This window comes from Streptomyces sp. NPDC036764, from assembly GCF_055609385.1.
The window spans coordinates 893,235-950,905 of sequence record NZ_JBVJPT010000001.1; the positions used below are offsets into that span (position 1 = coordinate 893,235).

Consider the following 57,671-nt stretch of genomic DNA (forward strand, 5'->3'; position numbering starts at 1 on the left):
GTACCTCATTTTGTCCGCCTTTCTCCCCCCGCTCCTCCTTCGCCCTCTTCTCCCTCCCCCCCCCCCCCCCCCCCCCCCCCCCCCCCCCCCCCCCCCCCCCCCCCCGCTGCCTCACCTCATGAGCCGCCCCCCAACAGTCCCGCCGCCCGCGCCCAGCGGTATTTGGCGCCCAACACGGCCACCGGCTTCTCGGTCGTGTACGGGTACGCCACGACGCCGCGCTCGTACAGGTACTGGCAGGCCTCCTCGACCTCCACGTCACCCGCGAGCGACGCGACGACGGGCTTCTCTATGCCGCGCTCGCGGAACTCGGCCACCACGCGCGCGGTGAGCTCCGCGAAGACCATCGGTGGAGTGACGATCGTGTGCCAGTAGCCCAGCACCAGCGCGTGGATGCGCGGGTCCTCCAGACCGAGCCGGATCGTCGCCTCGTACGTCGACGGCGGCTCGCCACCGGTGATGTCGACCGGGTTGCCCGCGGCGCCGAAGGGCGGGATGAACTTCCTGAAGGCCTCGTCCAGGTCCGGCGGGATCTCCATCAGCGACAGGCCGTTGTCGGTCACCGCGTCCGACAGCAGCACACCGCTGCCTCCGGCCCCCGTGATGATCACGACGTTGTCGCCCTTGGGGGCGGGCAGGACCGGCAACCCGCGCGCGTACTCCAGCATGTCGTTCAGACCGGGCGCCCGGATGACCCCGGCCTGCTTCAGGATGTCCTCGTACACGGCGTCGTCGCCTGCGAGGGCTCCGGTGTGCGACCCGGCGGCCTTCGCGCCCGCGGCCGTACGGCCCGCCTTGAGGACGACGACCGGCTTCTTCGGCACGGTCGCCTGCGCGGCCTCGACGAAGGCGCGCCCGTCCTTGAGGTCCTCCAGGTGCATCGCGATGCACTCGGTGTGCGGGTCCTCGCCGAACCAGGTCAGCAGGTCGTCCTCGTCCAGGTCCGACTTGTTGCCGAGGCCGACGATCGCCGACACGCCCGTCTTCGTGGTCCGCGCGAAGCCCAGGATGGCCATGCCGATGCCGCCGGACTGCGAGGTCAGCGCCACCCCGCCCTTGACGTCGTACGGTGTGCAGAACGTGGCGCACAGGTCCTGCCACGTCGAGTAGTAGCCGTAGATGTTCGGCCCCAGCAGCCGGATGCCGTGCCGCTCGGCGATGGCCACGATCTCGTCCTGGAGCTCGTGCTCACCGGTCTCCGCGAACCCCGAGGGGATCAGGACGGCGTTGGGGATCCCCTTGCGTCCCACCTCCTCCAGGGCCGAGGCCACGAACTTGGCGGGGATAGCGAAGACCGCCACATCCACCTCACCGGGAACGTCCGTGACACTCTTGTACGCCTTGCGGCCCAGAATGTCATCGGCCTTGGGGTTCACCGGGTGGATGTCCCCGGCGAAACCACCGTCGATGAGGTTGCGCATGACCGAATTGCCGATCTTGCCCTGCTCGTTGGACGCACCGATGACCGCGACCGACGACGGCTGCATCAGGCGGCGCATCGAGGTGAGGATCTCCTCGCGCGAGTAGCGCCGGCGCGGCTTCGCGGGCGCCTCGGAGAGGATCACGCGGATGTCGGCGGCGACCGCGCCCTCGACGGTGGCGATCACCGGGTTGAGGTCCACCTCGGCGATCTCCGGGAAGTCCGCGACGAGCTGCGACACACGGCGGATCTGCTCGGCTATCGCCCACCGGTCCACGGCCGCCTGGCCGCGCACGCCGCGCAGGATCTCCGCTGCCCGGATCGAGTCCAGCATGGACAGCGCCTCGTCGGCGCTCACCGGCGCGAGCCGGAAGGTGACGTCCTTGAGGACCTCGACGAGCACTCCGCCGAGCCCGAAGGCGACGACCTTGCCGAACGTCGGGTCGGTGACCGCCCCGACGATGACCTCCTGCCCCTGCGGGAGCAGTTCCTGCACCTGAACGCCCTCGATGCGGGCATCCGCGTCGTACGCGCGCGCGTTGTCGACGATCTTGTGGAACGCAGCCCGTACGTCCGTCGCACCCTCGACGCCGACGATCACGCCGCCCGCGTCGGTCTTGTGGAGGATGTCCGGCGAGACGATCTTCATCACCACGGGCCCGCCGAAGCGCGCCGCGTAGGCCACCGCCTCGTCGACGTCGGTCGCGAGCTCCTCGCCCGGTACGGCGATCCCGTACGCGTCGGCGATCACCTTGCCCTCGGGCGCGGTCAGCGCGGTACGTCCCTCGGCCCGCACGGAGTCGAGAAGCGTCCGCACCCTGAGGACGCGGTCTTCGGCCATCACGTCAGATCACTCCGTTCGACTTGAGCAGGCGCAGCTCCTCGTCACCGAGGCCGAGCTCGCCGATGTAGACCTGTTCGTTGTGCTCGCCGAGCAGGGGCGAACTGCTCACCTCGACGGGGGAGTCGGAGAGCTTGAGCGGGCTGCCGACGGTCACGAACTCGCCCCGCTCGGGGTGCGGCACGGTGACGACCATCTCGTTGTCGACCAGCGAGGAGTCCTCGATGATCTCCTTGGTCGACAGGATCGGCCCGCACGGGATGTTGTGCGCGTTGAGCCGCTCCAGCACTTCCCACTTGGGCAGGGTCGAGGACCACTCCTCGATGAGCTGGAACATCTTGTTGAGCTTGGGCAGCCGGGCCTCGGGCGTCGCCCACTCGGGGTCGTCGGCCAGTTCGGGCCGGCCGATGAGCTCACTGATCGGCTGCCAGCCGACAGGCTGCACGATGACGTACACGTAGTCGTTCGGGCCGCCCGGCGCGCACTTGACCGCCCAGCCGGGCTGACCGCCGCCGGACGCGTTTCCCGAGCGGGGAACTTCCGTGCCGAAGTCTTCGTTCGGATATTCAGCAAGCGGCCCATGTGCCAGGCGTTGCTGGTCCCTCAGCTTCACCCGGCACAGGTTGAGTACAGCGTGCTGCATGGCCACGTTGACCCGCTGCCCACGCCCGGTGTTCTCGCGCTGGAACAGCGCCGCGAGAATCCCCGCGACGGCGTGCACACCCGTCCCCGAGTCCCCGATCTGGGCTCCGGTCGCCAGCGGCGGCCCGTCCTCGAAGCCGGTGGTCGACATCGACCCGCCCATGGCCTGCGCGACGACCTCGTACGCCTTGAAATTGGTGTACGGGCCTTCGCCGAACCCCTTGATGGAGGCATAGACGATACGCGGATTGATCTCCTGGATGCGGTCCCAGGTGAAGCCCATCCGGTCGACCGCGCCCGGTCCGAAGTTCTCGACCATGACGTCGGAGCGCCGGATCAGCTCGGTGAGGATCTCCTTGCCACGTTCGGTCTTGGTGTTGAGGGTGATGCTCCGCTTATTGCAGTTGAGCATCGTGAAGTAGAGGGAGTCGACGTCCGGGAGGTCGCGCAACTGCTTGCGCGTGATGTCACCGGTCGGCGCCTCCAGCTTGACGACGTCCGCGCCGAGCCAGGCGAGCAACTGGGTCGCGGAGGGCCCGGACTGGACGTGGGTCATGTCCAGGACGCGGATGCCTTCGAGAGCCTTGGTCGACGTAGCAGTCATGAAGGCCTCCTCACTTGTACATGGTCTGGTTCATGGTTCCGGGGGCGTACGCGTCCGGGTCGACCCAGACGTTGATCAGCGACGGCTTGCCGGACTCGCGGGCGCGCAGCAGCGCGGGGCCGATGTCGGCGGGGTCACGGACCTCCTCGCCGTAACCGCCCAGCATCTGCGCGAACTTGTCGTAGTGGACGTCGCCGAGGGTGTTGCCGACCCGCTCGCGCTCCAGGCCGTACTTCTGGGCCTGGCCGTAGCGGATCTGGTTCATCGAGGAGTTGTTGCCGACGATGCCGACGAAGGGGAGGTTGTAGCGGACGAGCGTCTCGAAGTCCCAGCCGGTGAGGGAGAACGCGCCGTCGCCGAAGAGTGCGACGACCTCCTTGTCGGGCCGCGCCTGCTTGGCCGCGAGCACGAACGGCACCCCGACGCCGAGCGTGCCCAGCGGACCCGGGTCCATCCAGTGCCCGGGTGACTTGGGCTGCACGACCTGACCGGAGAAGGTGACGATGTCGCCGCCGTCGCCGATGTAGATCGAGTCCTCGGTGAGGAAGTCGTTGATCTCGCTGACCAGTCGGTAGGGGTGGATCGGCGAGGCGTTCGACTTCAGGCTGGGCAGCCGCTTCGCCAGAGCGGTCTGCTCCGCCGCGCGCAGCTCGTCGAGCCACTCCTTGCGCTTGGACGCGCCGCCGTTGACGCGCCCGGAGGCGGCCTCGGTGACCGACTTCAGCACCAGTCCGGCGTCGCCGACGATGCCGAGGTCGATGTCGCGGTTCTTGCCGACGGTGCGGTAGTCGAGGTCGATCTGCACGACGGTCGCGTCCGGGGACAGCCGCTTGCCGTAGCCCATGCGGAAGTCGAAGGGCGTGCCGACGATGACGATGACGTCTGCGTTGGAGAAGGCGTAGCGGCGCGACAACTGGAAGTGGTGCGGGTCGCCGGGCGGCAGCGTGCCGCGGCCGGCTCCGTTCATGTAGGCCGGAATGTTGAGGGTGCGCACGAGCTCGATGGCCGCCTCGGTGCCGCGCGTCGTCCACACCTGGCTGCCGAGCAGAATGGCCGGCTTCTCGGCGTGGACCAGCAGGTCGGCGAGTTTCTCGATCGCCTCGGGGTCGCCGGCCGAGCGGGTGGAGGCACGGTAGGCCCCTTCCTTGGGCACTCGCGCCTTGCTCACCGGCACCTTGGCGTCGAGCACGTCGCGCGGGATCTCCAGGAAGGAGGGCCCGGGCGCACCGTGGTAGCACTCGCGGAACGCCATCGAGACCATGTCCGCGGCGCGTGCCGTATCCGGCACGGCCGCCGCGAACTTGGTGATCGGCGTCATCATGTCGACGTGCGGGAGGTCCTGGAGGGACCCCATCTTGTGCTGGGTGAGGGCGCCCTGGCCGCCGATGAGGAGCATCGGTGACTCGGCGCGGAAGGCGTTGGCGACACCGGTGACGGCGTCGGTCGTGCCGGGGCCGGCGGTGACGACCGCGCATCCCGGCTTGCCGGTGAGACGGGCGTAGCCGTCGGCGGCATGGGCGGCGACCTGCTCGTGACGGACGTCGACGACCTCGATGCCCTCGTCTACGCAGCCGTCGTAGATGTCGATGATGTGGCCGCCGCACAACGTGTAGATGCGGTCGACCCCCTCGGCCTTCAGCGCCTTGGCAACGAGATGACCACCGGAAATGACGTCCTGGGTGTCGTCGGGCATGGCGAAGTCCTGTCCCTTCGTAGGGGGGTGGAACGGCTCTCGCGGTACATTGCATACAGTCGACGAATACTGTATGAACCTTGTTATCCCGCATCCGGTGGGTGGTGTCCAGGGGGCGTGCGGCACTTTCGAGTCAGGAGCCGGAATGGACCTGTACGAACACCAGGCAAGGGAACTTTTCGAAGAACACGGCATCTTGGTGCCGCGGGCGGAGGTGACGGACTCACCGAAGGAAGCCCGCGAGATCGCACGCCGCCTCGGCGGCCGGGTCGTGGTCAAGGCGCAGGTGAAGACCGGTGGCCGCGGCAAGGCGGGCGGTGTGAAGGTCGCAGCCGACCCGGCGTCCGCCGAGATCACCGCCCGCCAGATCCTCGGCATGGACATCAAGGGCCACACGGTCGGCAAGGTGATGCTGGCCCAGCCCGTGGACATCGAGACCGAGTTCTACGTGTCCTATGTGCTCGACCGCGCGGCGGGCGGCTTCCTCGCCATCGCCTCCGCCGAAGGCGGAATGGAGATCGAGGAGGTCGCCGCCACCCGGCCGGAGGCGGTGGCCCGTATCCCCATCGACCCGGCCGAGGGCGTCACCTCGGCGAAGGCCGGCGAGATCGCCGAGGCGGCCGGCCTGCCACCACAGACCGTCGACGTGCTCGTCAGGCTCTGGGAGGTGCTGGTCCGCGAGGACGCGCTCCTGGTCGAGGTCAACCCGCTGGTGCGCACCGAACAGGGCCAGATCCTCGCCTTGGACGGCAAGGTCACCCTCGACGACAACGCCCGCTTCCGCCAGGCACGGTGGGGCGGCGAGAGCGTCGAACACGACGACGCGCTGGAGGCTGCCGCCGCGGCCAAGGGCCTCAACTACGTCAAGCTCGACGGCGAGGTCGGCATCATCGGCAACGGCGCGGGTCTCGTCATGTCGACACTCGACGTCGTCGCGGGCTGCGGCGCCCGCCCCGCCAACTTCCTCGACATCGGCGGCGGTGCCTCGGCCCAGATCATGGCCGACGGGCTCTCCGTCATCCTCTCCGACCCCGATGTGAAGTCGGTCTTCGTCAACGTGTTCGGCGGAATCACCGCGTGCGACGCGGTCGCCGACGGCATCGTGCAGGCCCTGGACAGCGTCCAGTTGACCAAGCCGCTCGTCGTACGCCTCGACGGCAACAACGCCGCGCGTGGCCGCGACATCCTCGACGGCCGCGCCCACCCCCTGGTCCAGCAGGCCACCACCATGGACGGCGCCGCGCTGCGGGCCGCCCAACTCGCCGCCGCCACAGCCTGAGGAGACACGACGACATGGCGATCTACCTCACCAAGGAGAGCAAGGTCCTCGTCCAGGGCATGACCGGCGGCGAGGGCATGAAGCACACCCGGCGCATGCTCGCCGCGGGCACGAACGTCGTCGGCGGCGTCAACCCGCGCAAGGCCGGTCGCACCGTCGACTTCGACGACCGTGCCGTCCCCGTCTTCGGCTCGGTCGCCGACGGCATGCGCGCGACCGGAGCCGACGTCACCGTCGTCTTCGTGCCGCCCGCCTTCGCCAAGGCGGCCGTCGTCGAGGCCGCCGACGCCGGCATCGGACTCGCCGTCGTGATCACCGAGGGCATCCCCGTCCACGACTCCGTCGCCTTCACCTCGTACGCGAAGGCGCACGGCACCCGAGTCATCGGCCCCAACTGCCCCGGCCTGATCACCCCCGGCCAGTCCAACGCGGGCATCATCCCGGCCGACATCACCAAGCCCGGCCGCATCGGCCTGGTCTCCAAGTCCGGCACGCTCACCTACCAACTGATGTACGAGCTCCGCGACATCGGCTTCTCCACCTGCGTCGGCATCGGCGGCGACCCCGTCGTCGGCACGACCCACATCGACTGCCTGGCCGCCTTCCAGGACGACCCCGACACCGAGCTCATCGTCCTCATCGGCGAGATCGGCGGCGACGCCGAGGAGCGCGCGGCCGCGTACATCCGCGACCACGTCACCAAGCCGGTCGTCGGCTACATCGCCGGCTTCACCGCACCCGAGGGCAAGACGATGGGGCACGCGGGCGCCATCGTGTCCGGCTCGTCCGGCACGGCGGCGGCGAAGAAGGAGGCGCTGGAAGCCGTAGGGGTACGGGTGGGCGGTACGCCCACCGAGACCGCGCGCCTGGTGCTGGACCGCCTCGACTCCGGGGCGTGACGTCACTCATAGTCCACGCGGTGTCGCTTTCAGGTGTATCCGCGCCTCGCTACCTTCCGTCGTAGCCATCACCAACCGCCCCCGACTGTGCACCGAGAGCGGAGACCCTCATGGCAGCCACCTTCACCCTCAAATCCGGAACCTCCTGGGCCGACGCCTGGCAGCAATGCCTCGCCGTCGCCCCGGAGGCCTTCCGGGACGACCGCGTCCTGAACCTCTGGAACTCCACCTGGCAGGCCGACGGCCGTGCCCTGCCCGCCACCAGCCCCGTCGACGGCAGCCCGATCGCCGGCCCGCCGCGCCTGGACCGGGACACCGCCCACCAGGCCGTACGCGCCTCGCTCGACCAGCACCGCGCGTGGCGGCACATCCCGCTTGAGGAACGCCGGGCACGGGTCGCGGCCACCCTCGACGCCCTCACCCAGCACCGTGACCTGCTCGCCCTGCTCCTGGTCTGGGAGATCGGCAAGCCCTGGCGGCTTGCCCAGGCGGACGTCGACCGGGCCATCGACGGCGTGCGCTGGTACGTCGACGGCATCGAGCCGATGCTCGCCGGCCGGGCCCCGCTGAACGGTCCGGTCTCCAACATCGCGAGCTGGAACTACCCGATGAGCGTGCTCGTTCACGCAGTGTTGGTACAAGCACTGGCAGGCAACGCGGTCATCGCCAAGACCCCGACCGACGGCGGTGTCGCCTGTCTGACCCTGGCTTGCGCACTCGCCGCCCGCGAGGGGCTTCCCGTCACCCTCGTCAGTGGCAGTGGAGGCGAGCTCTCCCAGGCGCTGGTGCGGGCGCCGGAGATCGGCTGCGTCTCCTTCGTCGGCGGCCGCGACACCGGCGCCGCGGTGGCCACGGCCGTCGCCGACCTCGGCAAACGACATGTACTCGAACAGGAGGGACTGAACACCTGGGGCATCTGGAACCACACCGACTGGGACGCGCTCACGGCGGTCATCCCCAAGCTCTTCGACTACGGCAAACAACGCTGCACGGCGTACCCGCGCTTCGTCGTCCAACGTGAGCTGTTCGACGAGTTCCTGGCGGCGTACCTGCCGGCCGTGCGCACGCTCAGGCTCGGGCACCCCCTGGCCGTCGAGCAGCACAACGACCCGTATCCGCAACTGGACTTCGGGCCGGTTATCAACGCGGCCAAGGCCAAGGAGCTGAACGACCAGGTCGCCGAGGCGATCGACCGCGGTGCCGTACCGCTGCACCGGGGCGACGCGTCCGAAGCCCGCTTCATGCCCGGACAGGACACCTCGGCATACGTCCAGCCCGTCACGCTGCTGAACCCGCCGCGGTCGTCCCCGCTCCATCACGCGGAGCCGTTCGGCCCGGTCGACACGATCGTCCTGGTCGACACCGAGGCGGAGCTGCTGGCGGCGATGAACGCCTCCAACGGCGCGCTGGTCGCCACGCTGTCCACCGACGACCGGGCGACGTACGAGCGGCTCGCCCCGCAGATCCGCGCCTTCAAGGTCGGCCACGGCAAGCCGCGCTCCCGCGGCGACCGCGACGAGCTGTTCGGCGGGTTCGGTGCGTCCTGGCGCGGGGCCTTCGTCGGCGGCGAGCTGCTGGTGCGCGCGGTGACGCAGGGGCCGGCGGGGGAGAGGCTGCCCGGGAACTTCCCGGACTACCACCTCATGCCCTGACGTGGGTTCCGGTGGCGCCCGCCAGGTGCGGGCGTCACCGGGTACCGACCCCCGCAGCTCAGCCGTGCGTGTCTGTCTCGTCACCTTTCGTGAGGTGGCCCAGGGCCGCCCCGACCGGGGCTCGCGCGGGCCGTCCAGCGGACGGATATGCAGGTGAAAGGCACTCCGAAACCTTGGTATTGTTGTCCACGTCGCCGAGGGGAACACCCCCGGGAAGGCGGCAGACACCTAGTCCGGGTGGCGGAATGGCAGACGCGCTAGCTTGAGGTGCTAGTGCCCTTTATCGGGCGTGGGGGTTCAAGTCCCCCCTCGGACACACAGAGTGACGGAACGGGTCTCCGTGGTGATGTGAATCGCCACCGAGGCCCGTTTCACGGTTCTCAGGATGCCTTGCTCTTGATGTAGTCGAGGAGGACCGGCAGGTCCCCGTTCCCGTCCCCCGCCTCGGGGTCGAGGGAGTACAAGCTCACCCCGCTCAGGAAGTCGGGCACATGCTCCTTGCCGTATCCGGGGAAGGCGACCAAGAGGATGCGTTGGTGCCACGCGCGGTCCGTCATCCGGTCCTGGAGGATGTAGTCCGACTCGAACGCCACCCCGTCGCCCTGGCCCGGCACCTCCTGGTGCTCGGCCCGGCGCTTGTAGGCCGGTGAGACCATCAGGAGGACGAAATCCGCCTCCTTGTACTGCTCGCGCATCCACCGACCCCAGTGCTTGGGGCCCTCGCGGAGCGCGGTCACATCCATGTGGGCGTCGATGTCCGCGGAGTGCAACCGTGCGTGGAGCGCCTCGACCCTGCCCCTGTGGACACCGCCGTCCGGCTCATGGGCGTAGGAGAGGAACACGCGCGGCCTCTTCGGATCCTCCTCCGGTTGGCGGGCGCGGGGCACCTTGGCCCGCAGGACGCCTTCACAGCAGGGCGCGGCGCGCGGGAAGGGGAGTTCGAGGACCGGTAGTTCGCCGGTGGGCACGTGGGGCGGGCTGGTCGCGTACCCGGTGCAGATGGCCGCGGCGACCTCGTCGACGGCGTGACGGTAGGTGGCGGAGCGGAAGCCTTCCTCGCGGATGATGCCGCTGACACCTACACGGGCGTAGCTGTCGGTGACCTCGCCGCTCATGATCGGGGCGCGGGGGAATCCGGACGGCGGGTCGGCCGGCTGCCAGCGCACCAGGACCAGGGCCCGCGGGACCTTGGGCCGCAAAGGGGCGGGCACGAGGCGCAGGCGGTACTCGAACACCGCCCAGTCCGCACCACAGCCACGGTCGTTGTAGAAGGCCGGGGAGCACAGCGCGACGAATACCTGTGCCTCGGCGACCATCGGGCGGTTGGCGCCCTCCAGCCCGCCACGGCACATGGCCGCGGCGATCGACCGTCCCCGGCGCCGCTGCACCGCCTCGACCAGATCCTGGTGGAAACGCGCCGCATTGGCCCGGTTCTCGGCGGCGGCGAAACTCGTGATGAAGTCGTTGGGCATGCGCAACCTCTTCACTCCCATTGCCCCGCGGTAGCCGTGGTCATGCCGAAAACGGCTCCGACGTTGGCCAGTTGGCCGCTCATCGGACACGGGTCTTTCCTCGTACGCTGAGCGGGGGACAGTACATCGCCGCGCCGCAGCCGCTCCGGCGTGGCACCGAGTCGACCCCCGGACGACGAACGGGGGCCGGATGCAGGGCACTTCGCCGAGCCTTGACACTACGTCATTGACGACCGTCTCGAACAGTCGGCAGGGACCTAGCTGGGACGACTCGACACCACCCCCCAAACGTTGGCCAGAGCCTCGGATATCCGTTACCGAGGACGGCCGTACAACGCTTCGGGCTTTCGATCAATTCGTCGTCAAGTTATGCAGCAGGTGCAATCTCTCCTGCGATTACTGCTACGTATATGAATTACGGGACACTGCCTGGCGTGAACGCCCCCGCATCATGCCCGAGCGGGTACGCGAACAACTCGTGTCACGGATCGCGGAACATGTGCGTGATCACCGTCTGGATCGCGTCCGGGTGATCCTGCACGGAGGCGAGCCGCTGCTGGCCGGGCCGCGAGTGATCGCCGACTTCACCCTGGCCGTGCGCCGCGCCGTGCTGCGGGCCGGAGCGGAGGTGGAGTTCGCCCTCCAGACCAACGGCGTCCTGCTGACCGAATCCATCCTGGAGCTGTTGCTGAATCTGGACGTCCGGGTGGGCGTGAGTCTGGACGGTGACGCCACCGCGCACGATCGCCATCGACGCGGCCCCGGCCCCGGCCGGGGAAGCCATACACGGGTGACCGCCGCGCTCGGCATGCTGGGCCATGCGCGATACCGGCCGCTGTTCGGCGGGCTGCTGTGCACGGTGGACCCGGCGAACGACCCGGTGCGCACCTTCGACACTCTCGCGTCCCACCGCCCGCCCGCCGCCGACTTCCTTCTGCCGCACGGGACTTGGGACCATCCGCCACCCGGCGCCGACGACGGCACGCTGCCGTACGGGACATGGCTGTGCGCGGTGTTCGACCGCTGGCGGCAGGCCGGGCGGCCGATGCGGGTGCGGCTCTTCGAGTCGGTCGTCTCGCTGTCCCGGGATGACGGAGGAAGCAGCAGCGAAGTGCTGGGCACCGTACCGGCCGCCGCAGTGGCGATCGAGACGGACGGGGCCGTCGTGTGGACGGAGTCGCTGAACGCCGTGGCGGATGGCGCTGCCCACACCGGAGGGGCGATATTCAGCCACTCCTTCGATGATCTCCTGGCTCTGCCTCGCGCGCCGCAGTACGGGGTGGGGTCCCTGTGTCGCACGTGCCGGGAGTGCCCGCTGGTGCACGTCTGCGGAGGTGGACTGCGTGCCCACCGGTTCGGGCGCGGCCGGGGCTTCGCCAATCCCTCCGTGTACTGCAAGGACATCTCCGCCCTCATCCGACACATCGGGTCCCGGGCGGATCAATGACCGCGTTTTTCCGGAACGCGCGGCCGAAAAAGGGCGGCTACCAGCGCAAATGTACGACGCTGTGCGCTCATTCGGGTCAGTGAATTGTCAATGTCGTGTTTTCGGGGGCGGTTTGAGGGCAAAACCACATAACATGGAGGCCAATTGGCGTGGGGGCGGCGCGGAACTCAAACGTACCTGCTCACTCCGCGTCGATGTGGGTCCATGGGCAAAGAGCGTTCCGTGGTAGCAACAGGAGGCAGGCCCTTGGGGGGTTGCGGTGGGGCCGTTTTTCTTTACCAGCTACGCCAGCTCGACCGGTGACAGAGGACCGGTCCAACGGTTCCACATCGATGTCCAGAACGAGATCTACAGCGTGCTGGGCCGCACCCCCTCCGCCGAGGGCCGGCTCAAGCATCCCGAGCCGACCGCGGGACCCGATCCGGCCGTTCTGGACTGTCGCGCGATGCTGGTGCTGTACTCCGCGGAGTACGTCGACGATCTGCAGTGCGCCCGGGAGTGGTCCGTCTTCCTGGAGCGCATGGACCGCCGGATGCGGCGGACCGGGCAGCGGCCGGACTCGCTGGTAGGAGTCGTCTGGCGGACGCGGGCGCTGGTGCTTCCCAGGCCGGTCACCGCCGTCCGGCACATCGTCGACGAGGAGTACCAGGGGCCCGGAGTGCTGGGCCTTCAGCAGGATTCCCGCAACCGGGATAGATATCGCGGGGTGGTGCGGCGCGTCGCAGAGCACCTGATGCGAGCGGCCGAGGTGCCGCCACCGGTCATGTCCGAGGCGGAGAGCCGAGCGGTGGACCCGCGGTTCGGCTCGAGCCGGGGAGCGCCGAGCAGGCGGCCCGATCCCGGTGAACAGGGCGCCGGCCTCCCGGAGTCGCCCGCCTCACCGCAGGCTGCCGACGCCATCGACCGGCACGTCCTTCTCTGCATGGTCGCCGGAACCAGAGACCGCATGCGGCACCTGCGCGAGCAGTTCGACTACTACGGGGAGTCCGCCGAGGAGTGGCGGCCCTTTCGCCCGTACAGCGAGGAAACCGTGACGGCCACCGTCGGCTGGGCGGCGCGTGCCTGCGGTGTCGACCGGCTGACCGTGACCGTGCCGTGCTCGGAGGATCCCTTCCCCGACCGCATGGACGAGTCGGCGACGGTTCTCGTCGTGGTCGATCCCTGGCTGACGGGCGACCCGGCGTTCACCGTGCTCTGGGAGCGGATCGCGCGGTCCCGGGCCCGCGTCGCCGCCGTCGTGGTCGTACTGGCCCGCGCGGACGAGGAGAGCCTCGGCAACGCGACGCGACTGCGCGAGGCGATCTCCCGTACGCCGGCGCGGATGCTCGGGGCGGCGCACCACGAGGCGGGCAGCCGAGACGCGCTGGCACACATCGTGGCGGCCGTGATGGCCGACTCGCTCACCCGCCCCGAGGACGACACGGGCGGCGCGCGGGCCAGAACGGGTGAGCTGTCCATCGAGAGTCCGGCGGATCGGCGCGTCCGCAGACAGCGGGAGCGCGTCGGATGGCTCAGGCGCGGGGCGAACCCGTGGCCTCCGGTACTGAGCAGAACGCCCGGCGAGTCGCTGGGCCCGGGCTGAGCATATGGGGCGGGGGATGAGCACAGGTCCAGCGAAGATCATTTCTTTCTATTCCTTCAAGGGCGGAGCCGGCCGCACGATGGCCCTGGCGAACGCCGCCTGGATCATCGCGAGCCGGGGGAAGTCGGTGCTGGTCATCGACTGGGACCTGGAGGCACCCGACCTCCACCTCTACTACGGGGCCTTCCTGCCGCTCTCCGACCAGAGCTTCGCCGACGGCGTGCTGGACATGTTCTCCGTCTTCGCGGGTGCGGCCGCATCCCTCGGCGAGGAGATACCGGAGGACCTGCGGGCCCTGCACCCCCAGCACACCGACTTCGAGCGCTACCAGGTGGGCCTGGAGCACGAATTCCCGAACGGCGGCAGGCTGCACTACATGGGCCCCGGGCGCATGGACGACGACTACGCCAACCGTCTGGCCTCGTTCGACTGGGCCGGGTTCCACACCAGCGACGACGGCAGGGAATTCCTGGAGGCACTGCGCACGCGGCTGCACAACAGCGACTACGACTATGTCCTCATCGACAGCCGCACCGGTTTCTCCGACGGCGCCGGTATCTGCACGCTCAGCCTGCCCGACACGGTCGTCATCGCCCTCACCATGAACCGGCAGGCCATCCAGGGCGCCCGGAAGATCGCCGAGCGGATCAGCCGCCACCACAGACCGATCGGGCTGCACTTCGTGCCCATGCGGGTCGACAGCGCCGAACAGGACCGCCTGGACCAGCGCCGCAAGGAAGCGCGCCGAGCTCTCGACACCTACCTCGGTACCACCGACGAGGACGCCCTCGCCACTTACTGGGGGCAGGTGACGGTGCCGTACCTGCCCTACTACGCGTACGGCGAGGAACTCGCCGTGATGCGGGACGACCCCCGCAACGCCGACAGCCTGCTGGCGTCCTACGTCCGGCTCGTCGACCGGATCACCGACGGTGTGGTGGCGGAGTTCCAGCCGGTGTCGCGGGCCAAGTCCCGCGCGTACCGCAACCAGCTCGCGCAACGTCAGCGTCTGCAGGCCGAGCAGGAGACCGAGCCCTGCACGGTCACCATCCTGCACGCTCCCAACGACCAGCTATGGGCGGACTGGATCGGTGCGCAACTGCGGCCGACCCGCATCCAGCTCGTCCAGTCGGACGAGAAGCCGACCGACTCGCTGCCGGACACGGACCACGTCCTTGCGCTGCTGTCCCCTCATCTCACGGGGACGTGGGCCGGCGACACGATCGCGCGGCTCACCACGGGCGCACCCATCGGCGGCGGTCCCGGGGACCAGCGCCTCATCGGGGTACGCGTGAGCACCGCACGACTCGCGCCGCACTTCGATTTCGACTGGCAGGACACGATCACGCTGGACGGCCAGAGCGAGGACGCGGCCCGTCAGGAGCTCCTCGACCGCTTCGGACTCCTCGCCGGCGGCGAGGAACCGGAGTCCGGCTGGGCCGGCCCCCGCTTCCCCGGACTGCAGCCGGCGGTGTGGAACCTGCCGATGCGCAACGCGGAGTTCATCGGGCGGGTCGAACAGCTCGACACGCTGCGGATGCGTTTCGACTGCTCCGGCGCGGGCAACTCCGCGCCCCAGGTGCTGTGCGGCCTGACCGGCGTCGGCAAGCGGCAGATCGCCCTGGAGTACGCCCACCGCTTCGCCTCGCAGTACGACCTGGTGTGGTGGGTGCCGTCCGCGACCGCGGAGGGAATCCAGGACGCCTTCACCCGGCTCGCCCGGGCCGTCAACGCCACGAGCGACGGCCGCCGCACCAGCGAGGACCGGCAGACGCTGCTGGACGACCTGCGGCAGGGCCGGGACCAGGGCCGGCGCAGATGGCTTCTCGTCTTCGACGGAGCCGTGAACCAGAAGGCGGTCGAGGAGTACATCCCGACCGGCGGCTCGGGCCATGTGCTGATCACTTCGACCAGCATGGAGTGGGCGTCCGAGTACCGGCAGCACACCGTCGAGTTCTTCACCCCCGAGGAGAGCGTGGCCCTGCTCAGCCGCAGGCTGCCCGGTGCGGCCGACGAAGAACTGCTGCGGCTCGCCGACCGGTTGGGTCATCTGCCGATCGCGGAGGAGGCCGCGGCCGCGGTACTGCGGGCGTGCCCCCAGGACATCGACCTCTACATCGACGTGCTCGACAGCGGTGAGACGACCTCCCAGGAGGACGTCTCACCGGAGTACCGGGACTTCACCCAGGTCTGCCGGCTGGCCTACGACGACCTGCGGGAGAGGTCTGCGGCCGCCGCCCGGCTGCTCGACCTGTGCGCCTTCCTGTCACCGGACGGCGTGGGCATGAACGTCGTCCAGTCGGATCGCATGCTGGAGCTGCTGAAACAGAGCGACCCCGAACTCGGTGACGCCGTCCTGGTCCTGCACCGCCATCTCAAGCTGCTCGGCGACCAGGCGCTCGCACTGCAGGACTTCGGCTCCCGCACCCTGAAGGTCCCCAGCGTGGTGCAGGACCTGGTCAGAAGCTGGATGACCGAGGAGGACCGGGACCGCACCCGTGCCGAGGCGCTCACCGTCCTCGCCTCGATGGTGCCCAACGACCTCGAGCGGCACGAGCCCGGTCACCGCGACACGTTCGTGGAGCTCGACAAGCACGTCATCGTCTCCGGAGCGGTGGACAGCCCCGAACCGGACGTGCACCGCTGGCTCGTGAGCCAGGTCTACCACCGTTGGTCGTCCGGTGAGTGGAAGCACGCCCGGGAGCTGGGCGAGCTCGTCCTGGAGCGCTGGCGGCGGGACCTGAACCCGGAGCACCTCATGGTGCTGCGCATGGAGTCGCAGCTCGGCGCGGCCTGTCGGCTCCTCGGCGACTACCGTACGGCGCTCGCCCTCACCACCCACGCGGTGACCACCCTGCGCAGGAACGGAGCCAACCAGGCCGACATCCTGCTGGCCAGCCGTGGCTACGCCGCCGATCTGCGCGCGGTGGGCGACTTCAAGAGGGCGTTCGAGGAGGACCAGGGCACGTTCTCGGGGCTGCGGGAGGAGATCGGGGAGAACTCCAACGGAACGCTCGCCGCCTCCGTCAACCTCGCCCTGTCCAAGTTCTACGTCGAGTCGGTGCCGGCCGCCATCCTGCAGGAACAGCAGGCGTACGAGCGGCGCGGGCAGATCGCCACCGACAAGGACCACAAGCCGTGGGTGTCGTACACCTACCTCGGCACCTACCACCGGGAGAAGGGTGAACTGGACGCCTCCGAGTGGCATCTGGCCGAGGCGCGCAACCAGTTGACCAGGCTGCTGGGCTCCGGCTCCCATCACACGCTGGGGGCCGTCGCCAGCCTGGGCATGACCATGGTCCGCCAGGGCGAGGTGCGACACGGCCTTCAACTGCTCAAGGACGCGTACGTCTCGTACCGCGACCAGTGGGGCGAGGAGCACCCCGGGACGATGTCCTGTCGGGTGTCCCTCGCCATCGGCCTGCACGCCGAGGACAGGACCGGTGACGCGCTGGACTACACCCGGGACGTCCTGGGTCACTACCGCCAGGTCTTCGGGGACGACCACCCCTTCACTGGCATCTGCCGCAACAACCTCGCGCTGTACCTGCTGTGCCGCGGGGAGCCGGCGGAAGCGGCGGAGCACGCGAGCAAGGCGGTTCTCCAGTTGAAGGAGACGTTCGGGCGGGCGCATCGCTACACGCTGGTCGCGCGGATGAACGAGAACAACTGCATGAACGCGCTGGGCACTCTGGCGGCCACGGAGAGGATCGCTGTCGACCGGGACATCCACGAGGGCTGCCGGGAGCCGTCGGCATGGGGAGAGAGCCATCCGATCACGCTGATCGCCCTGGCGAACCTGTTGGACTCCGACCCCAGGACCGACGACGATCTCGAGGCGCGCCTCGGACGCAAGGTACCCGACTGCCTCCCCAAGGACCACGCGCTCGCGAGGGCGCTGCTCGCCAAGCCGTATCGCAGGCTCGGTGCCGATCTGGAGGTGCAGAGTGTCTGACCCTTCCACCTCATCGGCGTACGCCCCGGCGCACGAAATGGACGGAGTGAATCAGAGGATGGGCGAACTCGATTTACAGCTCCTCCAGTTGTTGCGGGCATGCGGTCTGGCTCATATGGCGTTCTACGATCGCGACCGGGCGAAAATGGTCACGGAAACTCCGTCGCCGTCGGAGGGAATGCCGGTCGAGTCGGAGTCGCACGGTCTCGAACGCGCCGGGCGCCAACTCTTCTACATTCTTGAGGAATTAGCGCCGGATTTCGCCGAACTCCGCACCGGATCGCTCATACGCACCGTGGTGCTCGTTCCCGCCGGGGCGCTTCTTTACCATTCCGTCGACCCGGGAATCCATCTGTGCTGTGCCACACGCAGGGACCGGGTCGACGAACTGATCGTCCAGATGGCCGCAGGGATCGACGACCTACGGCCGGCAGTCCGGTACGGCATGTTCCCGCGCCGCTCGTATCTGCGCAGGCACGCCGCCGCATCCAAGCGGCCCGTGGTCGAGGACGTCACGGAGGACACCGCCGAGCGCACCGCGTACACCGCAGCGGACCCGGCCGGCGCTCCGGACGCCACCGTCGACCTGTTGCGCGCGGCACTCGGCGTGCACGGGCTGCACTACGTGGCGTACTACGCCGGCGGTGCGAGCGCGCGCACGGCCGACATCTTCGGTCATCCGGCGCTGCGAAGCCATTTCGGCTCCTCCACACCGCAGCAGCGGCGGGACAAGTACGGCCTGCTGGGGCAGTTGCTGCCCGGCGTCACGGGCCGTATGAACACCTCCCTGCATGCGCTGCTCGAAGGGGAGATCCACCAGATGGTCCTGCGGGTGGGGCAGGGAGCCGTCTATTTCCAGCAGCTCTACGGACGTCACTACCTGCTCGGCGTGGCCCTGGACCAGTCACGGCTGACCGAGGCGGACCGGCACATCGAGAGGCTGGGACGGGAGCTGGCGAGCGAGTGACGGGGGGCGGGCGAAGGCGGCGCAGCCAGGTCCTCGGCATACGCATCAGTTGTTCCGTGCGGCTGATTGATCGGCGCCGTCCGCGGGCTTAGCCTCGGCGCATGGTGCACAGCACGGCGGACGATGTCGACGCCTATCTCGCCGAGGTGCCGCCCGAGCGCGCGGAGGCCCTGACGAGGCTCAGGGAGCTGTGCCGTGCGGAACTGCAGGGCTTCAGCGAGGGCATGACGTACGGCATGCCCACCTACCAGCGTGATGGTGAGGCCGAGATTGCGTTCGCGAGCCAGCGGCAGTACATCTCTTTCTATCTGATGCGCACCGACGTCCGGGACGCGTTCGAGGAACGGCTGGCCGAACAGGACATGGGCAAGGGCTGCCTGCGGTTCCGCAAGCCCGAGAAGATCGATTTCGAACTGGTCCGGGATCTGCTGCGGGCCACCTCGGCGGGGCCCGGCCCGATCTGCTGACGCCCCGGCGGGACCGGTGCGGCCTGTCTCAGTCGCGGTCGGTCGGCGCCGTGGTGAGTGCGGAGGGGCTCTCGTGTTCCGCTGTGTCCGGGGCGTATGGGTCGTACGGGTCGTACGGGTCGTACGCATGGTCAAGGCTCCTCGGCCAGGGGCGGCCCGTGATGCGTTCGATGTCCGTGTTGAACTGCCGTAGATCGGCGATGAAACGGCTCAGCCGGTCCGGGGTCCAGTCGGCCACGACCGTGGACAGGCCGGTGACGATTCCGGCGCGTTGTTCGGCCAGGAGTCTCATGCCCTCGTCGGTGATGCGGAACTTCCGGGCGACGCCGCCGGCCGGGTCGAGGGTCCGCTCCACCAGGCCGTTGCGCAGAAGGGCCGAGGTCTGGCGGGTGAACGTCGACGCCGCGAGTCCGAAGGCCTCGACGAAGTCCGGGATGGACATGGGGCCCTGGGCCTGGAGTCTGTTGAGGAGGACGTACGCGCTCTGGTCCAGTGGGTCCCCGCCGCGCGGGCCCCGGGGCGCCCGCATCTCCTTGTGGCGGGTGAGGATCAGCAGTTCCCGCTCGATGCGTTCCGCGGCCTCTCGGGCATCCATGCCGACCTCCTTCCCGGCCGCACGGCCAGGTTCCCGACTCCCCGAACGCCCACCCTACGGTGAGATTGCGCCATACATCGAAAGTGCATCATGCACTCTTGATGCATGATGCACAACGTGCGTAGCGTGCGCGCTGTGAACGCCTCCGCGTCGCCCACCCGCCTCCCCCGCACACGCACATCCCCCCACCCAAGGTGATGACAGATGCGCGAGAACGACCTGCTCAGGCTGCCGCTGCCCAGTGACAACCCCTTGGAGCCGCCCGCCGATTGGGAGCGACTGCGCCGTCAGTGTCCGGTGGCCACCGTCGAACTCCCCAGTGGTGACGAGGCGACCTATCTGACCCGCTACGACCACGTCAAAGCCCTGCTGGCCGACCCCCGTTTCGCCCGGCCGACCGCCGAGGACGGCGGCGCACGGATCGCCCCCGAAGGGGCCGGCGGTCCAGCCGCCGACGGGAGTTCGCCCCTGGCCCTTCCCGGCCGCGGCGAGTCGCACCTGCGGTGGCGGCGGCAGGTGGGCAAGTACTTCACCGCCAAACGCATGACCGCCCTGCGTCCCGGAATGGTCCGCACCGCCGAGAGCCTCGTCGACGACATGATCCGGCAGGGACAGCCCGCCGACCTCAAGGCATGCCTTGGTTTCCCGCTGCCCGTCTATGTCATCTGCGACATCCTGGGCGTCCCCGCCACGGACCGGGACCGCTTCTCGCACTGGTCCGACGCCTTCCTCAACGTCAGCCGCTACACCGGCGAGCAGACCCGGGCTGCGTACGACGAGTTCGCCGAGTACATGGCGGCGCACATCGCGGCGACGCGCGCGGAGCCCGGTGACGACCTGATCGGCATGGTGATCGGGGAGAGCGAGGGCGAGGGGCAGGGGCTGACCGACGACGAGCTGCTCGGCACCGCCATGGGGCTCCTCGTCGCCGGGCACGAGACCACCGCCAACATGATCGGCAAGATGGTGGCCATGCTGCTCGTCGACCGCACCCGTTGGGAGCGGCTGCTGGCCGACCCCGCCCTCGTGCGCACCGCGGTCGACGAGGCGCTGCGCTTCGACGCCAACCTCGGCTTCGGGATCCGGCGTTACCTCACCGAGGACGTCGAGGTCGACGGCGAGCTGCTGCCGAGGGGCACGACCGTGGTGTGCAGCATGCCCGCCGCCAACCGGGACGAGCGGGTCTTCGACCACGCGGACGACATGGTGCTGTCCCGGTCCCCGAACCCGCATCTGACGTTCGGCTCCGGCCCGCACTCGTGCCTCGGCCAGAGTCTCGCGCGCACCGAACTCCAGGTCACCCTCGAAGTACTGCTCCGCAGGCTGCCGACCCTGCAACTGGACGTTGCCGTCGATGAGTTGAGGCGCGTCGAAGGGCTTCTCGTCGGTGGACTGCGCACGGTGCCCGTGCGGTGGTGACCGGGCCGGCAGCAGGAGAAGAAGGGCGACAGCGGTGAAAGTCCATGTGGACCAGGACCGGTGCTGCGGCGCCGGCCAGTGCGTGCTGATCGCACCCGAGGTCTTCGACCAGCGTGACGAGGACGGCATCGTCACCCTGCTCGACCCCAGCCCCGCGGCGCAGGTGCACGCCGCCGCCCGCGAGGCGGCCGCCGTCTGCCCCGCGGCCGCCATCACGATCGACGACGACCAGTAGCCCACGCCCGAGTCGTACCGCCCGGAAAAATCGCGTGCTCCCATCCGGCCCGCCTCTCTAGACTCACCACACCATCACGCGCCGCCCACCGATCGGCGGCGCGTCGTCGTGACCAGTCGAGGGGAGCCGGGCCGTGCCTGACCGCACCGCTGTCGTCGTCTCTCCCTGCCGGTACGAGGTGATCCTGGTGTCCTCGTCCGCCCGGTGCCCGCTGCGCGGCCGGTACCGGATGCCCGTGACGAACACCTGAGAGCGCCCGAGCAAACCCTTCCGGGGGCATCAACACCCCCGCCCCACCTGCCGTACCCGGTCTGACGGGGCGACAGGTCTCGCTCACGTGCGCCCACCCGTCGTCCGGGATTCGCGCTGACCCCTTTCCGTTTCCGGAACATCCGAAAGGCCAAGGGCCGTGCGCACCAACCTCGACAACCTCGCCGTCGTCCGCAATCTCGGCATCCTCGCCCACGTCGACGCGGGCAAGACCACCGTCACCGAGCGGATCCTGTACGCCACCGGGACCACGCACAAGCGCGGCGAGGTCCACGACGGCACCACCGTCACCGACTTCGACCCGCAGGAGCGTGACCGGGGTATCACCATCTTCGCCGCGGCCGTGAGCTGCGCCTGGAACGGTCACCGGATCAACCTCATCGACACCCCCGGCCACGTCGACTTCGCCGACGAGGTCGAGCGTGCTCTGCGCGTACTGGACGGCGCGGTCGCCGTGTTCGACGCCGTCGCCGGTGTCGAGCCGCAGAGCGAGTCCGTGTGGCGGCAGGCGGACCGGCACGGAGTGCCGAGGATCGCCTTCGTCAACAAGCTGGACCGCGCCGGAGCGGACCTCGACAGGGCAGTGGAGTCGATCAGGGAACGGCTGCATCCGACGCCGCTGGTCGTGCAGTTGCCCATCGGCAAGGAGGACGGCTTCCGCGGTGTCGTGGACCTCGTACGGATGCGGGCGCTGGTCTGGGCCGACGGCGCCGACACGTTCGTAGTGGAAGACGTGCCCGAAGAACTGCGAGCGGAGGCGCAGCGGCGTCGGCGGCTGCTGGAGGAGGCCGTCGCCGAACTGCACACGGGTGTGCTGGAGGAGTTCTGCGCAGGATCGGCGGTCTCGCCGAAGACGCTGGCCGGCGCTCTGCGTGAGCTGACCCGCACGGGCGAGGGCGTGGTCGTGCTGTGCGGCTCGGCCTACCGCAACCGCGGTGTCGAGCCGTTGCTCGACGCGGTCGTGGCGTATCTGCCGTCGCCGCTCGACGTGCCTGCCGTGCGCGGCCTGCACGACGGCGCCGACGTGGAGCGGCCCGCCGACCCGGCGGCACCCTTCGCGGGGCTGGCGTTCAAGGTGAGCGCGACGCCGACCGGACGGCTGACCTATCTGCGGGTGTACTCGGGAACGATCGGGAAGGGAGACACGGTGCTGGACGCGAGTGCCGGGCGCACCGAGCGGATCGGGCGGATCCTGCGGGTGCAGGCCGACCGCCATGCCCAGGTGGACCGGGCCGTCGCCGGGGACATCGTGGCCGTGGTCGGTCTGAAGTCGGCTCGCGCGGGCTCCACGCTCTGCGCACCGAACGCGCCGCTCGTCCTCGAACCGCCCGGCGTGGCCGACCCGGTGGTGTCGGTCGCGGTCGAGGCCCGCAGGTCCACGGACACCGACAAGCTGGCCACCGCGCTGGCCCGACTGGGGGAGGAGGACCCGTCGCTGGTCGTGCGGACCGACGCCGAGACCGGGCAGACGCTGCTGTCCGGGATGGGGGAACTGCATCTGGAGGTCGCGGTGGAGAAGATCCGGCGGGAGACGGGGCTGGACGTCAACGTCGGCCGCCCCAGGGTGTCGTACCGCGAGACAGTCGGCGAAGGCGTGACCGGATTCGTCTTCCGGCACGTCAAACAGGACGGCGGAGCGGGCCAGTTCGCGCATGTCGTGCTCGACGTCGAACCCCTGGAGAGGGGGTCCGGCTTCGAGTTCCGCTCGGCCGTGGTCGGCGGTCGTGTGCCGCAGGAGTACGTCCGTGCCGTGGAGGCCGGCTGCCGGGACGCCCTCGCCGAGGGCCCCCTCGGCGGTCACCCGGTGACCGGGTTGCGTGTCACCCTCACCGATGGGGCGACCCATGTGAAGGACTCCTCCGACACCGCCTTCCGGACGGCAGGCCGTTTCGGCCTGCGCGACGCCCTGCGCTCCTGCGCGATGGTGCTGCTGGAGCCGGTCGTCGAGGTCACGGTCACCGTGCCGGAGGACGCCGTCGGCACCGTGCTGGGCGACCTGGCTTCGCGACGCGGCCGCGTCTCGGGCTCGGTCACCCGGGCGGGCTCGGCGGTCGTCACGGCGACCGTGCCACTGGCCGAACTCTTCGGCTACGCGACGCGGTTGCGCAGTCGGACCCAGGGCCGCGGCACGTTCACGGCCCGGCCGACCGGGTACGCACCGGCGCCGGTGACGGCACCGGTCCGGTGAGCGAGGCGGCCCCACCTGTGCGCGGGTGGGGCCGCTTACGGGCCCTCAGGGATACGACACCACGGTCGACGGCACCGTCGAGGTTCCCGATGTCGGCGCCCCCGTGTCGTTGATGACGCACTCGTACTGCCCGTTGCCGCCCAGCGACACGACGAGCAGGTTGTGCAGGCGCACCCCGGGCCGCACGGGTGCGGCGAAGCCGTGGTGCTGCACGATCGACGGGTCGACGTTGTAGTAGCAGTAGCTGCCCAGTCCCCAGCCCTCGTGGGTCGTCACGCCGTCGCCGACCTTGTAGGCGGCGTAGCCCTTGAGGGAGCCGTTCTGGATGGCGGCCTGGTTCGGGGCGTCGTACGCCTTCTCGTTCTGGAAGAAGATCGTGCGGCCGCGCTGGCCGTTCCACTGCACGTCGTACTTGTTGAAGTGCTCCACGAACAGGCCGGTCGCCAGGACGTCGTCGCCGCCCACGACGACGCCGTAGTCGGCCCGGTTGGTCTCCCAGCCGACGCCCTCGCCGTGGTCGGCGCGCCACACCCAGGTGTGGTCGATGATGGTGTGCCGGCTGTTGACCACCATGCTGGTGGTGGCCTTGCCCGCGCCCGCGCCGCCGATGCGGACGAACACGTCCTGGACCGTGGTCGGGTTGGCGGAGTGGTCCCTGGACGCGCCCTGCGGCCCGATCTCCAGCAGCGTCGCGGAGTTGACCGGTCCGGCGTCGACCAGGAAGCCGGCCAGCCGGACTCCGTCCACGTCGGCGACCTTCACGGCCGTGACTCCGCCGTCGGGGATCAGGGTCGCGTAGCCGAGGCCCAGGACCACCGTGTTCGCCCGGTCTACCTGGATCGGCCGGTCGAGGTGGTAGATCCCCGGGGTGAGCAGCAGGTGCAGTCCCTGCGCCAGCGCCTGGTTCAGGGTGGCCGCGGAGACGCCGGGCCGGGCGACGTAGAACTGTGACAGCGGCAGCGAGGTGCCTCTGGGGGTGCCGTTGCCCCAGGTGACGCCGCGGGCGTTGGTCCGCTTCTCCGGGAGGAAGACGCGGTAGTCGTTTCCCTGGACGTACAGGAACGGCTTCTCGCGCGAGACCGGTGTGGTGTCGAGCGTGGTGTACGGCGGGTTGGGGAAGCTCTGCGCGGGGGCGCCCTCGACGCCCGAGAACACCATGTTCCACACGCCGTTGAGCCAGCTCCCGATCGCGCTGTCGCGGGTGTACCACTGCTGCTGCGAGTACGGTCCGACCTGCCCGTCGATCCGGCTGTCGGCGATGTAGCCGCCGCTGGCCCAGCCGTAGCCGGTGGGGGAGAGGTTGAGGCCGCCGCGGACGTGCATCCGGCGGAACGGGGCCGCCTGCGCGACCGCCCACCGGTTGGTGCCGTTGACCGGGACCAGGGCCAGGTTCTCCGCCGAACGCCAGAAGTTCTGCGTCGCGTTGCCGTTGAACCAGCCGGCGTCGACGGTGACGTCGCCGTTGATGGTGGTGTCGTCGGGGGACAGGCCGAGGCCCGCGATCGAGGTGTAGAAGCCGAGCTGGGCGTTGAGGCCGTTATAGGTGCCGGGCCTGAAGAGCAGGGCGTAGCGGCCGGTGCCGAACTGCGCGGACTCCTGCTGACGGAACACCTCGTCGAGCCGGGCCTGGATGCCGGGGGTCGAGGGGTCGAAGACGATGACGTTCGGGCCGAGGTCGCCGCCGCCGGGCAGAGCGCGCGGCTTCTTGCGGGCGGCCGGAGCCGGGGAAGGTGCCGAAGACGCTGCCGCGGACGACGGCGCGGCCACGCCGAGGACGGCCGGTGTGGCCGCGGCCGCGGCCCCCAGCAGCGTGCGACGGCCGATCGAGGGCAGCCGGGAATCCGGTGAGGAAGCAGGCATGGGGCGGCTCTCCTTGTTCAGGAAGTGAACATGGTGGGGTTTGGGAGCGCTCTCTCGCCGGTGAATGGTTCATCTGTAAAACGATGGAGTCAAGACTTTGGACCGGAGTCCGGTGAGTGTGTCAAAAGCCTTGACGCGAACGCTCCTTAGGGCTTAACTCACGCTCTAAATTAAGCAGCAGTACTCCCGGAAGGGACACCTGGAGCCATGCGCACAACGCGAGCCGCGGCCGTAGCTGCCGTCACCATGTCTCTCGCCCTGGCCGCAACGGCCTGCGGAGGCGGTTCGTCCACGGACGGCGGGGGGTCCAACGACTCGCCGAAGACCCTCACCTACTGGGCCTCCAACCAGGGCGCCAGCATCGAGGTCGACAAGAAGGTCCTCCAGCCCGAACTCGACAAGTTCGAGAAGCAGACGGGCATCGAGGTGAAGCTGGAGGTCGTGCCCTGGTCGGATCTGCTCAACCGGATCCTGACCGCGACCACCTCCGGCCAGGGCCCCGACGTCCTCAACATCGGCAACACCTGGAGCGCCTCCCTCCAGGCGACCGGGGCGCTGCTGCCGTGGAACGCCGAGAACTTCGGCAAGATCGGCGGCAAGGACCGGTTCGTGGAGTCGGCGCTCGGCTCGACCGGCGCGCAGGGCCAGGACCCGGCCGCCGTGCCGCTGTACTCGATGGCGTACGCGCTCTACTACAACAAGAAGATGTTCGCCGACGCGGGCATCTCCAAGCCGCCGGCCACCTGGGAGGAGCTGGTCGCCGACGGCAAGAAGCTGTCCAAGGGCGGCAAGTGGGGCCTGGGCGTGGAGGGTTCGAACCCCTCGGAGAACATCCACCACGCCGTCGTCTTCGCCAAGCAGCACGGTGCCGACTTCTTCACGGCCGACGGCAAGCCGGACTTCACCTCCGACAAGGCCGTCGAGGGCGTCAAGCAGTTCGTCGACCTGATGGCCAAGGACAAGATCATCGCGCCCGGCAACGCCGAGTACGCGCAGAACCAGTCCGTCAGCGACTTCGCCAAGGGCAAGACGGCGATGCTGCTGTGGCAGTCCGCCTCCGCCAACCTCAAGTCGCAGGGCATGAGCGAGGACGCCTACGGCATCGCGCCGGTGCCCGTGCAGTCCGGCACCCCCGGCTCCGGCACGAGCGTGAACTCCATGGTCATGGGCATCAACCTGGCCGTCTTCAAGAACACCGACAACGTCGACGGCGCCACCAAGTTCGTGAAGTTCATGACCAGCGACGACGAGCAGAAGATCCTCAACGAGGCGTACAGCTCGATCCCGCCGGTCAAGGGCGCGCAGTCCGAGCAGTCCTTCAACACTCCCGCGAACGCGGTCCTGAAGGACACCCTCGCGCAGAGCGCCATCGCGGCTCCTCAGGTCGCCGACGAGTCCCAGTTCGAGACGGCGGTCGGTACGGCCATCAAGGAGCTGTGGGCCGACGCCGCCGGCGGACGTCCGGTGACGGCCGACTCGGTGAAGGCGGCACTGGAGAAGGCCCAGCAGCAGATGCCGACGAAGTGAGCACGATGACGACCACGGTCCCGGCCAAGGCTGAGGTGCGTCAGAGCTCCCCCGGGACGGTGGACGGCCCCCGCCGCCGTCCCGGGCGGATCCGCCGCATCTCACTGCCTTATCTGCTGCTTCTGCCCGCCCTGCTCCTGGAACTCCTGGTCCATCTGGTGCCGATGGTGATCGGCGTCCTGATGAGCTTCAAGGAGCTCACCCAGTTCTACATCCGCGACTGGACCACCGCGCCCTGGAACGGCATCGACAACTACCGGATGTCGGTGGACTTCAACGCCCCCGTCGGGGAGGCGCTGCTCCACTCGTTCCTGGTCACGCTGGCCTTCACCCTGCTGTCGGTCGGTCTGTGCTGGCTGATCGGCACGGTCGCGGCCGTCTACATGCAGGACACCTTCCGCGGCCGGGGCCTGCTGCGCGCCCTGTTCCTGGTGCCGTACGCGCTGCCCGTCTACACGGCCGTGATCACCTGGGTGTTCATGTTCCAGCACGACAACGGCCTGGTGAACCACGTCCTGCACGACCAGCTCGGCCTCACCGACAAGCCCTCCTTCTGGCTCATCGGCGACAACAGCTTCATCGCGCTGCTGACGGTGTCGGTCTGGAAGGGCTGGCCGTTCGCCTTCCTCATCGTCATGGCCGGACTCCAGAACATCCCGAAGGAGCTGTACGAGGCCGCGGCCCTCGACGGCGCCGGCATGTGGCAGCAGATCCGCCGCATCACCCTGCCGTCGCTGCGTCCGGTCAACCAGGTCCTCGTCCTGGTGCTGTTCCTGTGGACGTTCAACGACTTCAACACGCCGTACGTCCTGTTCGGCAAGACCGCGCCACAGGCCGCGGACCTCATCTCGGTGCACATCTACCAGGCCAGCTTCGTCACCTGGAACTTCGGCACGGCTCCGCGATGAGCGTGCTCCTGCTGCTGTTCCTGCTCGTGGTGACGGGCGTGTATCTCGTCCTCACCTCGCGCGGACGGAGGACCAAGAATGCGTAACTCCCCCATGGCACCGCCGCGTTCCTTCCTGTGGTCCCGGCGGATCTTCCTCTCCCTGCTCACCGGCTTCGTCCTGGTCCCCGTCTATGTGATGGTCTCCAGCTCGCTCAAGCCGCTGGCGGACGTCTCGGGGCAGTTCCGCTGGCTGCCCAGCGGGCTGACGATCCGCCCGTACATCGACATCTGGTCGACGGTGCCGCTCGCGAGGTACTTCGTGAACTCGCTGATCGTGGCGGGCGCGGCGACGGTGTGCTCGGTGGTGATCGCGGTGTTCGCCGCGTACGCCGTCAGCCGCTACAACTTCCGCGGCAAGCGCGTCTTCACGGTCACCGTCCTGTCCACCCAGATGTTCCCGGGCATCCTCTTCCTGCTGCCGCTGTTCCTCATCTACGTCAACATCGGCAACGCCACCGGAATCGCCCTGTTCGGCTCGCGCGGCGGTCTGATCCTGACATATCTGACCTTCTCGCTGCCGTTCTCGATCTGGATGCTGATCGGGTACTTCGACTCGGTGCCGCGCGATCTGGACGAGGCGGCGCTGGTCGACGGCTGCGGCCCGCTCGGCGCGCTGTTCCGGGTGGTCGTGCCGGCCGCGATCCCCGGCATCGTCGCGGTCGCCGTCTACGCCTTCATGACCGCCTGGGGCGAAGTGCTCTTCGCGTCCGTCATGACCAACGACACCACCCGCACCCTCGCCGTCGGCCTCCAGGGCTACTCCACGCTCAACGACGTGTACTGGAACCAGATCATGGCCGCCTCGCTCGTCGTCAGCGTGCCCGTGGTGGCGGGCTTCCTCCTCCTTCAGCGGTATCTGGTCGCCGGCCTGACCGCGGGCGCCGTCAAGTGATCCACACCCCCCGTTCCGAGAGGATTTCTGTGTCCGACCGCATCGACCTCGCCGCACTCCCGCACGACTTCCTGTGGGGCACCGCCACAGCGGCGTACCAGATCGAGGGAGCCGTGGCGGAGGACGGCCGTTCCCCGTCGATCTGGGACACCTTCTCGCACACCCCCGGAAAGATCGACAACGGCGACAACGGCGACGTCGCCTGCGACCACTACCACCGCTGGCGCGAGGACATCCGCCTCATGCGTCAACTCGGCACGAACGCCTACCGGTTGTCGGTCGCGTGGCCGCGGGTGGTGCCGGGCGGCGACGGACCGGTCAACCCCCAGGGCCTCGCCTTCTACGACGAGCTGGTCGACGGTCTGCTGGAGGCGGGCATCACCCCGTCCGTCACCCTCTACCACTGGGACCTCCCGCAGGCACTCCAGGACCGCGGTGGCTGGCCCGAACGTGCAACCGCCGAGCACTTCGCGGAGTACGCCGCGGTGGTCGCCGCCCGGCTCGGCGACCGCGTCACTCAGTTCGCCACGCTCAACGAGCCGTCCTGCTCGGCCTGGATCGGCCACCTGGAGGGCAAGATGGCACCCGGCCTGACCGACCTCACGGCCGCCGTCCGCGCCTCCTACCACCTCCTCCTCGGCCACGGCCTCGCCACCCAGGCGATCCGCGACGCCGCGCCCGGCGCCGAGGTCGGCATCGTCAACAACCTGTCGACCGTGTACGCGGCCGGCGACCGCCCCGAGGACGAGGCCGCCGCCCGCCGTCAGGACGGCCACGTCAACCGCTGGTGGCTCGACCCGGTGCACGGCCGCGGCTTCCCGGCCGACATGGTCGAGACGTACGGCGTCGAACTCCCCGAGCGGGCCGGTGACCTGGAGACGATCGCGGCCCCGCTGGACTGGCTCGGCCTGAACTACTACTTCCCGGCCCACGTCGTCGACGACCCCGAGGGCCCGGCGCCGTACGCCCGCGCGGTCCGCCGCCCGGACGTGCCGCGTACCGGCATGGACTGGGAGATCGACGCGAGCGGCATCGAGACGCTGCTGCTGCGGCTGACCGAGGAGTACGGGCCACGGAAGATCTACGTCACCGAGAACGGCTCCGCCTTCCCGGACGTCGTACGCCCCGACGGCACGATCGACGACCCCGAGCGCCAGGACTACCTGGTCCAGCACCTGGCGGCCTGCGCCTCCGCCGCCCGCAAGGGTGCCCCGCTGGCCGGGTACTTCGCCTGGTCGCTGCTCGACAACTTCGAGTGGGCGTACGGCTATGCCAAGCGCTTCGGCCTGGTCCACGTCGACTACGAGACCCAGGTCCGCACGATCAAGGGGACCGGCCACCGGTACGCGGACATCGTCCGCGCGCACGGGGCGAGGGCGAAGCGGGCGGCCTGACCCGACCGCGGTGGGCGCGGGAGCCGGAGCCCACGCCCACCGCATCCACAAACAGAAGGGGTCGCGCACGGCCGGGCCGGCCGGCCGACCGGGCGTCAGGACCGGGCTGCCGGTGGGCCCGGTACGTAGTCCGGGTCCACCTGGGCGGCCAGGTCGCCGCCCGTCCTGTCGTCCGCCCAGGCGCGGGCGTTGCGCAGGTGGAACTCGACGGCGTGGCGATGGGTCGTCGGCCAGTCCTTGGGGTGGGCGTCGACCGCCTCGCGCAGGACGTTCAGGGCGTGCACATTGGGGGACTCCAACTCGCCCTGCTCCCTGCCCTGTTCGGCCGCGCGGACCCAGGGCGACTGGACGAGGTGGGTGAGCAGGTCGTCGCCGACCTCCTCCTTGAGGAAGAGCAGGTCGTCCTCGCCCGTCACCTTGTTGCCGACGACCGCGACGCGGATGCCGAACTCGCGCGCGTGGTCACGGTACTGGCGGTACACCGAGACGCCCTTGCGGGTCGGCTCCGCCACCAGGAACGTCATGTCGAAGCGGGTGAACAGGCCCGACGCGAAGGCGTCCGCGCCCGCGGTCATGTCGACGACCACGTACTCGCCCGGGCCGTCGAGGAGGTGGCCGAGGTAGAGCTCGACGCCGCTGAGCTTGGAGTGGTAGCAGGCGACCCCGAGGTCGCTCTCGTCGAACTCGCCCGTGACCATCAGCGGCACGTCGCCCACGCGCCGGACATGACGTGTGTGCAGCTCGTCGTCACCGAGGAGGCGGAGCAGGCGGGAGCCGCGGCCCGGCGGAGTGGTCTTGATCATGGCGTCGGCGGAGGGGATGCGCGGGTTGGTGCCGCGCAGGTACTCCTTGATGTCCCGGACGTGGGCTCCGAGGGGTGGCGCGTCGAGGGCGGCGCCGGTGTGGCCCAGTGCCTCGGCGAGGTGCTGGTTGATGTCGCCGTCGATGGCCAGCACCGGTGCGCCGGAGTGGGCCAGGTGGCGGGTGAAGAGCGCCGACAGCGTCGTCTTGCCGCTGCCGCCCTTGCCGACGAACGCGATACGCATCAGTGGCCCGCCTTCGTCACCGAGGTATCCTTGTTGAAAATGGATGTCATGTGGTCAGGTTGGCCATGGCTCATGATCGCTGTCAAATCGCTTGGGCCGTAAGGGGGTTGCGGAGATCGCGGGGGCGGTCGCGATCACCCCTTGTCCTTAATGCATATGATGTGCAAGTGCGCGACTACAGCATCAGGGCGGCGAGCCCGGACGACCTGGACGGTGCCCGAGCCCTGATGCTCGACACCGTCTACCACGACTTCGGCACCGGCTATGTGCCCCGCTGGCACGCGGACATCATCGATCCGGCCGCCGCCTACCTCGCCTCACCGCGCCACACCCTCCTCGTTGCGCTCGACCCCCGCGACGGCGGCGTCGTCGCGACGGCCGCGCTCGACTCCCGCGGCCCGGCCCACCCGCCGAACCCGCGCGACCTCGCCGAGCGCTACCCCTGCGGCGCGACGGCGCAGCTCCGCCGCGTCTACGTCCGTCCCGAGCACCGCAGGCGCGGCCTCGCCCGGCGGCTCGTCCGTGAACTGCTCGCCTTCGCGGCGGCCGACGGCGGCTACCGCGCCGTCTATCTGCACACCGACCCCAAGGTGCCCGGCGCCGAGAGCTTCTGGCGCTCGCTCGGCAAGGTCGTGCACGACGAACGCGAGGAAACCGGCGGCGGCAACGGCGTCGTCCACTTCGAGATACCCATGGAGCGATAGACCGTGCGACGCCGACTCCGCCCGATCCTCGCCGCCCTCATGCTCGCCCCGGCACTCGCCGGCTGCTTCGCCTCCGGTGGCGGGACCGACTCCGGCGGCGCCGGCAGCGGCTCCCGCCTGCGCGTCGCCCTCGCCTTCCCGCCCGCCGAGAACCTCTCGCCCTACGGCGCCGACTCCACGATCCTCAGCCGCCTCGGCGTCACCGAGGGCCTGACCGCGCTGGACGCCAACGGCGCCGCCACCCCCGCCCTCGCCGCCTCCTGGAGCCAGGAGAACGACCGCACCTGGCGGTTCACCCTGCGCGAGGCCACCTTCCAGGACGGCTCGAAGGTCACCCCGGCCGCCGTCGCCGCCGCCCTCACCCACGCCACCCGCGCCGAGCCCGCCCCGGCCGCCCTCGCCGGAGTCACCCTCACCGCGAAGGCGGAGGGCGGCAACGGCGTACGGATCACCACCGGGGCCCCCGACCCGATCCTGCCGCTGCGGCTGTCCAGCCCCTCCCTCGCCGTCCTCTCCGCCAAGGCATACAAGGAGAAGGACGACGTCGACCCGGTCGGCACCGCAACCGGACCCTTCGAACTCACCAAGGTGATGGGCACCACCGCGGCCACCCTCGACCGCTACGACGACTACTGGGGCGGGCGCGCGCAGGCCACCGGCATCGACGTGAAGTTCGTCGCCGACGGCACCGCCCGCGCGAGTGCTCTGCGCACCGACCAGGTCGATCTCGCCGAGGCGATCCCCGTCGCCCAGGCCGTCACCCTCGACAAGGGCACCCGCGAGGCGACCGCCACGACCCGCACCACGAGCCTGCTCCTCAATGCGGACAAGGGCCCCTTCGAGAACGCCGGGCTGCGGGCCGCCGCCCGTGCGGCCGTCGACACCTCCGTGCTGGCCAAGGACGTCTACGAGGGATACGCCGACGCCGGCGCGGGCATCTACGGCCCCGCCGTGACCTGGGCCGCGGGCAAGCGGACCGAGCCGGTCGGGCGGGCGGAGCCGGGCAGGCCCGACGGGACCCGCGTCACGCTCGCCACGTACGACAACCGGCCCGAACTGCCCGAGGTCGCCCAGGTGCTGAAGCAGCAACTGGAGAAGGCCGGGTTCGAGGTCAAGCTGGTGGTGCGCGAGTACTCACGGCTGGAGAGCGACGCGCTGGACGGCAAGTTCGACGCCTTCGTCCTCGCCCGCAACACCCTCGTCGACACAGGGGACCCCGTCTCGGTCCTCGCCAGTGACTACACCTGCGACGGCGGCTACAACCTGGCCCATCTGTGCGACAAGGACGTCGACCGGGCCGTCGCCAAGGCCGAGCGCACCACCGACACCGCCGGGCGGCAGGACGCTGCGATGGCCGCCGAGGCCCGCATCCTCGGCACCGACGCCGTCGTGCCGCTGGTCCACCAGCGCATCATCACCGGCGTCGGGACCTCCGTCAGCGGCGCGCTCCTCGACCCGTACGAGCGCACCCTCGTCGGCATCGGCACCCGGCGCTGACCCGTGGCGCAGCGCATGGCCACGTTGCTGTGGCGGGTCGGGATCGCGGTCGCCCTCATCACGGTCATCGGTCTGCTGCCCTGGCTCTCGCACACCGACCCGGCACTCACCGTCCTCAAGGCCCGTTCGGCGGACCGCGACCCCACGCCCGAGGTGCTGGCGGACATCCGTGCGCAACTCGGCCTGGACGCAGGACCGTTCCATCTGCTCGGTGACTGGGTGGGCGGGCTGTGGCGCGGGGACGCCGGCCGGTCGTGGATCTCCGGCAGCGAGGTCACGCCCGCGGTGCTCCAGGCCCTCGGCGTGTCCCTGCTGCTGATGGCGGTGGCCCTCGCGGTCGCCGCCGGCACCGTCGCGCTGATCTGTGCGCGCACCCTGTGGCTCGGATCGCGGCGGCGACCGGCCGGACGGCGGGCCGCGGGCAGCGGTTCGGCGGTCCTCGCCGCGCTGCCGGAGTTCCTCACCGCGTCGGTCCTCGCCACCGTCGTCGGCGTGCAACTGGGCTGGCTGCCCGCGCTCGGCTGGTACGGCTTCCAGTGGACGATCCTGCCCGCCCTCGCCCTCGGCGTGCCCGCCGGAGCCGTCCTCGGCCGGCTCCTCGACGACCTGCTGCCCGGCGCGTTCGCCGAGCCCTGGGCGCTGGCCGCCACCGCGCGCGGAGTGCCCGGCCGCACGGTCGCCCGGCAGGCCCTGCGCCGCTGTCTGCCAGGACTGCTGCCCAACACCGGCCTGTTCGTCGTGGGCATCACCGGCGGGGCGGTCACCGTCGAGCAGATCTACGACATCCCCGGCCTCGGCCGCACCACCCTCCAGGCGGCCCTCGCCCAGGACCTGCCCGTCCTCCAGGCCGGCACGCTCGCCCTCGTCCTGCTCGGCGCGGCAGCCGCCGCACTGGCCCACCTCCTCACCCGCCTGCTGATCGGCCCGGCCCTGCGCGACGGTGCGCTGCCGTCCCCGCACCGGCCATCGCCGCCCGCCCGAACGACCCTGCCCCTTGTCCACGGCGGCCTGCTCGTAGCCGTGATCGCCCTCGGCCTGCCCCGCGACCCGCTGGCTCTCGACACCGCCGAGCGGCTCACGGCCCCCTCCGGAGCCCACCCGTTCGGCACCGACGCCCTCGGCCGGGACGTCCTCGCCCGGGTCGCGCACGGCGCGCTCGACACCCTGCTGCTCGCGCTCGCGATCACCGCCGTCACGCTGCTCACCGGGCTGGCGCTCGGCCTGCTGCCGCAGTTGTCCGGACCGGTCGTCGACACGGTCACTGCGCTGCCGCCCGTCCTCGTCGCCCTGCTCGTCACCGCGATCGTCGGCGGCGGAAGCACCACACCCGCAATCGCCGTGGCCGCCGTCGCCTGGACACCGCTCGCCGCCCACACCTCGGCGCTGCTACGGCAGGAACGCGCCGCGCTCCACCTGACCGCCACCCGCGCACTGGGCGCCGGGCGCTGGTATCTGCTGCGCCACGAACTGCTGCCCGCCGTGCTGCCGCCCGTCACCCGGCACGCCCTGCTCCGGCTGCCCGGCATCGCCCTCGCGCTCGCCTCGCTCGCCTTCCTCGGTCTGGGCGCCCAGCCGCCCTCCCCGGAGTGGGGCCTGCTCCTCGCCGAGAACCAGCCCTACGCCGAGCGCGCCCCCTGGGCGGTCCTCGCCCCCGCCGCCGTACTCGCCCTGCTGGGCGCGCTGGCGGTGACGGCGGCGGGAGGGGTGCGGCGTCGGGACCGTGCGGTCGAGCCCCAGGCGGCGGACGTACCCGAACAACAGCCGGACACGCGCGAGCTGGCGGCCACCCGATGAGGCCGGCGGCACTCGGCCTGCGCAAGGCGCCTGTGGACCGGCCCCGCCTGTCCCCTCTCCTCCGCCTCCTCATCCTCACCCAACTCGCCTTCAACGTCGGCTTCTTCGCCGTGCTGCCCTTCCTCGCCGAACACCTGGGCCAGGCCGTCGGCATGGCGGGGTGGCTGGTCGGGTTCGTGCTGGGGCTGCGGACGTTCAGCCAGCAGGGACTGTTCGTGGTGGGCGGGGCGCTGGCCGACCGGTACGGCATCCGGCCGGTCGTGCTCACCGGGTGCGTGCTCAGGATCGCCGGGTTCGTGTGGCTGGGGTACGCGCGGGAGACGGGGGCGGTCATCGGGGCGGTGCTGCTGATCGGGTTCGCCGCCGCGCTGTTCTCGCCGGCTGTGGAGTCCGAGGTGGCCCGGCAGGCCGTGCTGTGGGAGGAGTCGGGCGGCGGCTCCCGTACAAGGGTCCTCGCGCTGCTGACCGTTGCCGGGCAGGCGGGCGCGTTCGTCGGACCGCTGCTCGGCGCACTGCTGCTGTCGGCGGACTTCCGTACGGTCTGCCTCACCGGCGCCGGGATCTTCGTCCTCGTCCTCGCCGGTCACGCGTGGCTGCTGCCGCAGCACATACCCGGGCGGGGCGGCGTCCAACTGCGCGGCGGCCTGGGGAAGCTGCTGCGTAACCGCCGCTTCCTCGCCCTGTGCTGCGCGTACGGCGCCTACCTGCTCGCCTACAACCAGCTCTACCTCGCGCTCCCCGACGAGGTGGAGCGCGCCACCGGCTCCCAGGCCGCACTCGCCTGGCTGTTCGCCCTGTCCTCGCTGCTGGTCGTGATCGGCCAGTTGCCCGTCACCCACTGGGTGGGAGAGCGGCTCACTCTGCGCCGGTCCATGGTGGCCGGTCTGCTGCTCATCACGGCGGGCTTCACGCTCGTGGCCGCGGCGCGCCCCGCCGACTGGACGGGCACGGCGGCCCTGTTGCCCGCGGCCGGCTTCGTCGTCCTGCTCACCCTCGGCCAGATGCTCGTCGCACCGGTCGCCCGCGCCTGGATCCCCGACCTCGCCGAGGAGGGCCGACTCGGCCTCTACACCGGCGCCCTGTCCTCGATCTCAGGCCTGATCGTCCTCATCGGCAGCTCGGCCACGGGAACCCTCCTGGACACCGGCCTGCCCGCGGCCGTGCCGTGGCTCGTGCTGGCGGCCGTACCGCTGGCGGCGATCGGGGCGCTACCGCGCCGGTAGGGGCTCGATCGCCGCGGTTCAGCAGCGCCCCTGAAGGGGCGCGGGGAACTGCGCGACCAGCCACAACGGTGCCGCAGACGACCGACGACCGATCGCGTTCAGGACGCCACCAGTTCCCGCACCTCCGCCACGGAGACCCGCTCCGTGCGGGACGTCCGGTACAGCCACATGATGTCCCGGCCGAACGACCAGACCAGCGCCCCCAGAGCCACCGCGGCCACCGCGAACGTGGCCGGGTAGGGGAGATAGCCGGAGGCGGCCAGCAGCAGGAACACGCCCTGCATCGCGGCGACCGTCTTGCGGGCCGTGCTCGGCGGGAGCGGGGCGTTCAGCCAGGGCCAGACGCGGGCGGCGGCGACGAATCCGTAGCGCATCGCGCCGATGAGCAGGACCCAGGGGCCCAGCGACATCGAGACGTACACGCTCAGCACCAGAATCAGGAACGCGTCGACCTCCATGTCGAAGCGCGCGCCCAGCGCCGTGGACGTGCCCGTGCGGCGGGCCACCTTGCCGTCCACGCCGTCGAGGATCAGCGCCACCGCCGTCAGGCCGACGAAGAGAGTGATGGGCGGTGAGCTCTGGAAGAAGGAGTCCGCCACCAGAGCCGTCACGCCGCCCACCAGCGTCGCGCGCCCGAGGGTGACCCGGTTGGCCGGGCCGAAGTTGCGGAGCCCGGACCGGTGCAGGGCCAGCGACAGCAGCGCCCAGGTCGCCACGGCGAAGACCAGGCCGGTCAGCCAGCCCGCCGGCCCCAGGCCGATCGCCGATCCGAGCAGGGCCAGCAACAGGATCTGCACGCCCGCTCCCACAGCGGTCTCCTGCTGGACCAGCCTCGCGTCGTAAGTGTTGTTCAGGGCCACCGCACATTCCTCCGGCCGGATGACAGAGTCGATCAAGGCCGCGTACTGTGCGCGACCTGTGCACACCTCCGTACGTGCACAGCTTCACGATCGTTCAGGAGGATCCCGATGAACCGCACCGCACGGGCGTTCTGGCTCAGCTCTCCGGGTGAGGGAGAGATCCGGCAGACCGTCCTCGCGGAGCCGGGCGACGGCGAGGTTCTGGTGCGGTCGCTCTACTCCGGAGTCAGCCGGGGCACGGAGACACTCGTGTTCCGCGGCGGGGTCCCCGAGAGCCAGCACGCGGCCATGCGGGCGCCGTTCCAGGAGGGAGAGTTCCCCGCCCCGGTGAAGTACGGCTACCTCAGCGTCGGGGTGGTCGAGGCAGGGCCGGCGGCACTGGTCGGCCGTACCGTCTTCTGCCTGTACCCGCATCAGACGCGGTACGTCGTCCCCGCGAGCGCCGTGACCGTCGTACCCGCCACCGTGCCCGCCGCACGCGCCGTCCTCGCCGGCACCGTCGAGACCGCCGTCAACGCGCTCTGGGACGCCGCGCCCCTGGTCGGTGACCGGATCGCGGTGATCGGCGGCGGCATGGTCGGCTGCTCGGTCGCCGCGCTGCTGGCCCGCTTCCCGGGCGTACGGCTCCAGTTGGTCGACGCCGATCCCCGCCGGGCCGACGTCGCCGAGGCCCTCGGCGTCGGATTCGCCACACCCGAGGACGCGCTCGGCGAGTGCGACCTCGTCGTCCACGCCAGCGCCAGCGAGCAGGGACTCGCCCGCTCCCTCGAACTCCTCAGGGCCGAGGGCACGGTCCTCGAACTGAGCTGGTACGGCGACCGGAGGGTCGCCCTCCCGCTCGGCGAGGCCTTCCACTCCCGGCGGCTCGTCATCCGCAGCAGCCAGGTCGGCACCGTCTCCCCGGCCCGCCGAGCCAGCCGGACCTATGCGGACCGGCTCGCCCTAGCCCTCGACCTGCTCGCCGACCCCGCTCTCGACGCCCTCGTCACGGGGGAGAGCGCTTTCGACGAGTTGCCCGAAGTGATGCCGAAGCTCGCCTCCGGGGAGATCCCGGCCCTGTGCCACCGCGTCAGGTACGCGGACACGCCCTGACGGACTCGTTCATTCCCGGACGACAAGAGCGCCTGACCTGAGAAAAGAGTGAGACAGGGCTGAACACGGGGAAGCGAAGAGCCGTACTACTCGACATCCCCGGCGGCGATCGGCGGGGATGAGGAGCGCACCGCACCTGGAGGGTCGTCCGTTGTTCAGCATCACCGTCCGCGATCACATCATGATCGCCCACAGCTTCCGCGGCGACGTCTTCGGGCCCGCGCAGCGCCTGCATGGAGCGACGTTCCTGGTGGACGCAACGTTCCGGCGCGAGCAGCTCGACGACGACAACATCGTCGTCGACATCGGACTGGCCACGCGGGAACTGGGTGCCGTCGTCGGTGAACTGAACTACCGCAACCTCGACAACGAACCCGACTTCGCCGGGATCAACACCTCCACCGAGTTCCTCGCCAAGGTCATCGCCGACCGGCTCGCCGAGCGGATCGAGAAGGGCGCGCTGGGCGAAGGCGCCAAGGGCCTCGCGGGCCTCACCGTCACGCTGCACGAGTCGCATGTCGCGTGGGCGAGTTACGAGCGTGCCCTGTGACCGACGTGACGCTGGAAAAGAACGTGGCCCCCGACAAGAGCAGGGCCCTGGGAAAGAACGTGGCCTTGGATGGGAACGTGGCGCTCGGCTATATGCCCGTGCAGCACTCCGTCCTGAAGAACGCCGAGATCATCCCCATGTCCCTGCGCTCCGTGCACTTCGTCCTGCCGGGCGGCGTCGACGACCTGAGCGCGCCGAGCGGCGGCAACGCCTACGACCGGCGCGTGTGTCTGGACCTGCCCGGCTTCGGCTGGCAGGTGCACAAGCACGCGGTGGACGGCGACTGGCCCCGCCCGGGCGCCGAGGCCCGTGCCGAACTCGCCCGTACGCTCGGGGAGTTCCCGGACGGGACGGTCGTCCTGCTGGACGGGCTGGTCGCGTGCGGCGTGCCCGAGATCATCGTGCCCGAGGCGGAGCGGCTGCGGCTCGCGGTCCTCGTCCACCTCCCGCTCGGCGACGAGACCGGACTGGAGCCCGCCGTGGCCGCGGACCTGGACGCCCGGGAACGCGCCGTGCTGCGGGCGGTCGACGCGGTGATCGCCACCAGCGACTGGGCGGTGCGCCGCCTCGTCTCCCACCACGGCCTCGCCCCCGAGCGGGTCCATGTCGCCGCCCCCGGCGCCGACATCGCGCCGCCGGCCGCGGGCACCGACGGCGTGTCCCGTCTGCTGTGCGTGGCCGCCGTGACACCGCGCAAGGGACAGCACCGGCTGGTGGAGGCGCTGGCCACGGTGACCGACCTGCCGTGGAGCTGCGTCTGCGTGGGCGGGCTGAACCAGGATCCCGGGTACGTGGCCGAACTGCGGGCCCTGATAGCCAAGCACGGCCTTCAGGACCGGCTGATCCTGGCGGGCCCGCAGGCCGGCGCCGAACTCGACGCCAGCTACAACACCGCCGACCTCATGGTGCTCACCTCCTACGCCGAGACCTACGGCATGGCGGTGACCGAGGCGCTCGCGCGCGGCATCCCGGTGCTGGCCACGGACGTCGGCGGGCTCCCGGAGGCGGTCGGCCGGGCCCCCGACGGCGGCGTCCCCGGCATCCTCGTCCCGCCGGAGAACCCCGCCGCGATCGCCGCCGAACTGCGCGGCTGGTTCGGCGAGGCGGACGTACGACGCCGGCTGAAGTCGGCGGCCCGCGGGCGCCGGGCGGCTCTGAACGGCTGGGCCGGCACGGCCCGCAGCCTGGCCTCGGTTCTGGGCCGACTGCCGAACGAACCCCGGAGGGCGGCATGAGGAAGACGGCGACGGCACAAGGCGGCGGGACGATTCCGACCCAGCCCGGGCCCCTGGACGGGCAGAGCGGGCCGCACAGCGAAATCGTTTCGGCGGAGGGTGACATGGGTGGTGCGTCGGTACCGTCGGCGTCCGATGCCGACGCGGTGATCCTCGGGGCCGGTCCCACCTTCCGGCCCGGTGAGCGGGCCACCGTACGGCTGCGGGACGCCGGGCCGGACGACCCGCCGCGCTACGCGCCCGAGTGGCTGGAACTGCGGGAGCCGGCCGATGCCTCCGCACGGGCGCACGACCTGCTCGACCCGCTGCGGATCCGGCTCGCCAACCTGCCGGCCCGGTCCGGCGGTCTGGTCATCCACGACATCGGCTGCGGTACCGGCTCCATGGGCCGCTGGCTCGCGCCGCACCTGGACGGCCCCCAGCACTGGGTCCTGCACGACCGCGACCCCTACCTCCTGCACTTCGCCGCCGTCGCCTCGCCGCGCTCCTCCGCCGACGGCAGCCGGGTCACGGTCGAGACGCGCCGCGGCGACGTCGGCCGGCTCACCGCGGACGCCCTCCTCGGCGCCTCCCTGGTGACGGCGTCCGCGCTGCTCGACGTCCTCACCCGCGAGGAGATCGGCACCCTCGCCGCCGCCTGCGCGGGCGCCGGCTGCCCGGCACTGCTGACGCTCTCCGTCGCGGGCCGCGTCGAACTCACCCCGTCCCACCCGCTGGACGGCGAGATCGCCGAGGCGTTCAACACCCACCAGCGGCGCTCGGGTCTGCTCGGCCCGGACGCGATCACGGTGGCCGCCGAGGCGTTCGCCGAGCACGGCGCGACCGTGCAGGTCCACCCGAGCCCCTGGCGGCTCGGCCCCGGCGAGGCGGCCCTGACCGCCCAGTGGCTGCGCGGCTGGGTCGGCGCGGCGGTCGAGCAGCGCCCCGACCTGCGTGAGCGCGCCGAGAGCTACCTGACCGAACGCCTCGCCGCCTGCGAGGCCGGCGAACTGCGTGTCGTGGTCCACCACAGCGACCTGCTGGCGCTGGTCCGGCCGACGGGCGGAGCGTCATGAGCGTGGAGACGGTGGCGCGGACCCGCGCCGAGCGCCGGGGCCTCAGCCGCCGCGACCGACGGGCCGAACGCCCGGGCGAGACGGGCGCGCACGGCGACACCACCGTCCGGGACGAGCCGAAGGGTTCGGTGGAGCGGGCGGGTTCGATCGGGTCGACGGGTTCGGTGGAGCACGCGAGCGTGCCCGCCGCCCGTTTCCCGGCGGCCCGTCCGGGCGCCCCCGCTTCCGGTGCCGCTGCCGTCTCCCCGGCTCGTCAGGCCGTCCCCGCTTCCGGTGCCGCTGCCGTCTCCCCGGCCCGTCCGGCCGTTCCGGCTTCCGCCGCCGTCTCCCCGGCCCGCATCGGCGTCGTGGTCACCGAGCCGCGCCCGCAGGCGGCGCCTTCCAAGCCGCCCCGCGGGCGCCTGCGCCGCGTCCTGTCCCGCCTCAACACCCCCGCCTTCCGCACCCACCTGGGCACGGCCGCCGGCGTCGTCATCCTGGTCGTGCTGTTCTGGCGGCTCGGCACCGGCGTGTTCCTCGACGGGCTGCGGCGGATCGACGCGGTCGCGCTGGCCGGCGGGCTCGGGATCGGGCTCGTCACCACCGTGTTCAGCGCCTGGCGCTGGCAGTTGGTGGCCCGGGGGCTGCGGATCCGGCTGCCGCTGTGGCCCGCCGTCGCCGACTACTACCGCGCCCTGTTCCTCAACGCTGCCCTCCCCGGCGGCGTCCTCGGCGATGTGCACCGGGCCGTGCGGCACGGGCAGAGCGCCGGTGACATGGGGCGCGGGATACGCGCCGTGGTGCTGGAGCGGACCGCCGGCCAGGTCGTCCTCGCGGCATTCGGGGCCGTCGTCCTGCTGACCATGCCGTCGCCGGTGCTCGACCAGGCCCGCGACGTCACCCCGCTCATCCTGTTCGCCGGGGTGGGCGCGCTCGCCGTCGTGGCCGCCGTACGGATGAACCGGGCGCCGTCGCGTCGCGACCGCAGCCGTCCGTCCGCGCTGCGCACGACCCTCGACGAGGCCCGGGAAGCCCTGCTGTCCCGTCGCAACGGCCCCGGCGTCGCCGTCTCCTCGGCCGTCGTGCTGGCCGGACACATCGGGATGTTCGTGCTCGCAGCCCGTGTCGCCGGCTCCGACGCCTCCGTGGCCGCCCTGCTGCCGCTCGCCGTCCTGGCGCTGCTCGCGATGGGCCTGCCCCTGAACGTCGGCGGCTGGGGTCCCCGAGAGGGCGTCACCGCCTGGGCGTTCGGCGCCGCGGGGCTCGGCGCCACCACCGGGCTCACGGTCGCCGTCGTGTACGGCGTGCTCAGCTTCGTGGCCGCCGCGCCCGGCCTCGTCGTCCTGCTCGCCCGCTGGTACACCGGCCTGCGCGCGGGATCCGGATCCGCCGTGACCATGGCGGACCCGGAACCGAGCGGCTATTTTCAGGCGTCACCCGTGTCCGCTACGGAATCGTCCGCGGAGGTCAGCAGTGACACATACGCGCCGAAGGAATCCGCGAGGCTCGCCAGCAGCCGTTCCCCCTTTTCCGCGGAACCCAGCGAAGGACGGCCGATGACACCGGAATCGGTATAGGCGGACATACCGAGGGTCAACAGATGACGGCGGTCGTCCGCCACGAAATCGGAAGTCTCATAACCGGGTCGGATCAATTCGGGATGAGCGTGCAGAAGGATGGAGGTCTCGATTTCCCCCGCGTGCATGTCGGTGAGCAGTGAGGTCTCCACCCCCGCCCGCACCCGCGCCGCCTCCCAGTCCTCCGGGGCCGGGAACAGCGCCATTCGCTCACCACGCGCGGAGGACTCCTGAACGACGTTGCCCAGTACGTAGTTTCCGCCGTGCCCGTTGACCAGCACCAGGGCGTCGACGCCCGACCGGCGGAGCGAAGCCGCAATGTCCCGTATCACCGCATGAAGGGTCACGGAGGAGATGCTGACGGTCCCTGGCCAGGCCGCATGCTCGTGCGAGCAGGAGATCGTCACGGGCGGAAGGAGGTGCACCGGGTGCGCGGCGGCGATCTCGCGCGCGATGGCGCAGGCCACCAGCGTGTCGGTCGCCAGCGGAAGGAACGGGCCGTGCTGCTCGAAGCTTCCGACGGGGAGCACCGCCACCTGTCGTGAGACGCCCGCCCCTCGGGTCCGTACGTCTTCGGTGGTGTCCGCCGGCACCAGCGAGTGTGCCGCCGGCCGCGTTTGCGAACCACTCATCTTTTCACGGCCTTTCGTCTCTGCTTAGGAACTGAAGAATCATGACAGAAAAAATTGGCGTCCTCGGCAAGAAGTCCACGCAGCGGACGCAGCGTTCCGGCGTGGAACGCATGGTGAATGCGCCTTTGCCCACCGTCTACGGCGAATTCCGTGCAATCGGCTACCTCGATCACGACCGCGGAGACGAGCAAGTGGCTCTGGTCTACGGCGAGATAGGTACGGACGAAGTGCTGACCAGGCTGCACTCGGAGTGCCTGACGGGTGACGCCTTCGGCTCCCAGCACTGCGAGTGCGGTGACCAGCTCGCGGCCGCCCTGCGCGCGGTCGTCGCCGAGGGCAGTGGCATCGTCGTCTACCTGCGGGGCCACGAGGGCCGCGGCATCGGTCTGCTCGCCAAGCTGCGGGCGATGGCCCTGCAGGCGGAGGGCCTGGACACCGTCGAGGCCAACCTCGCGCTCGGCCTGCCGGTGGACGCCCGCGACTACGGCGTGGCCGCCGGGATGCTGCACGACCTGAACGTGCGCAGCGTCCGCCTGATGTCGAACAACCCGCGCAAGCGCGAGGCGCTGGTGCAGCACGGCATCGAGGTCGCCGAGCAGGTCCCGCTGCTGATCCCGCCGTGCGAGAACAACATCACCTACCTGCGGACCAAGCGGGAGCGCCTCGACCACCACCTGCCCCATCTGGACGCGGTCGGGCACCTGTCCTGATTGCGGCGAGGCCCGTCCGGACAGGAAGAGGGAATGACCGACGACGTCCTCTTCCTGACCGGAGACCAGGTCTCGCGCCTGCTCGGCCTCGACGCGGCGATCGCCTCGCAGCGCGCGGCCTTCTCGGCGCTCGGCGCCGACGCGGCCGACCTGCCCGGGAAGATCATGCACCCGAGCCGCTTCGACGACAGCGTCGTCTTCGCGTACGTCTCCCGGCTGTCCGCGGACACCGGGGCCGTCGCGAAGATCGGCAGCGTCAACCCGGGCAACGCGGCGTCCGGCCTGCCGACCGTCCACGCGGTCATCACCGTGCTCGACCCGGTGACGGGCCGACTGGCCGCCGTCATGGACGGCACGGCGATCACGACGCTGCGCACGGCCGCCGCGAGCGCCGTCGCGGCCGACGCCCTGGCCACGCCCGGCAGCGCGGACCTCGCCCTCCTGGGCTCCGGCACCCAGGCCCTCGCCCACGCCCGGGCCTTCGCCCGGGTGCGCGAGCTGAAGTCGGTACGGCTGTGGAGCCCGACCGCGCGCAACCGCGCCCGCGCCGCGCGGGAGCTCGAGGCCGAACTGGGCCTCGCCGTCGAAGCGGTGGGCACCGCCGAGGAGGCCGTGACGGGGGCATCACTGGTCGCCGCCTGCACACTCAGCAGGACGCCCCTCGTGCGGGGGGAGTGGCTGGCTCCCGGGTGCACGGTGGTCAGCGTCGGATCGTTCGAGCCCGGCCGCCGCGAGGTCGACGACGACGTGCTGCTGCGCGCCGCGAGCGTCGTCGTCGACGACCCGCAGACCGCCGCCGAGCACGCCGGTCCGGTGGTGCACGCCCTGCGCGAAGGGGCGTTGGCCTTCGAGGACCTGGTCGGACTGGGCGCCGTACTCACCGGGCAGAGCTTCCCGCGATCGGGACCCGGCGACATCGTCTACTACAACAGCGTCGGCCTCGGCATCCAGGACGCGGCCGCCGCCTGGGCCGTCGTCGAGGCGGCGGGGAAGGCGGGCCGGTGACAGCGCGCGACGGCAGGAACCACTACCGAGAGGGTCCGCCCGTGAACACACACGCGAGCGTCGTCATCATCGGCGGCGGAGTGATGGGCACCAGCATCGCCTACCACCTCGCCCGCGCGGGCGTACGGGACGTCGTCCTCGTCGAGCGGGACGAACTGGCCTCCGGATCCACCTCGAAGGCGGCCGGCGGAGTGCGCGCGCAGTTCTCCGACGAGCTCAACATCCAGCTCGGGGCACGCAGCCTCCAGGCGTTCGCCCGGTTCGGGCTGGAGCTGGGCCACGACATCGGGCTGCACCGGGTCGGCTATCTGTTCCTGCTGTCGACGCCCGAGGAGGTCGCCGGATTCGAGGCGAGCGTCCGGCTCCAGAACTCCCTAGGAGTGCCCAGCCGGATGATCGACCCCGCCGAGGCACAGCGGCTGTCCCCGCTGATCACCACCGACGGACTGCTGGCGGCCGCGTTCTCCCCGGACGACGGCCACTGCACCCCCGAATCCGTCGTCCACGGCTACGCCGCCGCGGCCCGCGCGTACGGGGCGCGGATCTTACGCCACAACGACGTCACCGGCATCGAGGTGCACGGCGACCGCATCACCGCCGTGACCACGAGCATCGGCAGGATCACCACCGAGACGGTGATCTGCGCGGCCGGCCCCTGGTCGCGGGCGATCGGGGCGATGGTCGGAGTCGACCTGCCGGTGGTGCCGCTGCGCCGGCAGGTCGCGGTCACCGAACCCGTCGGCGGACTGCCGCCGCACCTGCCCATGACCATCGACTTCACCACCAGCCTCTACTTCCACTCCGAGGGCCCCGGCCTGCTCCTCGGCATGTCCGACCCCGACGAGCGGCCCGGCTTCGCCACCGACACCCACGACCGCTGGATCCCCCGGCTGGCCGCCGCCATGGAGCGCCGCGCCCCCGCCCTGCTCGACCTGCGCCGCACGGGAGGCTGGGCGGGCCTGTACGAGGTCACGCCGGACCACAACGCGCTCATCGGCGAGGCGACTTCCGTCTCCCGCTTCCTGTACGCGACCGGCTTCTCCGGCCACGGCTTCCTCCAGGGACCGGCGGTCGGCGAGGTCGTCCGTGACCTGTACCTCGGCCGCGTACCCTTCGTGGACGTCAGCCCGCTCAGCGCCGGCCGGTTCGCGGCCGACGCCCCGCGCCCGGAGGCCAACCGCGTATGACCGAGCTCCATCTGTGGCTGCGCCACGAGGTCCGTTCCACCGAGCGACGCACACCGATCGTGCCGAAGGACGCACGCCGGCTGGTCGAGCGCGGGGTGACCCTGACCGTCGAGGAGTCCCCGCAGCGGATCTTCCCCGTCGAGGAGTACGAGGCGGCCGGCTGCCGTACCGCGCCCGCAGGGTCATGGGTGTCCGCACCCGAGTCGGTGGTGGTGGTCGGACTGAAGGAACTCCCGGACGAACCCGGGGAGTTGACGCACGACCACATCTTCTTCGGGCACGCCTACAAGCGGCAGCCGGGTGCAGAGGCCCTGCTGAGGCGCTTCGCGGCCGGGGGCGGCACGCTGCTCGACCTGGAGTACCTGGTCGACGACGACGGCCGCCGTCTCGCCGCCTTCGGCTTCTGGGCCGGCTATCTCGGCGCCGCGCTCGCCGTGCTCCAGCACCGGGGCAGGCTCGCCGCGCCGCTGACGCCCATGTCCAAGGACGAGCTGGACGCCCTCCTGCAGCCGGTCGCCGGGGACGAGGAGTTCACCGCGCTGGTGATCGGCGCCCTGGGGCGCAGCGGACGGGGCGCGCGGCTGGGGTTCCTGACCGCCGGGATCGAGGCGACGCCCTGGGACCTCGCCGAGACCCGCGCGCTGGACCGCCCGGCCCTGCTGGCACACGACGTGCTGGTCAACGCCGTCCTCGCCACCACTCCCGTCCCGCCCTTCCTGCGCGAGGAGGACCTGGACGACCCCGGCCGGCGACTGCGCACCCTGTGCGACGTCACCGTCGACGTCGGTTCGCCCCTGAACGTCCTGCCGGTCTACGACCGCACCACCGAGTGGACCGACCCGGTACGCCGACTGCGCAAGGAGCCTGCGCTCGACCTCATCGCCATCGACAACCTGCCGTCCCTGCTGCCCCGCGAGTCCAGCGCCGACTTCTCGTCGGCGCTGCTGCCCCAGTTGCTTCAGTTCGAGACGGGCGGGCCGTGGGGGCGCTGCCGTGACCGGTTCCATCAGGCATGCCGTGAACTCGGCATCGTGGAAGGGGAGTTCCGCAATGGCTGACAGATCCGCACGGGTTACCGCGAGCGGCACCGTCCACTGGGTCGGCGCCGGGCTGTCGACCGGCAGCGGGCTGGCCCGGCTGTGCGACACGGCCGACCGGGTACGGCTGTGGCACCGCACCGAGGACCGCGCCGCGGACGCCCTCGCCCGGCTCGGCCTCACCGGGCGCGCCGAGCCCCGCGCGTACACCCTGCCCGCGCTCACGGCCGAACTGGCCCCCGGCGACGTCGTCGTGTCGATGCTGCCCGCGCCGGAGCACGCCGGGATCCTGGCGGCCTGCGTCCGGCGGGAGGCCCACTTCGCCTGCTCCAGCTATGTGTCGGACGCGGTCCTCGAACAGGTGCCGGCGGCCACCGCGGCCGGGCTCGTCGTCCTCACCGAGGCGGGCCTCGACCCGGGTATCGACCACCTCTTCGCCCACTGCCTGATCGGCCGCGCCCGGGAGGCCGTCGGCGACGACGCGGGAGCCTCGTACAGCCTTACCTCCTACTGCGGCGGAGTCCCGGCGGTCCCGAACGACTTCAGGTACCGCTTCAGTTGGGCGCCCGCCGGGGTCCTCAACGCCCTGCGCGCACCGGCCCGCTACCTCCAGGACGGTGCCGAGACCGTCGCCGAGCGGCCGTGGGAGGCGACGCGGCCGCACATCGTCGACGGGGAGGCGTTCGAGGTCTACCCCAACCGCGACAGCGTTCCGTTCGTCGAGCAGTACGGGCTCCCCGACGCCTGGAAGCCGCTGACCTTCGTACGCGGCACCCTGCGTCTGGAGGGCTGGCTGCGTGCCTGGGACGCCGTCTTCGAGGAGCTGAAGGCGGGCGACGACGCGCGGATCGCCGCCCTGGCCGGGGAGTTGGCGGCCGCCTACCCGACCACGGACGCCGACCGTGACCGGGTCGTCCTCGCGGTGTCGCTGGACGTGCGCGGCGGGTCGGGGCAGTCGTGGTCCGGCAGTTATCTGCTCGACCTGGTGGGGGACGAGGAGGAGAGCGCGATGGCCCGCTGTGTCTCCCGCCCGCTCGCCCTCGGCGTCCGGCACATCCTGGACGGCTCCCTGCCGGCGGGCCTGAGCCGCGCCGCGGAGACGGCGGCCCGCTCGGAGGAGTGGCTGCGTGAACTCGCGCTGGAGGGAGTGGAGTTCACCCTGCGCGTGGACCAGTGACCGGCGGCGGGATCAGCCCTGTGTCACGGCCTCGTGCACGAGCCGCTTGAGGTCCTGGAACATCGTGTGCGAGGTCCTGGGCCGCACCTGCGTCATGAACTGCACCGTCAGGTCGTGGCGCGGGTCGACCCAGAACGTGGTCGTCGCCACGCCGCTCCAGCCGTAGGCGCCGAGCACGGAGGGGGCCTTCGTGCGGGCCGGGTCGATCACGACGGAGACGCCCAGGCCGAAGCCGACGCCGTCGTTGCCGGCCTCGTCGTGGGCGGGGCGGCTGCCGAAGGCGCGCAGGTCGGCGCCGCCGGGGAGCTGGTTGGACGTCATCAGGTCCACCGTCTCGGGCGCCAGCAGCCGGGTGCCGTCGAGTTCGCCGCGGCGGCGCAGCAGCTCCATGAAGCGGTGCACGTCGTGCGCGGAGGCGGCCAGACCGCCGCTGCCGGACAGGAAGCGGGGGCGGCCGCGCAGCGGGAGGCCGGGGATCGGTTCGATGCCGCCGTCCTCGGTCTCGCCGTACAACTCGGCGAGCCGGGGCGCCTGTTCGTCGCTCACGCGGAACCCGGCGTCGGTCATTCCCAGCGGGCCGCAGATCCGCTCGGCGAAGAACTCGTCCAGCGGCTGCCCCGACACCACCTCGATGACCCGGCCCAGGACGTTGGTGGCGACCGAGTAGTTCCACTGCGTGCCCGGCTCGAACTGGAGCGGCAGGCGCGCGTACACGTCGACCGTGCCGGCCAGGTCGGAGCCCGGCAGCACCGCCGAGTCCAGGTTGGCGTCGCGGTACAGGGCGTCGACGGGGTGCGTGTGGTAAAAGGCGAAGGTCAGCCCGGCGGTGTGGGTCATCAGATGCCGGACGGTTATCGGGCCGTCGGCGGGGCGCGTCACCACGTCGGCGCCGGACCCGCTCACGTACACCCGGGGCTCGGCGAAGCCCGGCAGATGGCGGGCAACCGGGTCGTCGAGCGACAGCTTGCCCTCCTCCACCAGCAGCAGCGCGGCGACGGAGGTGACCGGCTTGGTCATGGAGTAGATCCGCCACAGCGTGTCGGCCTCGACGGGCAGCCCGGCCGCGACGTCCCGGTGGCCGTGCGTGGCGAGGTGGGCGACGCGTCCACCGCGGGCGACGGCCACCAGATAGCCGGGCAGCCGCCCCTCGTCGACGTAGTGGGCGAAATACTGGTCGAGGCGGTCCAGCGCCTTCGCGTCCAGCCCGACCTCGCCCGGGTCGACCTCTTGTGTCAGCAGTGCCATCGCTCTCCTCCGAATACATGCGACGAGGGTGCGCTCCGGCATACCCCGCCGGAACGGCCTCTGACCTCATCGTTGCGCAGGAACACGTGTACGGTCCTTCGAATCGCCATGATCGTTCATGGCCGCGTCCCGCCGCCCCGGCAGCGCACGGCCGAATGCCGCTCCGGCCAGGGCGAGGGCGGCGAGGGCGCCCAGCGGCAGCCCGGGGCCGCCGCCGGTTCCCAGGAGCGCGGTCGCGACGGCCACGCCCAGCACCGGTCCGACGTTCATCGCGGTCTGCTGGAGCCCGCCCGCCACCCCGGCCGACTCGGCGGCCGCTTCCCGCACGACGACATGCGTCGCCGCCACCATCACGGTGCCGAACCCGGCCCCCACCAGCGCGAACGCCGTGCACAGCAGCGCAATGGCCGACGTGCGGGACAGCACGAGGATCCCGAGCGCGAGGAGTGCCATCGCGGCCACGGTCGTGCGCCGGGCACCGACCCGGCGCAGCAGTACCGCGCACGTCGGTGCCGCCGCCACCATCAGCGCGGCCAGCGGCAGGCTGACCAGAGCACTGTGGAACGGGTCCAGACCGAGAGTGTCCTGCAACAGGAACGTGCCCGCGAACAGTGCGCCGGACAGCGCCGCAGACGCGGCCACCAGCATGCCGAGCGCCGAACCGACGGCCGGCGAGCCGATCACGTCCGGCGGCAGCAGCGGGCTCGCGGTGCGGCGCTCGTGCCGGACGAAGACGGCACCGGTGACGGCGGCCGTCGCGGCGGTCCAGACCCAGCCCGGCATCGCCACCAGGGCGTGCACCAGGCAGGCCAGGGTGAGCGCGAGCAGGAGGGCGCCGGGCACGTCGAGCCGGGCCGGGGAGGCGCTGCGCGGGGGCCGTACGGTGAGGGCGAGCCCACCGAGGACGATCGCGGGGACCACGTTCAGCAGGAACACCACCCGCCAGCCCGACCCCGCCACCAGCGCACCGCCGAGCACCGGCCCGACAGCGGCCGACACACCGATCGCCGCCGTCCGTATCGCGATCGGCGTCCGCAGCCGGTCGGGCGGGAACGCCGCCCGCAGCATCCCGAGCGTGGCCGGTTGCAGCAGCGCCCCGAACACCCCCTGCACGACCCTCAGCCCGATCACCCAGCCGACACCGGGTGCCAGGGCGATCCCCGCCGACGCCGCTGCGAAGCCGAGCATGCCGATGCCGAAGAGGCGATGGTGCCCGAACCGGTCGCCGAGCCGCCCCGCGAACACCAACAGGCTCGCCACCGCGACGAGATAGCCGGTACTGGTCCACTGGACCTGGGCGAACGAGGCACCGAGGTCGCGTTGCAGGCTGGGCTGGGCGACGGTCAGGACGGTGCCGTCGAGCGCGACGATCACGGCCCCCGTGACACTGCTCGCGAGGGTGAGGCGCGGGTTCACTCGCCCTCCGCACCGAGGTGGGCGTCCAGGACCGACCGCAACAAGGGTGTGAAGTCGTCGGCGCCCGTGGCGAGTTGGAGACTGCCCCAGCCCCACAGTTGGGCGATGCCGTGCAGTCCCGCCCACAGCGCGCCCGCGACCAGACGCGCATCGGCGTCGGGTCGTACCCGGCCGACCAGGTCCACCAGGCGGGCGAAGAGCGGAAGACTGGTGTCCCGCAGCCCCAGATGGCCGCTCTCCAGCAGGTCGTGACGGAACATCAGCTCGTACATGCCGCGGTTGTCCAGCGCGAACCGCAGATACGTCCGCCCCAGATCGGCCAGTTGCGCCCGCGGATGCGCCGTGTCGTCACCGACCGCCGCCGCCCGCTGTGCCAGGTCGTCGAAGCCGCGGCGGGCGATGGCGGAGAGCAGCTCCAGGTGGGTGGGGAACCAGCGGCGCGGGGCGCCGTGCGAGACGCCGGCCCGGCGGGCGATCTCCCGCAAGGTCAGCGCCTGGACGCCCTCGCGCGCCACGAGATCCACGCCCACGTCGACCAGCCGCGTGCGCAGTCCCGGATCGGATTCCCTCGATGCATGCATAGACACTGTCTACCAGGCGGACATAGACACTGTCTACGAGGGAATGCGGGGCGCTCCCGCCAGGGTTGACGCAGGTATGACTCAGGACGCCACCCGCAACGCACTGCTCGCGCTCCTCGCCGAGAGCCACGGCGGGGTGCTGGTCACCCTGAAGCGCGACGGCCGGCCCCAGCTCTCGAACGTCAGCCACGCCTACTACCCCGACGAGCGGACCATCCGCGTCTCGATCACCGACGACCGAGCCAAGACCCGCAATCTGCGCCGCGACCCGAGGGCGTCGTACCACGTCACGACCCCCGACCGATGGGCGTACGTGGTCGCCGAGGGCACGGCCGACCTGACGCCGGTCGCGCAGGACCCCTACGACGCCACGGTCGAGGAACTCGTCCGCCTCTACCGGGACGTCCAGGGCGAGCACCCCGACTGGGACGACTACCGGGCCGCGATGGTCCGGGACCGGCGGCTCGTGCTGCGGCTTCGGGTGGAGCGGGCGTACGGCGTTCCGAAGAGCACGCTCCGGGGTTGAGTCCCGGCGCGGCCCAGGCCGCAGGGCGTAGGGCTCATGACCGATGGTCCCGGCGCCCGTGGCCTGCCTACGCTGCCGGTGGATCAACGCCGCCCAGGACGCCACACGGAGGGTCACCATGCCGGTCGACGGCCGCAGTCACATCCGCATCGCCCGCCCGTCCCGGGACCTCGCCGCGGCGGAGCGCTTCTGGGCCGGCGGGCTCGGACTCGGCGTCGTATGGCGGGCGGTGGGCGGCCCGGAGCCGGGCGAGCACGATCTGCTGATGCTCGGCTGGCCGGATGCCGACTGGCACCTGGAACTGGTCCATGAGCCCGCCCGCCCCGTCGAGCCCCGGCCGACCGAGGAGGACCTCCTCGTCGTCTACGTCGACGGACCCGTGCCGGACGACCTGGTCGCCAGGCTGGAGGAACACGGCGGCAAGCGGGTCGTGTCGCCCAACCCGTACTGGAACGAATGGGGTGTCACGATCGAGGACCCGGACGGGTACCGGCTCGTGCTGTGCAGGCGGGGTTGGTCCAACGCCTAGGGGTCAGGCGATCGGGGCCCTGTCGCCGACGACCGGGGTGGCGCGGCCGTCGTCGCCGGCCGCGGACGCCTCCTTCACCCAGGACTCCAGGCACATCACGAACTCGGTGGCCCGGTCGGCCCAGTTGAGGTCGGACCTGGCCGCCTCCCAGCCCCGGGCCGCCGCCCGGCGGCGCATGACCCGGTCGGTGCGCAGATGCCGTACGGCCATGGCCGCCGTGGCCGGATCCTCGTAGGGGACGACGAGACCGCAGCCGTAGCGTTCGACCAGCTCGGCCGCGAGCGGGGTGGGTGTGGTGACCACGGGGACACCGTGCGCCATGTACTCCACTGCCTTGGTGGGCCTCGAATGACGGTAGTTGGGCTGGTCCCGCAGCAGGGAGAGGCCGGCCAGGCTGCCGGAGAGCAGGCCGAGGGCACGGTCGTTGGGCAGGTAGCCGTACCAGCGCAGTACGCCGTCCCGGTCGGCCTCGGCGAGCGGGCCCCGCATGTCGGGGTCGGCCGCGCCGATCACCTCGACCCGGATGTCCGGCGCCAGCAGCCGTGCCGTCTCGATCAGCTCCGGCGCGCCGCGCGCCCGCGACAGATGACCGAGGTAGACGACCCGGTCGTCGCCGGGCGGCTCGGGCGGCTCCGGCGGCACCGTGGCGAGGTTCGCCACCACGGGATGCGGCCGGCGAAAGCGCCGCTGGTAGGCGTCCTCGGCGAGGAGCAGCCGCAGCTTCCGCTCCGCCAGTTGTTCCGCCGCGTGTACGGCCATCCGCAGCGGCGGCCGCAGCGGCCGGGGCAGCCAGCGCTTCATCACCAGCGCCGCCGCCGTGTCCTCGTGCACGTCCCACACGGTGACCGGTACCCGGCCGGCCCGCCGCCAGCGGCGCATCGTGCCGGGCAGGGCGAGCAGCAGCTCCGGGTCGTGCAGCAGCACGACGTCGGCCTGCGGCCCGCGTTCGGCGAGCAGGGTGCGTGCCGCGCGCAGTGCCGCCCGGCGGTCCCGGCCGGCGGCCCGCGGCAGGTCCACGGCCTCGATGTTCGGCCGCGGCGACGTCTGGCGCGCCGCGAACGGGGCGGCGTACACGATCCGGTGGCCGTGCTCGTGCAGGGCGCCGATCTCCCGGTGCAGGATCCGCGCGTCCTCGGGGTGGTGGACGACGGTGACGACGAGTATCCGCATCAGAGCACGCACCTTTCGACTACCCCGAGAACGACGGACCCGCGACGGATCCGGTACGAGAGATCAGGCGATCACAGCACCTCGACCCCGGGCCGGAAGATCCGCCCTCGGGTGTCGAACAGCAGCCGGGCCGCGTCGCCGAGAGCCGGCAGGTCGTAGGCCGAGTGGTCCTGGAGCAGGACCGTCAGGTCGTGCTCGCGCACCGCCGCCATGACGTCGGTGACGCGCGGGACGTTCACCCCGTCCACCGACCACAGCGGTACATGCGGATCGTGGAAGGAGATCTCGGCCTCCCGCTCGCGCAGCAGCCGCGCCACCGGCAGCGCCGGCGACTCCCGCTGGTCCGCCACGTCCGGCTTGTAGGTGACGCCGAGCAGCAGCACTCGCGACCCGTGCAGCGGCCGGCCGGCGGTGTTGAGGAGGTCCTGGGCGCGACGCACCACGTACTCCGGCATCCGCCGGTTGATCTCCTGGGCGAGCTCCACGAACCGGAACTCGTAGCCGAGGGACGAACGCACCTTGTACGACAGGTAGTTGGGGTCGATGGGGATGCAGTGCCCGCCTACGCCGGGGGAGGGCCGGAACGCCTGGAAGCCGAACGGCTTCGTGCCGGCGCAGCGGATCGCGTCCCACAGGTCGACATGCAACTCGTGGCTGATCACGGCCAGTTCGTTGACCAGGGCGATGTTCACATGCCGGTAGGTGTTCTCCAGCAACTTGGCCATCTCGGCCTCGCGGGTGCCCTTCGCCTGGACGACGGTGTCGACGAGCTTGCCGTAGAAGGCGACCGCGCGCGCGGCGCACGACGGGGTGCAGCCACCGACCACCTTGGGGGTGGTGCGCAGGCCGTGCGCGGTGTTGCCGGGGTCGATGCGCTCCGGCGAGAAAGCCAGCGCGAAGTCCGTACCGGCACGCAGCCCCGACTCCTCCAGGAGCGGCCGCACGACCTCCTCGGTGGTTCCCGGATACGTGGTCGACTCCAGCACCACGAGCTGACCGGGCCGCAGCCGCCGGGCCACCGCTTTCGTGGCCGCGGTGACTGCGCCGAGGTCCGGCCCGCCGTCCTTGCCGAGCGGTGTCGGCACACAGATGACGACCGCCTGCGCACGGGCCAGGCACGCGTCGTCCGTGGACGCGGCGAACCCGGCCCTGCGCATCCGGCGGATGTCCTCGTCGGAGACGTCGTCGACATGGGAGTGCCCGGTGTTGAGCGCCTCCACGACCCGCGGGTCGCGGTCCAGGCCCAGGACTCTCAGGCCGATCGACGCGGCCTCCCGCGCGAGCGGCAGTCCGACATAGCCGAGCCCGATCACCGCGAGTTCCACGTGGTCGGGCCGTTCTGTCTCCCCGAGCGGTTCTCTTTCCCCGAGCGGTTCGCTCGCTTCCCCGAGCGGTCCGGTCTGTTCGGCATGCATAGGGACTCACCCCGCATCAAGGCTGCCAAGGGCGCGGTACGCCTCACGGGTTGTGGCGGCGACCCGCTTCCAGGTGCGGTCACGCGCGACTCTCGCGCGGGCTGCTGCTCCCCACTCAGCGCGCCGGTTTCGACTGTAAAGGACTATTTCAAGCTCATCAGCCCAGGAATGTGGTGATTCAGCACTGATTAGCCTCCCGTTCACCTCCGGTTCGACCAGTTCTCTGAGCGCGGGGAGATCGCTCGCGGCCACCGGAACACCGCTCGCCATCGCCTCGACCGGCTTGAGCGGGGTCACCAACCGGCAGACGCGCTCGTCGGTCCGCGGGACCGCGAACACGTCCAACGCGGCGTAGAAATCGCGGACTTGGGCGTGCGGCACGCGGCCGGTGAACAGCGCGGTCCCGTCGTCCAGGCCGAGCCGGGCGGCCAGCCGCTCCAGCGCCGGGCGCTGCGGACCGTCCCCGACGATCAACAGCCGCAGCGGCACACCACGCCGACGCAGCTCTTCACCCGCATGGAGCAATGTTCCGATCCCCTCGTGCGGGGCGAGGGTGCCGACCGTGCCGACGACGAACTCGTCCGGCGCGATGCCGAGCCGGGCCCGCACGGGCGCCCCGTCCGGCGGCGGAGCGAGGAACGCGTCGTCCACGGCGTTGGGCACGATCAGCACCCGTTCCCGCGGCACCCCGCGGTCCACGATCTCGGCCTTCATCGCCTCACCCAGCGTCAGCACCAGATCGGCCTCGCGCATGCACTGCGTCTCCAGGGCGCGGCGCGCCCGGTACGTCTCGTCGTCCCGGCTGCGGCCCGGCGCCTGCGTCAGCCACGTCTCCTCCAGGAAGCCCCGCACCTCGTAGACCACCGGCAGTCCGTAGGTCTCCCGCAGGGCGAGCGCCACCCGCCCGTTGCCGTGGTCGCTCGCGGCGTGCAGCACGGCCGGCCGCAGCCGGTCGATCAGGCGGGCGGCCAGTTCGGCGTTGAGCGCGAGCGAGGCGGCCTGGCCGTACGGCAGCCAGGGCGGCAGCAGCCGGTGCTGCGGCACCCCGCCCACGTGCTGCTTCGGGCGGGCGTCCAGCACCCCGCCCGTGACGGGGAAGCCGATCCGGGTCACGACATGCGGGTCGAGTCCGGCGGCGAGCTGGGCCTCGGCGAGCTTCTGCGTGCGCACAGTGTAACCGGCGTGCCGGAACGGCAGTCCGTTGGTGACCAGATGGAGCACCCGTCCGGGGACGGGACGGTAGGGCAGGCCGTACGGCGCGGGCACCCGGGCGGCGGAAGGCGCCGCCGCCGGTCCCGCGGTGCGGGCGCGCACGGCCAGCCGCTGTTCGAGCGGCCCCAGCTTCCGCCGGGCGGGCCCCGGCAGCAGGCGTACCGCGAGCAGCGCGGCCCGCAGCGGATCCTGACGCAGTTCGCCAACGGCCACCGAGGCGGCCAGGCTCAGGGCAAGTGGAACATTCCGGAACATAACGCCAAAGTAGATCCAGCACCGAGCAACGGCCCACCAACAGTCACCGTTCCCAGGGCACCGGCCCCGAGGGAGCCGAAGGGGCATAGGGCGCCACGTAGGCGACCGAGCCATCAGACACGGAGGCAACCATGAACGGCTGCGTACTCCATGTGGTCGGCACCCGGCCGAACTTCGTCAAGGCCGCGCCGGTCGTCGCCGCTCTGGGCGCGGCAGGCTGCGAGCAGGTGCTCGTCCACACCGGACAGCACTACGACGAGCGGATGTCGGACATCTTCTTCCGGCAGCTCGGCCTGCCCGAACCCGACACCGACCTCGGCGTCGGCTCCGGCAGCCACGCCCGCCAGACCGCCGACCTCCTGGTGGCCCTGGAGGGCGAACTGACCGCCCGCGCACCCGCCCTCGTCACGGTCTACGGCGACGTGAACTCGACGCTGGCCGCCGCGCTGGTCGCCGCCAAACTGGGCATCCCCGTGGCGCATGTGGAGGCCGGTCTGCGCAGCTTCGACATGACGATGCCGGAGGAGGTCAACCGGCGTCTGGTCGACCAGATGGCCGAGCTGCTGTTCGCCACCAGCCCCGAGGCCGTCGGCCACCTCGCCCGCGAGGGCGTCGCCGCCGACCGCGTGCACCTCGTCGGCAACCCGATGATCGACACCCTGCTCACCCATATGGAGCAGTTCGACGCGGCGGGCGCGCGCAGGGCCCACGGA

The 57,671-nt window shown here is 71.0% G+C and carries 44 protein-coding genes, 1 tRNA gene and 3 pseudogenes (1 of these 48 only partly in view); 33 read left to right on the forward strand and 15 right to left on the reverse strand.

Going from position 1 to position 57,671, the window contains the following annotated elements:
- Nucleotides 1–116 precede the first annotated feature (116 nt).
- The 3 genes from ACZ69Q_RS03855 to ACZ69Q_RS03865 are packed head-to-tail and all read right to left on the reverse strand — an operon-like array spanning nt 117 to nt 5,200.
- Nucleotides 117–2,261: an acetate--CoA ligase family protein gene (locus tag ACZ69Q_RS03855; protein ID WP_471035854.1), complete on the reverse strand. Its 2,145-nt coding sequence runs from the start codon at nt 2,259–2,261 to the stop codon at nt 117–119.
- 4 nt (nt 2,262–2,265) lie between these two features.
- Nucleotides 2,266–3,507, reverse strand: a complete 1,242-nt coding sequence (frc, locus tag ACZ69Q_RS03860; protein ID WP_471035858.1) for a formyl-CoA transferase — start codon at nt 3,505–3,507, stop codon at nt 2,266–2,268.
- A gap of 10 nt (nt 3,508–3,517) precedes the next feature.
- On the reverse strand, nt 3,518–5,200 hold the full coding sequence (locus tag ACZ69Q_RS03865; protein ID WP_471035862.1) for a thiamine pyrophosphate-binding protein: 1,683 nt from the start codon (nt 5,198–5,200) through the stop codon (nt 3,518–3,520).
- Between the two features lie 145 nt (nt 5,201–5,345).
- Here ACZ69Q_RS03865 and sucC point away from each other — a divergent pair, with 145 nt between their 5' ends.
- The 4 genes from sucC to ACZ69Q_RS03885 all read left to right on the forward strand — a co-directional run bounded on the left by sucC (nt 5,346) and on the right by ACZ69Q_RS03885 (nt 9,346).
- Nucleotides 5,346–6,479, forward strand: a complete 1,134-nt coding sequence (gene sucC, locus ACZ69Q_RS03870; protein WP_471035867.1) for an ADP-forming succinate--CoA ligase subunit beta — start codon at nt 5,346–5,348, stop codon at nt 6,477–6,479.
- 14 nt (nt 6,480–6,493) lie between these two features.
- Entirely contained in the window at nt 6,494–7,378 is an 885-nt protein-coding gene (gene sucD, locus ACZ69Q_RS03875; RefSeq protein ID WP_471035870.1) for a succinate--CoA ligase subunit alpha, read from the forward strand.
- Between the two features lie 110 nt (nt 7,379–7,488).
- Complete coding sequence (locus tag ACZ69Q_RS03880; protein WP_471035873.1) at nt 7,489–9,030, forward strand: aldehyde dehydrogenase family protein; 1,542 nt, start codon at nt 7,489–7,491, stop codon at nt 9,028–9,030.
- A gap of 231 nt (nt 9,031–9,261) precedes the next feature.
- Nucleotides 9,262–9,346: transfer RNA gene (locus ACZ69Q_RS03885), tRNA-Leu, on the forward strand.
- A gap of 64 nt (nt 9,347–9,410) precedes the next feature.
- On the opposite strand, the gene ACZ69Q_RS03890 is transcribed toward ACZ69Q_RS03885, so the two are convergent.
- The gene (locus ACZ69Q_RS03890; protein WP_471035876.1) at nt 9,411–10,502 is read right to left on the reverse strand and encodes a TIR domain-containing protein; all 1,092 of its coding nucleotides are present in this window, start codon (nt 10,500–10,502) and stop codon (nt 9,411–9,413) included.
- 307 nt (nt 10,503–10,809) lie between these two features.
- On the opposite strand from ACZ69Q_RS03890, the gene ACZ69Q_RS03895 reads away from it, so the two are divergent.
- The 5 genes from ACZ69Q_RS03895 to ACZ69Q_RS03915 all read left to right on the forward strand — a co-directional run bounded on the left by ACZ69Q_RS03895 (nt 10,810) and on the right by ACZ69Q_RS03915 (nt 18,920).
- Nucleotides 10,810–11,949 (forward strand): FxsB family cyclophane-forming radical SAM/SPASM peptide maturase, encoded by a 1,140-nt coding sequence (locus tag ACZ69Q_RS03895; protein ID WP_471040031.1) that lies wholly within the window; start codon nt 10,810–10,812, stop codon nt 11,947–11,949.
- A 355-nt stretch (nt 11,950–12,304) separates the two neighbouring features.
- A complete protein-coding gene (fsxC, locus tag ACZ69Q_RS03900; protein ID WP_471035879.1) occupies nt 12,305–13,531 on the forward strand; it encodes an FxsC protein in 1,227 nt (408 codons plus the stop codon).
- 16 nt (nt 13,532–13,547) lie between these two features.
- Entirely contained in the window at nt 13,548–17,486 is a 3,939-nt protein-coding gene (gene fxsT / locus ACZ69Q_RS03905; RefSeq protein ID WP_471035882.1) for an FxSxx-COOH system tetratricopeptide repeat protein, read from the forward strand.
- A 178-nt stretch (nt 17,487–17,664) separates the two neighbouring features.
- Nucleotides 17,665–18,453 (forward strand): hypothetical protein, encoded by a 789-nt coding sequence (locus ACZ69Q_RS03910; protein ID WP_471035884.1) that lies wholly within the window; start codon nt 17,665–17,667, stop codon nt 18,451–18,453.
- Nucleotides 18,454–18,554: 101 nt separating this feature from the next.
- Entirely contained in the window at nt 18,555–18,920 is a 366-nt protein-coding gene (locus ACZ69Q_RS03915; protein ID WP_471035887.1) for an iron chaperone, read from the forward strand.
- 136 nt (nt 18,921–19,056) lie between these two features.
- Here ACZ69Q_RS03915 and ACZ69Q_RS03920 read toward each other — a convergent pair.
- Nucleotides 19,057–19,515 (reverse strand): annotated as a pseudogene (locus ACZ69Q_RS03920) (MarR family winged helix-turn-helix transcriptional regulator); the annotation flags it as partial.
- Between the two features lie 204 nt (nt 19,516–19,719).
- On the opposite strand from ACZ69Q_RS03920, the gene ACZ69Q_RS03925 reads away from it, so the two are divergent.
- The 3 genes from ACZ69Q_RS03925 (at nt 19,720) to fusA (ending at nt 23,627) form a co-directional block, all read left to right on the forward strand.
- Nucleotides 19,720–20,934 (forward strand): cytochrome P450, encoded by a 1,215-nt coding sequence (locus ACZ69Q_RS03925; protein WP_471035890.1) that lies wholly within the window; start codon nt 19,720–19,722, stop codon nt 20,932–20,934.
- 34 nt (nt 20,935–20,968) lie between these two features.
- Nucleotides 20,969–21,169 carry a ferredoxin gene (locus ACZ69Q_RS03930; protein ID WP_471035892.1) on the forward strand — a complete coding sequence of 67 codons (201 nt, stop codon included), beginning with the start codon at nt 20,969–20,971 and terminating at the stop codon, nt 21,167–21,169.
- A 409-nt stretch (nt 21,170–21,578) separates the two neighbouring features.
- The gene (gene fusA, locus ACZ69Q_RS03935) at nt 21,579–23,627 is read left to right on the forward strand and encodes an elongation factor G (RefSeq protein WP_471035896.1); all 2,049 of its coding nucleotides are present in this window, start codon (nt 21,579–21,581) and stop codon (nt 23,625–23,627) included.
- A 45-nt stretch (nt 23,628–23,672) separates the two neighbouring features.
- Here fusA and ACZ69Q_RS03940 read toward each other — a convergent pair whose 3' ends face one another.
- On the reverse strand, nt 23,673–25,487 hold the full coding sequence (locus tag ACZ69Q_RS03940; protein ID WP_471035899.1) for a coagulation factor 5/8 type domain-containing protein: 1,815 nt from the start codon (nt 25,485–25,487) through the stop codon (nt 23,673–23,675).
- Between the two features lie 207 nt (nt 25,488–25,694).
- Here ACZ69Q_RS03940 and ACZ69Q_RS03945 point away from each other — a divergent pair, with 207 nt between their 5' ends.
- The 4 genes and pseudogenes from ACZ69Q_RS03945 to ACZ69Q_RS03960 all read left to right on the forward strand — a co-directional run bounded on the left by ACZ69Q_RS03945 (nt 25,695) and on the right by ACZ69Q_RS03960 (nt 30,249).
- Nucleotides 25,695–27,014, forward strand: coding sequence for an ABC transporter substrate-binding protein (locus tag ACZ69Q_RS03945; protein WP_471035903.1), 1,320 nt, complete (start codon nt 25,695–25,697; stop codon nt 27,012–27,014).
- A gap of 5 nt (nt 27,015–27,019) precedes the next feature.
- Nucleotides 27,020–28,008: pseudogene (locus ACZ69Q_RS03950) on the forward strand (carbohydrate ABC transporter permease).
- 7 nt (nt 28,009–28,015) lie between these two features.
- Nucleotides 28,016–28,855, forward strand: a complete 840-nt coding sequence (locus ACZ69Q_RS03955) for a carbohydrate ABC transporter permease (RefSeq protein ID WP_471040034.1) — start codon at nt 28,016–28,018, stop codon at nt 28,853–28,855.
- 29 nt (nt 28,856–28,884) lie between these two features.
- Entirely contained in the window at nt 28,885–30,249 is a 1,365-nt protein-coding gene (locus ACZ69Q_RS03960; RefSeq protein WP_471035906.1) for a GH1 family beta-glucosidase, read from the forward strand.
- Between the two features lie 95 nt (nt 30,250–30,344).
- Here ACZ69Q_RS03960 and ACZ69Q_RS03965 read toward each other — a convergent pair whose 3' ends face one another.
- Nucleotides 30,345–31,295, reverse strand: a complete 951-nt coding sequence (locus ACZ69Q_RS03965) for an ATP-binding protein (RefSeq protein ID WP_471035909.1) — start codon at nt 31,293–31,295, stop codon at nt 30,345–30,347.
- Between the two features lie 167 nt (nt 31,296–31,462).
- Between ACZ69Q_RS03965 and ACZ69Q_RS03970 the strand changes: the two genes are divergently transcribed.
- The 4 genes from ACZ69Q_RS03970 to ACZ69Q_RS03985 are packed head-to-tail and all read left to right on the forward strand — an operon-like array spanning nt 31,463 to nt 36,513.
- The gene (locus tag ACZ69Q_RS03970; protein ID WP_471035910.1) at nt 31,463–31,999 is read left to right on the forward strand and encodes a GNAT family N-acetyltransferase; all 537 of its coding nucleotides are present in this window, start codon (nt 31,463–31,465) and stop codon (nt 31,997–31,999) included.
- Nucleotides 32,000–32,038: 39 nt separating this feature from the next.
- Nucleotides 32,039–33,496, forward strand: a complete 1,458-nt coding sequence (locus ACZ69Q_RS03975; protein ID WP_471040036.1) for an ABC transporter substrate-binding protein — start codon at nt 32,039–32,041, stop codon at nt 33,494–33,496.
- Between the two features lie 15 nt (nt 33,497–33,511).
- Entirely contained in the window at nt 33,512–35,290 is a 1,779-nt protein-coding gene (locus ACZ69Q_RS03980; RefSeq protein WP_471035914.1) for an ABC transporter permease subunit, read from the forward strand.
- The gene (locus tag ACZ69Q_RS03985) at nt 35,287–36,513 is read left to right on the forward strand and encodes an MDR family MFS transporter (protein ID WP_471035916.1); all 1,227 of its coding nucleotides are present in this window, start codon (nt 35,287–35,289) and stop codon (nt 36,511–36,513) included. The genes ACZ69Q_RS03980 and ACZ69Q_RS03985 overlap by 4 nt, the downstream gene beginning before the upstream one ends.
- 98 nt (nt 36,514–36,611) lie before the next feature.
- On the opposite strand, the gene ACZ69Q_RS03990 is transcribed toward ACZ69Q_RS03985, so the two are convergent.
- Nucleotides 36,612–37,373, reverse strand: coding sequence for a CDP-alcohol phosphatidyltransferase family protein (locus ACZ69Q_RS03990; protein WP_471035919.1), 762 nt, complete (start codon nt 37,371–37,373; stop codon nt 36,612–36,614).
- Nucleotides 37,374–37,481: 108 nt separating this feature from the next.
- Here ACZ69Q_RS03990 and ACZ69Q_RS03995 point away from each other — a divergent pair, with 108 nt between their 5' ends.
- The 5 genes and pseudogenes from ACZ69Q_RS03995 to ACZ69Q_RS04015 form a co-directional block, all read left to right on the forward strand.
- Complete coding sequence (locus ACZ69Q_RS03995; RefSeq protein WP_471035921.1) at nt 37,482–38,465, forward strand: zinc-dependent alcohol dehydrogenase; 984 nt, start codon at nt 37,482–37,484, stop codon at nt 38,463–38,465.
- A gap of 151 nt (nt 38,466–38,616) precedes the next feature.
- Nucleotides 38,617–39,015, forward strand: a complete 399-nt coding sequence (locus ACZ69Q_RS04000; RefSeq protein WP_093747920.1) for a 6-pyruvoyl trahydropterin synthase family protein — start codon at nt 38,617–38,619, stop codon at nt 39,013–39,015.
- A complete protein-coding gene (locus ACZ69Q_RS04005) occupies nt 39,012–40,250 on the forward strand; it encodes a glycosyltransferase family 4 protein (RefSeq protein WP_471035924.1) in 1,239 nt (412 codons plus the stop codon). Before ACZ69Q_RS04000 ends, ACZ69Q_RS04005 begins: the two co-directional genes overlap by 4 nt.
- Before the next feature lie 104 nt (nt 40,251–40,354).
- Nucleotides 40,355–41,305, forward strand: coding sequence for a class I SAM-dependent methyltransferase (locus ACZ69Q_RS04010; RefSeq protein ID WP_471035928.1), 951 nt, complete (start codon nt 40,355–40,357; stop codon nt 41,303–41,305).
- Nucleotides 41,302–42,552, forward strand: a pseudogene (locus tag ACZ69Q_RS04015) (lysylphosphatidylglycerol synthase transmembrane domain-containing protein); the annotation flags it as partial. The gene ACZ69Q_RS04010 and the pseudogene ACZ69Q_RS04015, both read left to right, overlap by 4 nt.
- Before the next feature lie 158 nt (nt 42,553–42,710).
- Here the strand turns inward: ACZ69Q_RS04015 and ACZ69Q_RS04020 are convergent.
- Complete coding sequence (locus ACZ69Q_RS04020; RefSeq protein ID WP_471035932.1) at nt 42,711–43,493, reverse strand: creatininase family protein; 783 nt, start codon at nt 43,491–43,493, stop codon at nt 42,711–42,713.
- 41 nt (nt 43,494–43,534) lie between these two features.
- Between ACZ69Q_RS04020 and ribA the strand changes: the two genes are divergently transcribed.
- Genes ribA through ACZ69Q_RS04045 form a run of 5 tightly spaced genes read left to right on the forward strand, consistent with a single transcriptional unit; the run spans nt 43,535 to nt 48,609 of the window.
- Entirely contained in the window at nt 43,535–44,203 is a 669-nt protein-coding gene (gene ribA / locus ACZ69Q_RS04025) for a GTP cyclohydrolase II (RefSeq protein ID WP_471035935.1), read from the forward strand.
- A 33-nt stretch (nt 44,204–44,236) separates the two neighbouring features.
- Nucleotides 44,237–45,208, forward strand: coding sequence for an ornithine cyclodeaminase family protein (locus ACZ69Q_RS04030; protein WP_471035937.1), 972 nt, complete (start codon nt 44,237–44,239; stop codon nt 45,206–45,208).
- Between the two features lie 41 nt (nt 45,209–45,249).
- The gene (locus ACZ69Q_RS04035; RefSeq protein WP_471035939.1) at nt 45,250–46,395 is read left to right on the forward strand and encodes an NAD(P)/FAD-dependent oxidoreductase; all 1,146 of its coding nucleotides are present in this window, start codon (nt 45,250–45,252) and stop codon (nt 46,393–46,395) included.
- Nucleotides 46,392–47,453, forward strand: coding sequence for a saccharopine dehydrogenase (locus ACZ69Q_RS04040; RefSeq protein WP_471035942.1), 1,062 nt, complete (start codon nt 46,392–46,394; stop codon nt 47,451–47,453). Before ACZ69Q_RS04035 ends, ACZ69Q_RS04040 begins: the two co-directional genes overlap by 4 nt.
- Entirely contained in the window at nt 47,446–48,609 is a 1,164-nt protein-coding gene (locus ACZ69Q_RS04045; protein WP_471035945.1) for a saccharopine dehydrogenase family protein, read from the forward strand. Before ACZ69Q_RS04040 ends, ACZ69Q_RS04045 begins: the two co-directional genes overlap by 8 nt.
- Nucleotides 48,610–48,621: 12 nt before the next feature.
- Here ACZ69Q_RS04045 and ACZ69Q_RS04050 read toward each other — a convergent pair whose 3' ends face one another.
- The 3 genes from ACZ69Q_RS04050 to ACZ69Q_RS04060 all read right to left on the reverse strand — a co-directional run bounded on the left by ACZ69Q_RS04050 (nt 48,622) and on the right by ACZ69Q_RS04060 (nt 51,851).
- A complete protein-coding gene (locus tag ACZ69Q_RS04050) occupies nt 48,622–49,854 on the reverse strand; it encodes a serine hydrolase domain-containing protein (RefSeq protein ID WP_471035948.1) in 1,233 nt (410 codons plus the stop codon).
- Nucleotides 49,855–49,920: 66 nt separating this feature from the next.
- Nucleotides 49,921–51,270, reverse strand: coding sequence for an MFS transporter (locus tag ACZ69Q_RS04055; protein WP_471035950.1), 1,350 nt, complete (start codon nt 51,268–51,270; stop codon nt 49,921–49,923).
- Complete coding sequence (locus ACZ69Q_RS04060) at nt 51,267–51,851, reverse strand: TetR/AcrR family transcriptional regulator (protein WP_471035953.1); 585 nt, start codon at nt 51,849–51,851, stop codon at nt 51,267–51,269. The genes ACZ69Q_RS04055 and ACZ69Q_RS04060 overlap by 4 nt, the downstream gene beginning before the upstream one ends.
- A 76-nt stretch (nt 51,852–51,927) precedes the next feature.
- Between ACZ69Q_RS04060 and ACZ69Q_RS04065 the strand changes: the two genes are divergently transcribed.
- Nucleotides 51,928–52,377, forward strand: a complete 450-nt coding sequence (locus ACZ69Q_RS04065; RefSeq protein ID WP_471035957.1) for a PPOX class F420-dependent oxidoreductase — start codon at nt 51,928–51,930, stop codon at nt 52,375–52,377.
- Nucleotides 52,378–52,495: 118 nt separating this feature from the next.
- Nucleotides 52,496–52,906, forward strand: a complete 411-nt coding sequence (locus ACZ69Q_RS04070; RefSeq protein ID WP_471035960.1) for a VOC family protein — start codon at nt 52,496–52,498, stop codon at nt 52,904–52,906.
- A gap of 3 nt (nt 52,907–52,909) precedes the next feature.
- Here the strand turns inward: ACZ69Q_RS04070 and ACZ69Q_RS04075 are convergent, their stop codons facing one another.
- From ACZ69Q_RS04075 to ACZ69Q_RS04085, 3 genes are all read right to left on the reverse strand, one after another.
- Nucleotides 52,910–54,076: a glycosyltransferase family protein gene (locus ACZ69Q_RS04075; protein ID WP_471035962.1), complete on the reverse strand. Its 1,167-nt coding sequence runs from the start codon at nt 54,074–54,076 to the stop codon at nt 52,910–52,912.
- A 71-nt stretch (nt 54,077–54,147) separates the two neighbouring features.
- Nucleotides 54,148–55,491: a nucleotide sugar dehydrogenase gene (locus ACZ69Q_RS04080; protein WP_471035964.1), complete on the reverse strand. Its 1,344-nt coding sequence runs from the start codon at nt 55,489–55,491 to the stop codon at nt 54,148–54,150.
- Nucleotides 55,492–55,497: 6 nt separating this feature from the next.
- Nucleotides 55,498–56,958: a glycosyltransferase family 4 protein gene (locus ACZ69Q_RS04085; protein ID WP_471035966.1), complete on the reverse strand. Its 1,461-nt coding sequence runs from the start codon at nt 56,956–56,958 to the stop codon at nt 55,498–55,500.
- 131 nt (nt 56,959–57,089) lie between these two features.
- Here ACZ69Q_RS04085 and wecB point away from each other — a divergent pair, with 131 nt between their 5' ends.
- A protein-coding gene (wecB, locus tag ACZ69Q_RS04090) for a non-hydrolyzing UDP-N-acetylglucosamine 2-epimerase (RefSeq protein WP_471035969.1) crosses the window boundary here: on the forward strand, nt 57,090–57,671 show its 5' portion. 507 nt of this gene lie beyond the right edge of the window; 582 of the gene's 1,089 nt are visible here — the first part of the coding sequence; it begins with the start codon at nt 57,090–57,092; its stop codon lies beyond the right edge, outside the window.

Coding starts and splice junctions, on each gene's coding strand:
- ACZ69Q_RS03855 (WP_471035854.1), bottom strand. CDS start 2,261: ATGGCCGAAGACCGCGTCCTCAGGGTGCGGACGCTTCTCGACTCCGTG.
- frc (WP_471035858.1), bottom strand. CDS start 3,507: ATGACTGCTACGTCGACCAAGGCTCTCGAAGGCATCCGCGTCCTGGAC.
- ACZ69Q_RS03865 (WP_471035862.1), bottom strand. CDS start 5,200: ATGCCCGACGACACCCAGGACGTCATTTCCGGTGGTCATCTCGTTGCC.
- sucC (WP_471035867.1), top strand. CDS start 5,346: ATGGACCTGTACGAACACCAGGCAAGGGAACTTTTCGAAGAACACGGC.
- sucD (WP_471035870.1), top strand. CDS start 6,494: ATGGCGATCTACCTCACCAAGGAGAGCAAGGTCCTCGTCCAGGGCATG.
- ACZ69Q_RS03880 (WP_471035873.1), top strand. CDS start 7,489: ATGGCAGCCACCTTCACCCTCAAATCCGGAACCTCCTGGGCCGACGCC.
- ACZ69Q_RS03890 (WP_471035876.1), bottom strand. CDS start 10,502: ATGCCCAACGACTTCATCACGAGTTTCGCCGCCGCCGAGAACCGGGCC.
- fxsT (WP_471035882.1), top strand. CDS start 13,548: ATGAGCACAGGTCCAGCGAAGATCATTTCTTTCTATTCCTTCAAGGGC.
- ACZ69Q_RS03910 (WP_471035884.1), top strand. CDS start 17,665: ATGCCGGTCGAGTCGGAGTCGCACGGTCTCGAACGCGCCGGGCGCCAA.
- ACZ69Q_RS03915 (WP_471035887.1), top strand. CDS start 18,555: ATGGTGCACAGCACGGCGGACGATGTCGACGCCTATCTCGCCGAGGTG.
- ACZ69Q_RS03925 (WP_471035890.1), top strand. CDS start 19,720: ATGCGCGAGAACGACCTGCTCAGGCTGCCGCTGCCCAGTGACAACCCC.
- ACZ69Q_RS03940 (WP_471035899.1), bottom strand. CDS start 25,487: ATGCCTGCTTCCTCACCGGATTCCCGGCTGCCCTCGATCGGCCGTCGC.
- ACZ69Q_RS03945 (WP_471035903.1), top strand. CDS start 25,695: ATGCGCACAACGCGAGCCGCGGCCGTAGCTGCCGTCACCATGTCTCTC.
- ACZ69Q_RS03955 (WP_471040034.1), top strand. CDS start 28,016: ATGGCACCGCCGCGTTCCTTCCTGTGGTCCCGGCGGATCTTCCTCTCC.
- ACZ69Q_RS03965 (WP_471035909.1), bottom strand. CDS start 31,295: ATGCGTATCGCGTTCGTCGGCAAGGGCGGCAGCGGCAAGACGACGCTG.
- ACZ69Q_RS03975 (WP_471040036.1), top strand. CDS start 32,039: ATGCTCGCCCCGGCACTCGCCGGCTGCTTCGCCTCCGGTGGCGGGACC.
- ACZ69Q_RS03980 (WP_471035914.1), top strand. CDS start 33,512: ATGGCCACGTTGCTGTGGCGGGTCGGGATCGCGGTCGCCCTCATCACG.
- ACZ69Q_RS03985 (WP_471035916.1), top strand. CDS start 35,287: ATGAGGCCGGCGGCACTCGGCCTGCGCAAGGCGCCTGTGGACCGGCCC.
- ACZ69Q_RS03995 (WP_471035921.1), top strand. CDS start 37,482: ATGAACCGCACCGCACGGGCGTTCTGGCTCAGCTCTCCGGGTGAGGGA.
- ACZ69Q_RS04010 (WP_471035928.1), top strand. CDS start 40,355: ATGGGTGGTGCGTCGGTACCGTCGGCGTCCGATGCCGACGCGGTGATC.
- ACZ69Q_RS04020 (WP_471035932.1), bottom strand. CDS start 43,493: ATGAGTGGTTCGCAAACGCGGCCGGCGGCACACTCGCTGGTGCCGGCG.
- ribA (WP_471035935.1), top strand. CDS start 43,535: ATGACAGAAAAAATTGGCGTCCTCGGCAAGAAGTCCACGCAGCGGACG.
- ACZ69Q_RS04030 (WP_471035937.1), top strand. CDS start 44,237: ATGACCGACGACGTCCTCTTCCTGACCGGAGACCAGGTCTCGCGCCTG.
- ACZ69Q_RS04040 (WP_471035942.1), top strand. CDS start 46,392: ATGACCGAGCTCCATCTGTGGCTGCGCCACGAGGTCCGTTCCACCGAG.
- ACZ69Q_RS04045 (WP_471035945.1), top strand. CDS start 47,446: ATGGCTGACAGATCCGCACGGGTTACCGCGAGCGGCACCGTCCACTGG.
- ACZ69Q_RS04050 (WP_471035948.1), bottom strand. CDS start 49,854: ATGGCACTGCTGACACAAGAGGTCGACCCGGGCGAGGTCGGGCTGGAC.
- ACZ69Q_RS04060 (WP_471035953.1), bottom strand. CDS start 51,851: ATGCATGCATCGAGGGAATCCGATCCGGGACTGCGCACGCGGCTGGTC.
- ACZ69Q_RS04065 (WP_471035957.1), top strand. CDS start 51,928: ATGACTCAGGACGCCACCCGCAACGCACTGCTCGCGCTCCTCGCCGAG.
- ACZ69Q_RS04070 (WP_471035960.1), top strand. CDS start 52,496: ATGCCGGTCGACGGCCGCAGTCACATCCGCATCGCCCGCCCGTCCCGG.
- ACZ69Q_RS04075 (WP_471035962.1), bottom strand. CDS start 54,076: ATGCGGATACTCGTCGTCACCGTCGTCCACCACCCCGAGGACGCGCGG.
- ACZ69Q_RS04080 (WP_471035964.1), bottom strand. CDS start 55,491: ATGCATGCCGAACAGACCGGACCGCTCGGGGAAGCGAGCGAACCGCTC.
- ACZ69Q_RS04085 (WP_471035966.1), bottom strand. CDS start 56,958: ATGTTCCGGAATGTTCCACTTGCCCTGAGCCTGGCCGCCTCGGTGGCC.